Origin of the sequence: Streptomyces antimicrobicus (assembly GCF_020532625.1) — a bacterium.
Classification (GTDB): domain Bacteria; phylum Actinomycetota; class Actinomycetes; order Streptomycetales; family Streptomycetaceae; genus Streptomyces; species Streptomyces antimicrobicus.
In genome coordinates, this window is the sequence record NZ_JAJAUY010000045.1 from 1 (window position 1) to 43,143 (window position 43,143).

The window sequence follows — 43,143 nt, forward strand, 5'->3', positions numbered from 1 at the left end:
CCGGCATCACCTCCCGGGCCCCGCCCACGCCTCGCCTCGCCCCACGAGGCCGGTCCCGCCCGGCCAGGCCCCGCCCGGCCGGAGCCACCCGGCCCGGCCGCCGCCCGGCCGGAGCCACCAAGCCGGAGCCACCCGGCCCGCCCCGGCCCGCACCCCCCAAGGGCGGGCCGGGGTGGGGTTATCCCCCGGTTCGGACGCCGACGTGCTGGATGGTCGTGGTTCGGCGGGGGCGGGAGGGTGGTGGGGAGCGGTCGAGCGAGGGAGAGGAGAGGGAGCGGTGGGGAGTCGTGGGGTGGGTGAGGTGCTGCGGGCGCCCGTTCAGGGGCGGTTCTGGCGGGAGCTCGGGTTCGTGCTGCTCGGGATGCCGCTCAGCGTCCTGTACTTCTCGCTCGCCGTGACCGGGGTGAGCATGGGGGCCGGGCTGCTGGTGACCTTCCTGGGGGTGCCGTTGCTCGCCGGGGTGCTGGCCATGGCGCGCGGCTTCGGGCATCTGGAGCGGACCCGGGCGCGGGTCCTGCTGGGCATGGACATCGCCGATCCGGCGCCGGTGCGGGCCGCGCGGCGGCCCGACGAGTCCGAGGGCGGAGTCATGCGGTGGATCGGCGCCGTGCTCAAGAGCGGCAGTGCCTGGCGGCACCTGCTGTACTCGCTGATGCACTTCCCCTGGGCTGTGTTCTCGTTCTGCCTCGCGCTGACGCTCTCGACCGTCGGCTGGGCCCTGCTGCTGCACCCGCTCTGGTTCTGGGTCGTCCCGGCCTACACCGACCAGCCCGGGCTGCTGCTCTTCCAGAACGGCGACCACACCTACGTCCTGGACACCCCGGCGCGGATCGCGGCCTCGTGCCTGTTCGGCCTGCTGATCACCTTGTCCACCCCCTGGGTGGTCCGTGCCCTGGTCACCGTCGACAAGGTGCTGATCGGCGGCCTGCTGGGGCCGTCCCGGCTCGACTTCCGCGTGACGGAACTGGAGTCGGACCGGGGCGTCGTCGCCGACACCGCCGCCGCCGACCTGCGGCGCATCGAGCGGGACCTGCACGACGGCGCCCAGGCCCGGCTCGCCGCGCTCGCCATGGACCTCGGCCTCGCCAAGGAGAAGCTGGCCGAGGACCCGCGGGCCGCCGCCCGCCTGGTGGACGAGGCCCACGGGGAGGTGAAGACCGCGCTCAAGGAGCTGCGGGACCTGGCCCGCGGGATCCACCCGGCGGTGCTGACGGACCGGGGGCTGGACGCGGCGCTGTCGTCGGTGGCGTCGCGGTGCCCGGTGCCGGTGCGGGTGCGGGTGGACCTGCCGGCGCGGCCCGCCGCGGCGATCGAGGGGCTCGCGTACTTCACCGTCTGCGAGCTGCTGCGGAACGTCAGCAGGCACGCGGGGGCGCGCAGCGCCACGGTCGACGTGTGGCGCAGTGGCGACCGGTTGCTGCTCCAGGTCGCGGACGACGGCCGCGGTGGCGCACGGCCGACCGAGGGCGGCGGGCTGAGCGGGCTCCAGGAACGCCTCGGGGCGGTGGACGGCGTCCTCGTCGTCCAGTCGTCGCCTCCGGCCGCCGCTCGCCCCTCCGACTCCTCCGTCGAGTCCCCCGCCACCTCCTCCCACGAGTCCACCACCACTTCTCTCCGGCCCCCCGCCGCCTCTCCCCGGTCCCCCGCCTCCCCCGCCTACGCCGCCGCCACCGGCCTCCCCGCCGGCACCACCGTCACCGCCGAGCTTCCCTGGCGCGACTGAGCCCCGCCCCCGGCGCGGTCGGCCCTCCGGGCGTCGACACCGCCCGCGCCCGGCCCCCCGATATCCCCGCCGATTCCACTCGGCGACCGGCATGCTTGGCACAGCGTGCGCCGTGCATGCCGATCGATCGAGTGGAACAGGAGCGCCGGAGCCGTGGAAGACAGGGTGCGGGTGGTCATCGCCGAGGATTCAGTGCTGCTGCGTGAGGGCCTGACCCGGTTGCTGACCGACCGGGGCATTGACGTCGTGGCCGGCGTCGGGGACGCGGAAGCCCTGCTCAAGACGGTGTCGGACCTGGCGGGGCAGGGCGCGCTGCCCGACGTCGTGGTGGCCGACGTGCGGATGCCCCCCACCCATACGGACGAGGGCGTACGGGCGGCCGTCCAGCTGCGGCGGGAGCACCCGGGCATAGGCGTGCTGGTGCTGTCGCAGTACGTGGAGGAGCGGTACGCCACCGAACTTCTGGCCGGTTCCAGCACCGGAGTGGGCTATCTGCTCAAGGACCGGGTAGCCGATGTCCGAGAGTTCCTTGACGCCGTCGTACGGGTGGCCCGCGGCGGCACGGCCCTGGATCCCGAGGTCGTGGCGCAGTTGCTGGGCCGTAGCCGCAAGCAGGACGTGCTGGCCGCGCTGACCCCGCGGGAGCGGGAGGTACTGGGCCTGATGGCTGAAGGCCGGACGAATTCGGCGGTCGCCAGGCAGCTTGTTGTCAGTGACGGTGCGGTCGAGAAGCACGTGAGCAATATCTTCATGAAGCTGGGCCTCTCGCCGAGTGACGGGGATCACCGCCGCGTGCTGGCCGTCCTCACCTATCTGAACTCGTGAGTAGCTGACACACTTTCAGATGAGGGGTTGATCGTCTCATTCGGCGTTCCACCATGTGAGAGGTCCAGGGAAGGGCACCCTTACGGACGTAGGGTTGGCCTTGGAACCCACGCCTCGAAGGAGGTCCAGTTCAGTGACCAGCCAGGTCAGTAGCCCCGCCGAGCAGACCGGGGGCGCAGAAGGGGCAGAAGGCGCAGAAGGGGCTGTCGTGGGGGGACCGCGAGGCTCCCAGGGGCCGGGGGGCAAGGAGGTCCGCCGCCTCGATCGGGTGATCATCCGGTTCGCGGGTGACTCGGGTGACGGTATGCAGCTCACCGGTGACCGGTTCACGTCCGAGACGGCGTCCTTCGGCAACGACCTGTCGACGCTGCCGAACTTCCCGGCCGAGATCCGGGCCCCCGCCGGCACGCTGCCGGGCGTGTCCTCGTTCCAGCTGCACTTCGCCGACCACGACATCCTCACCCCCGGCGACGCGCCGAACGTCCTGGTGGCGATGAACCCCGCAGCGCTCAAGGCGAACCTCGCCGACGTGCCGCGCGGCGCGGAGATCATCATCAACACGGACGAGTTCACCAAGCGCCCGATGGCCAAGGTGGGCTACGAGACCTCCCCGCTGGAGGACGGGTCGCTGGACGCGTACAACGTCCACCCCGTGCCGTTGACGACGTTGACGGTGGAGGCGTTGAAGGACTTCGGGTTGTCGCGGAAGGAGGCCGAGCGGAGCAAGAACATGTTCGCGCTGGGTCTGCTGTCGTGGATGTACCACCGGCCGACCGAGGGCACGGAGAAGTTCCTGCGGCAGAAGTTCGCGAAGAAGCCCGAGATCGCCGAGGCGAACGTGGCCGCGTTCCGCGCGGGCTGGAACTTCGGGGAGACCACCGAGGACTTCGCCGTCTCCTACGAGGTCGCCCCCGCCACCACCGCCTTCCCCACCGGCACCTACCGCAACATCTCCGGCAACCTCGCCCTGGCCTACGGCCTGATCGCCGCCTCCCGCCAGGCCGACCTGCCCCTCTACCTGGGCTCCTACCCCATCACCCCCGCCTCCGACATCCTCCACGAGCTGTCCCGCCACAAGAACTTCGGCGTGCGGACGTTCCAGGCCGAGGACGAGATCGCCGGGATCGGCGCGGCGCTGGGCGCCGCGTTCGGCGGGGCGCTGGCCGTCACCACCACCTCCGGCCCCGGCGTGGCGCTGAAGTCGGAGACGATCGGGCTGGCGGTCTCGCTGGAGCTGCCGCTGCTGATCGTGGACATCCAGCGCGGCGGCCCCTCCACGGGCCTGCCCACCAAGACCGAGCAGGCCGACCTGCTGCAGGCGATGTACGGGCGCAACGGCGAGGCCCCCGTGCCGATCGTGGCCCCGCGGACCCCGGCGGACTGCTTCGACGCCGCCCTGGACGCCGCCCGGATCGCGCTGACCTACCGCACCCCGGTGTTCCTGCTCTCCGACGGCTACCTCGCCAACGGCTCCGAACCCTGGCGCATCCCCGACACCGAGGACCTGCCGGACCTGCGCACCCGCTTCGCGACCGGCCCCAACCACACTCTGGCCGACGGCACCGAGGTGTTCTGGCCCTACAAGCGCGACCCCCGCACCCTGGCCCGCCCCTGGGCGGTACCGGGCACCCCGGGGCTGGAGCACCGCATCGGCGGGATCGAGAAGCAGGACGGCACCGGCAACATCTCCTACGACCCGGCCAACCACGACCTCATGGTCCGCACCCGCCAGGCCAAGATCGACGGCATCGACGTCCCCGACCTCACCGTCGACGACCCCGACCGCACCGCCCGCACCCTCGTCCTCGGCTGGGGCTCCACCTACGGCCCCATCACCGCGGCCGTGCGGCGGCTGCGCACCGCGGGCACGCCGATCGCGCAGGCGCACCTGCGCCACGTCAACCCCTTCCCGAGGAATCTCGGCGAGGTCCTGAAGCGCTACGACAAGGTCGTGGTGCCGGAGATGAACCTCGGGCAGCTGGCCACCTTGATCCGGGCGGAGTACCTGGTCGACGCCCAGTCGTACACCCAGGTCAACGGCATGCCCTTCAAGGCGGAACAGCTCGCGAAGGCTCTTGAGGAGGCCATCAATGACTGAGGTCACGGTTCCTGACGGCAGCCGGCTGCTCTCCCTGGTGCCCAAGGCCGAGGGCCGGCAGTCGATGAAGGACTTCAAGTCGGACCAGGAGGTCCGCTGGTGCCCCGGCTGCGGCGACTACGCCGTCCTGGCCGCCGTCCAGGGCTTCATGCCCGAACTCGGCCTGGCCAAGGAGAACATCGTCTTCGTCTCCGGCATCGGCTGCTCCTCCCGCTTCCCGTACTACATGAACACCTACGGGATGCACTCCATCCACGGCCGCGCCCCCGCCATCGCCACCGGCCTGGCCACCTCCCGCCGCGACCTGTCCGTCTGGGTCGTCACCGGCGACGGCGACGCCCTCTCCATCGGCGGCAACCACCTCATCCACGCCCTGCGCCGCAACGTCAACCTCAAGATCCTCCTCTTCAACAACCGCATCTACGGCCTCACCAAAGGCCAGTACTCCCCCACCTCCGAAGTCGGCAAGATCACCAAATCCACCCCCATGGGATCCCTCGACGCCCCCTTCAACCCCGTCTCCCTCGCCCTGGGCGCCGAGGCCTCCTTCGTCGCCCGCACCGTCGACTCCGACCGCAAACACCTCACCGAGGTCCTGCGCGCCGCCGCCGACCACAACGGCACCGCCCTCGTCGAGATCTACCAGAACTGCAACATCTTCAACGACGGCGCGTTCGAGGTCCTCAAGGACCAGGAGCGGGCCCAGGAGGCCGTGATCCGGCTGGAGCACGGCCGGCCGATCCGGTTCGGGGCCGACGGCCACAAGGGCGTCGTACGCGACCCGGCCACCGGCGACCTCCAGGTCGTCGAGGTCACCGCGGAGAACGAGGCACGGATCCTGGTCCACGACGCCCGCGCCGCCTCGCCGACCACCGCCTTCGCCCTCTCCCGCCTGGCCGACCCCGACACCCTGTTCCAGACCCCCATCGGCGTCTTCCGCAGCGTCGAGCGCCCCGTCTACGACACGCAGATGGCGGAGCAGCTGAACGCGGCGGTCGAGCAGAACGGCAAGGGCGACCTGGCCGCGCTGCTGGCCGGCAACGACACCTGGACCGTCGTGGGCTGACCGGGCCGAACGCCCCAGGGGCCCGAGCGCACCCCGCTCGGGCCCCTTCGCATGTCCGCCGGACCGCCCCCGCGCGTCCGGGCCGGCAGAGGGACGTCGCAACATGTCATGACTGTCTTCAGCCCACGGACATGACATCCGGGCCTCCCGGCGATACCGTCGTGAGGTTGGCTTGAAGTCGTCCAGGAGGCTCCGTGAAGGCAGAGACCACCGAGCAGCGCGCCGGCCTGCTCTACGGCTTCGGCGCGTACGGGATGTGGGGCCTGGTGCCCCTGTTCTGGCCGCTGCTGAAGCCCGCCGGGGCCGTCGAGATCCTCGCCCACCGCATGACGTGGTCCCTGGCCGTCGTCGCCCTGCTGCTGCTCGCGATGCGGCGCTGGGGCTGGATACGCGACCTGGTCCGGCAGCCGCGCAAGCTGGCCCTGACCGCGCTGGCCGCCGCCGTCATCACCGTGAACTGGGGCGTGTACATCTGGTCCGTGAACAACGGCGCCGTGGTCGAGTCCAGCCTCGGCTACTTCATCAACCCGCTGGTCAGCATCGCCCTCGGGGTCATGCTGCTCGGCGAGCGGCTGCGCCGCGCCCAGTGGGTGGCGGTCGGCATCTGCGTGGTCGCCGTGGCGGTCCTGGCCGTCGGGTACGGGCGGCCGCCGTGGATCTCGCTGGTGCTGGCGTTCTCGTTCGGGACGTACGGGCTGATCAAGAAGAAGATCAACATGGGCGGTCTGGAGTCGCTGGCGGCCGAGACCGCCGTGCAGTTCCTGCCGGCCCTCGGCTACCTGCTGTGGCTGGGCTCCCGCGGCGAGTCCACCTTCACCGCGCAGGGACCCGGGCACGCCGCCCTGCTGGCCGTGACCGGCCTGGTCACGGCGCTGCCGCTGATCTGCTTCGGCGCGGCGGCGATCCGGGTCCCGCTCTCCACACTGGGTCTGCTCCAGTACCTGGCGCCGGTGTTCCAGTTCAGCCTCGGCGTCCTGTACTTCCACGAGGCCATGCCGCCCGAGCGCTGGGCCGGCTTCTCGCTCGTCTGGCTCGCGCTGACCGTCCTCACCTGGGACGCCCTGCGGACCGCCCGCCGCTCGCGGGCCGCGCTCGCCGGCTCCGCGACCGTGACGCCCGCCGGTCCCGCCAACCCCGCCTCCCCCGCCGGCGCGCCGGCCGCGCCGGCCGCGCACGAACCGGCGTAAATCCACCTGCACCAGCCCCACGATCCCCGCCATGGGCCACCCATGGCGGGGATCGTCCGTTATGCGAACTACGCTGACCGATTCCTGACCTTGACGGTGTGTCACACCGTCACTGACGATCGGGCTCGCACTGACGCTCCAACCTCGTACGTTCCGTTCCCATCCCCGTTCGGAATCACGGAGCCCCCACATGAGCCTCTCCGTCTCCCGGCGGCTGGCCGCGGTGACCGCGTTCGCGGTCGCCGGGCTGTTCGCCTCCACCGCCCCCGCGGCCCTCGCCGCGCCGACGGCCGTCACCGCGGCGCCCACGCCGCCCGACATCCCGGTGGCCAACGTCAAGGCCCACCTGGCGCAGTTCCAGTCCATCGCCACCAGCAACGGCGGCAACCGCGCCCACGGCCGGGCCGGCTACAAGGCCTCGCTCGACTACGTGAAGGCCAAGCTGGACGCGGCCGGCTACACCACCACGATCCAGACCTTCACCTCCTCCGGCGCCACCGGCTACAACCTGATCGCCGACTGGCCGGGCGGCGACCCCAACTCGGTGCTGATGGCCGGCTCGCACCTGGACTCGGTCAGCTCCGGCCCCGGCATCAACGACAACGGCTCCGGTTCGGCGGCCGTCCTGGAGACCGCGCTCGCCGTCTCCCGCGCGGGCCTGCAGCCCACCAAGCACCTGCGCTTCGGCTGGTGGGGCGCGGAGGAGCTGGGCCTGGTCGGGTCGAAGTACTACGTGAACAACCTGCCGAGCGCGGAGCGCGCGAAGATCTCCGGCTACCTCAACTTCGACATGATCGGCTCGCCGAACCCGGGCTACTTCGTCTACGACGACGACCCGACCATCGAGCAGACCTTCAAGACGTACTTCGCGGGCCTGAACGTCCCCACGGAGATCGAGACCGAGGGCGACGGCCGCTCCGACCACGCGCCGTTCAAGAACGTCGGCATACCCGTCGGCGGCCTGTTCACCGGCGCCGGCTACACCAAGACCGCGGCCCAGGCGCAGAAGTGGGGCGGCACCGCCGGCCAGGCCTTCGACCGCTGCTACCACTCCTCGTGCGACACCACGGCGAACATCAACGACACCGCCCTGGACCGCAACAGCGACGCCGTCGCCTACGCGATCTGGAACCTCGGCGCGGCCACCCCGGTCCCGCCCGGCCCGTCGTTCGAGAACACCACCGACGTCAGCATCCCGGACTCCCCCGGTGCCGCGGTGACCTCGCCGATCACGGTCTCCGGTGTCGCGGGCAACGCCCCGGCCACCACCAAGGTCGACGTCAACATCGTCCACACCTACCGCGGTGACCTGGTGATCGACCTGGTCGCCCCCGACGGGACGGCGTACCGGCTGAAGAACTCCTCCAGCTCGGACTCGGCGGACAACGTCGTCGCGACGTACACGGTGAACGCCTCCAGCGAGGTGGCCAACGGCGTCTGGAAGCTCCAGGTCAAGGATGTGGCCGGGGCGGACGTCGGCTACATCAACAGCTGGAGGATCACCTTCTAGGCCGGAGCCCCGCCCGGGGCCCCCGGTGCCCCTCCCGGTGCCCCGCCCGGAGCGCCCCCCGGAGCCGCCGCCGCGTCCAGCGGCGGCGGCTCCTTGATGTGGGCGCGCAGCTCCTCGGCCACCGCCGCCACGTCGGCGCGGCCGAGCTTGGCCGCCTCCACCAGATCGCCGAGCACCTCGGGCGGGGGCAGCTGCTCGGCGCCGGCCACGCGCAGGTACGAGCGGGTGGCGGCGGCCGCGTAGAACTCGTTCATCGGCGACTCCAGCGCCGGGCAGACGGCCAGCGTGTGCAGGAACGCGGCGGCCCGCCACGCGATGTCGGGGGCGGGCTGCTCGGGCACGAGGACCAGGTCGTTCTGGTGCCGGGCGACGGCTGCCACCACGCCGGAGGGGTCCCACACGGCGGGGTCGGACGGGAGGTGGTGGGCCAGAGCGGTCCAGGCCCACTCCATGGTGATCTTCAATTGCCGAACCGCTCCTGGAAGTAGCCCCAGTGGACCGCGAACTCCTCTATGCCGGTCAGGAAGTCCGTGCGGTCCTGGTCCAGTTCGCGTTCCGTGACCTCGGTGATCAGCGCGGACACCGTCGTCCCCAGGGCCGCCGCACGCGCCTTGAGGCGGTCGTGGAACTCCTCGTCCAGGCGGATGGTGACGTGTCTCGACATGCCCTTCACGGTACGGCACGGCGACGGGCCGGGACACCCGGTCCCGGCCCGTCGCCCGTGCTCCGAGGCGCGCTCGCCGGCTACTTGTTCGCCTCGGCGGCCTTCACCAGCGCGTCCTTGGTGACGGCGCCGACGTAGACCTTGCCGTCGTCCGTGACCAGGGCGTTGACCAGGCGGGTCGACAGCACCCGGCCCTCGCCGAAGCTGCCGGAGACCTTCTCGCCGAGGGAGTTCAGGAAGTCCTGGGCCTGCTTCGGCGCGTTCTTGTCGTTCTCCAGCTCCTTCAGGCCCTTGCCCGCGCCGGAGTCGATCCGGGCGATGGTCGACCAGCCCTCGCCGAGGATCCTGGGCTCGCCCTGACCGCCGGCGCCGCCGGTCAGGCCGTCGAGCCCGGGCAGCATGTCGAGGCCCTTGAAGCCCTTGTCGAAGCCCTTGCCGGCGTGGTCGCCACCGCCCTCCACGACCTTCGCGCCCTTGGGCGGGGTGAAGTCGAACGTGCCCGCCGCCGGGGCGGCGAACTCCACCTTGGTGAAGCCCGCGTCCACGATCGGCTTGCCGCCCTGGCTGGAGAGCAGCTGGAAGCGCAGCGGCACGCCGTTCTTGGCGTCGACCGCGATCTGGACCGAACCGACCGTGGAACCGGCCTGCTTGGGCTTGAGCACGAGCTGGTAGGCGTCCCGGCCGGCCACCTGGGCGGTCTCGCCGACACTGACGTCGGTGGTCGGGCCGGCGGCCTTCAGGGCCTCCTCGGCCAGCTGCTTGGGCGTGGAGGGCATCCGGTCGGCGGTCTTGTGCTCCTTGCCGCCGCTGCCCTGCCGGTCCTTGCCGTGCCCGCCCTGGCCCGCCTCCGGGTTCTTCTCGTGGAAGACCTCGTTCGACTTGCTGTCGTAGCCCCAGACCTCGTCGCCGTTGTGGACGAAGGAGTACTCGTCCTTGCCGTCGAGGAAGGTCACCTTCTGCCGGTCCGGGCCGTCGGCGGCCACCTTGAAGGTGTGCGTGCCGTTCGCCAGCTGGGCGATCTTGTCCTCGGGCGAGGCCGAACCGCCGGTCATCCCACCGCCGCCCAGCAGGCCGGACGCGATCTTCGGCAGGCCGAGGTCGGTGCTGATCCTGGCCGTGCCGGACAGCTGCTGCACGTCCGAAGCCGCGATCTTCTCGATGAGCTCCTGCGCCGTGATCTTCGGCAGGTCCGGGCTGCCGGCGTTCGCGAAGGCCGGGACCATCGCGACGGTCGCCGCGGCCACACCCGCCACCGCGATCGGTACGGCGTACCGCGCGGCCTTGCGAGGAGTCTTCGTGTTGCCTGCCATGTCAGTGACCTGCCCTCTGTGTCTTGGGGCGGCGACCGCCGTGTCGCCGCGCTCACCCGATCCGGTGGGGTTGGTACATCCATCTGACCAAATCGGGCCCGCCGCGGCGTCAGCCCGCGGAGCCAACTCCGCGTACGACCCTGGGATGACATGACGAGGCCCCTCCGCCTACGTCCCGTAGGGGTCGGAGGGGCCCGGTGCGCCGGCTCGCGCCGCTCAGCCGGCGCGGTGCACCACCGCGTCGCACAGCTCCACCAGCGCCGCCTTGGCGGTGCAGTCCGGCAGCGGCGCCAGCAGCGCCCGCGCGTCCTCGGCGTAGCGCACGGTGTCCCGGCGGGCCTGCTCCAGGGCCGGGTGCGCGCGCAGCCGGGTCAGGGCCTCGGCGAGCCGGGCGTCGTCCGTGAGGTCGCCCTCCAGCAGGCGTACGAGGTCGAGGTCCTCGGCCCGGCCGTCGCGGGCTGCGGCCTCGCGCAGCCGCAGCACGGGCAGGGTCGCGATGCCCTCGCGCAGGTCGGTGCCGGGGGTCTTGCCGGACTCATGGGCGTCGGAGGCCACGTCGAGGACGTCGTCGGCGAGCTGGAAGGCCAGGCCGAGCCGCTCGCCGTACTGCGTGAGGATGTCGACGACCCGCTCGTCGGCGCCGGACATCATGGCGCCGAAGCGGCAGGAGACCGCCACCAGCGAGCCGGTCTTGCCGGCCATGACGTCCAGGTAGTGCTCGACCGGGTCGCGCCCGTCGCGCGGACCGGCGGTCTCCAGGATCTGACCGGTCACCAGCCGCTCGAACGCCTCGGCCTGGATGCGTACGGCCTCCGGGCCGAGGTCCGCCAGGATGTGCGAGGCGCGGGCGAAGAGAAAGTCACCCGTCAGGACGGCCACGGAGTTGCCCCAGCGGGCGTTGGCGCTCTCCACACCGCGCCGCACGTCCGCCTCGTCCATGACGTCGTCGTGGTACAGCGTGGCGAGGTGGGTCAGTTCCACGACCACCGCGGAGGGCACGATGCCCGGGGCGTAGGGGTCGCCGAACTGCGCGGCCAGCATCACCAGCAGCGGCCGGAAGCGCTTGCCCCCGGCCTTCACCAGGTGCTGGGCGGCCTCGGTGATGAAGGGGACTTCGCTCTTGGTGGCCTCCAGCAGACCCGCCTCGACGGCGGTCAGTCCCGCCTGGACATCGGTCTCGAGAGCCTGGTCCCGCACGCTCAGTCCGAACGGCCCGACGACGGTCACGAGGGGTACTCCTGTCTGCTGCCGATCACGTTGACGATCACCTGGATTGTCGATGTGTCGCTGCCATCACTCAAGCCAGCGTATCCCGTCCGTTTTCGATCACGGAGAGCGCCTGTCCGGACCTGTCGGGCGCACTGCCCGAAAAGCGCCGGTATGTTCGTCGAGAACAGAAATCCTCATGGATGCCCGGAGAACCTGTTTTGTCGATCCGCAGCGCGTTCCCCTACGAAACCACCCACGAGGACGTCCGCATCCCCCTGCCCGACGGGACCCGACTGTACGCCCGCGTATGGCGCCCGCTGACCGAGGAGCCGGTGCCGGCGCTGCTGGAGTACCTGCCGGACCGGCTCACCGACTGGACCGCCCCGCGCGACGCCCAGCGCCACCCCTGGTACGCCGGACACGGCTATGCCTCCGTACGGGTCGACGCGCGCGGCCACGGCAACAGCGGCGGGCGGCCCGGCGACGCGGACGACGCCCGGGAGCAGGCCGACGGCGCCGCGGTCGTGGAGTGGCTCGCGCGGCAGCCGTGGTGCACGGGCGGGGTCGGGATGTTCGGGATCGCCCGGGGCGGCCGCACCGCGCTCCAGGTCGCGGCCCTGGCGCCACGGGAGCTGAAGGCCGTGGTCGCGGTGTGCTCGACCGACGACCCCTTCGACGACGACGTGCACTACACGGGCGGCTCGCTGCTGGCGGTGGACCTGCACGCGGGGGCGGCGACGGCGCTGGCGTACACCGCCCGGCCGCCGGACCCCCGGTACGCGGGCGAGGACTGGCGGGAGCGGTGGCTGGACCGCCTGGAGTCCGTCGAGCCGCCGCTGCACACCTGGCTGGCCCACCAGACCCGGGACGACTACTGGCGCCGCCGCAGCGTCCGCGAGGACTACGGGGCCGTGCGCGCGGCGGTGCTGGCGGTCGGCGGCTGGCACGACCCGTACCGGGACGCGGTGCTCCGGCTGGTCGAGCACCTGCCGGCGGACCGGGTCCGGGGGATCGTGGGGCCCTGGTGCCACCAGTACCCCGACCGGGGGCTGCCGCCCGGACCCGCGATCGGCTTCCTGCAGGAGACGCTGCGGTGGTGGGACCACTGGCTGAAGGGCGCGGGGACGGGGGTGCTGGACGAGCCGCTGCTGCGCGCGTGGATCAGCGCCTCGCACCCGCCGGCGACGACGTACGAGGTGCTGCCGGGCCGCTGGGTGGCCGAGCCGGCGTGGCCCTCCCCACGGGTCGCTCCGGTGGCGTACGGGCTCCAGGGCGAGCCGGTGCGGGTCGCCTCGCCGCAGCACACCGGGGTGGACGCCGGGCGGTTCGTCCCGTCCGGCAACGAGGCGGACCTGCCGCCCGACCAGCGGGAGGAGGACGCGAGGTCGGCGTGCTTCGAGTTCGCCGTGCCGGGACCGGGGCCGGTGGAGGTCCTGGGCCGGCCGCGGGTGACGCTGCGGCTGCGGATGGACGTGCCGTACGGGCAGGTGGTGGCACGGCTGTGCGACGTGGCGCCCGACGGGGCCTCGACGCTGGTCACGCGGGGCGTGCTGAACCTGTCGGCGCGCACCGGGCGGGACCGGGTGGTGCCGTGGGCCCCGCCGGGGGCGGAGGAGGAGGTGTCCTTCGACCTGAGCGCCGTCGGGCACGCCTTCGCGCCCGGGCACCGGATCCGGCTGGCGCTGTCGTCGGCGTACTGGCCGTGGGTGTGGCCGCGGGCCGGCTCGGAGGCGGGGTGGACGCTGGTGCCGGGCGCCAGCCGGCTGGAGCTGCCGGTGCGGGCACCGGCGGGGACGGCCGCGGGGACGGCAGCGGGGGGCGAGGCGGACGGGACGGCCGCGGGGGGCGGGGCGGACGGGGGTGTGCGCTTCGAGGAGCCCGAGCAGGCCCCGCCGCTGGGGGTGTCGGTGCCGGTGACGCTGGACGAGCCGCGGCCGGAGCGGTTGGTGGTGCGCGACGTGGCGCGGGGGGTGTGGCGGGTGGAGGTGGACCCGCGCCCCGGAGGGACCCGGTTCCACCCCGACGGCCTGGAGGTCGGCGAGGACGCGCAGGACGTGTACGAGATCCAGGAGGCGGATCCGCTGTCCGCGCGGGCCCGGTCGGACCGGCGGATCCGCCTGCACCGTCCGGAGTGGGGCTGGGACGTGCGGATCACGTCCCGCTCGGAGGTGGAGTGCGACGCGGGCGCGTTCGTCACGCAGAACGAGCTGATGTGCGAGGAGGTGACCCCCGAGGGCACCGAGGTGGTCTTCCACCGCACGTGGGAACGCCGCCTGCCGCGCGCCGCGACCTGATCCGGCCCGATCCGAAAGAGACGGCCTAGGCGAAGAGCCGTTCCAGGACCACCGCGACGCCGTCCTCCTGGTTGGAGAGGGTGATCTCGTCCGCCACCGCCTTGAGTTCCCGGTGGGCGTTGGCCATGGCGACGCCGCGGCCCGACCACGCGAACATCGGGATGTCGTTCGGCATGTCGCCGAAGGCGATGGTCGCCGCCGCCTCCACGCCCAACTCCGCCGCGGCCAGGGCCAGGCCGCTGCCCTTGTCCACGCCCGGCGGCTGGAGCTCCACCGTGTGCTCCCCCGCCATCGTCACGTTCACCAGGTCCCCGACCACGCCCCGGGCCACCCGGGTCAACTCGTCGTCGTCCAGCTCGGGATGCTGGAGCAGCACCTTGTTGATCGGGGCCGCCCACAGCTCCCCCCTGCGGCCCACCCGTACCGTCGCCAGGTGCGGATGCGGCATCCGGTAGCCCGGGGCCATCAGCATCTCCACGTCCACGCCCACGCGGTTGACCGCCACGTAGACCTCGCCGATCTCCGCCTCGATCTTCCCCAGCGCGACCTCCGCCAGGTCCCGGTCCAGGGCGACGGAGTGCATCACCCGGCCGCGCGCCGCGTCGTACAGCTGCGCGCCCTGTCCGCACACCGCGAGCCCCCGGTACCCCAGGCTGTACAACACGTGTCGGACCTGGGGAACCGGGCGCCCGGTGACGATGATGTGGTGCGCGCCCGCGGCGCGCGCCGTCGCGAGCGCCGTGTACGAACGGCGCGAGACGGTGTCCCCGGCGCGCAGCAGAGTCCCGTCCAGGTCAGTGGCGATCAAGGCGTAGGGGAGGGCGGAAGTCACCCGGCCAAGGATACGGACCCCCTCGGACAAGTCCTACAAATAGCGCCCCAATCCGGCCTCCCACAGACCCCACCCGCAACGTAACGTGTGGCCTGTCTCCCGGGACACCCCCGGATCGTGTGGAAAGCGAGGCGGCACCCATGCCCCAGCAGAGCCCCCTGGACGTGCCCGAGGGCGACCCGTTCGGCCCGCACAACCTGCCCTACGGCGTCTTCTCGACGCCGCAGGACACCACGCGGCGCCGTATCGGCGTACGGCTCGGCGGGCATGTGATCGACGCGGGCGCCGTGGCCCGTGCGCTCGGTTCGCCGTACGCCGATGTGCTGAGCGCTCCTACGCTGAACCCCCTGCTGGGCGCCGGGCGCACCACCTGGCACGACGTGCGCCGGGCGCTCACCGCCTGGGTGACCGACCCCGGACACCGCGCCGCCGTCGAGCCGCACGCGTACGCGCTCGCCGACGTCACCCTGCACCTGCCCTACGAGGTCGCCGACTACGTCGACTTCTACGCCAGCGAGCACCACGCCACCAACGTCGGCCGCATCTTCCGCCCGGACGGCGACGCGCTCACCCCCAACTGGAAGCACCTGCCCATCGGTTACCACGGCCGCTCCGGCACGATCGTGGTCTCGGGCACGGACGTCGTACGGCCCTGCGGGCAGCGCAAGGCCCCCGCGGACCCCGCGCCCGTCTTCGGTCCGTCCGTGAAGCTCGACATCGAGGCCGAGGTCGGCTTCGTCGTCGGCACCCCCTCCGCGCTCGGCGAGCCGGTGGCCCTGGGCGACTTCCGCGAGCACGTCTTCGGGCTGTTCCTGCTCAACGACTGGTCCGCGCGCGACATCCAGGCCTGGGAGTACGTCCCCCTCGGCCCGTTCCTGGGCAAGTCCTTCGCCACGTCGGTCTCGGCCTGGGTGACCCCGCTGGAGGCCCTGGACGCGGCCCGGGTGGCGCCTCCGGCGCGCGACTTCCCGCTGCTGCCCTACCTGGACGACTCCGCCGAGGACATCGAGGACGGCGGCTTCGACCTGCGGATCACCGTCTCGATCAACGGGCAGGAGGTGGCCCACCCGCCGTTCGCCTCCATGTACTGGACCGCCGCGCAGCAGCTGGCGCACATGACCGTCAACGGGGCCTCGCTGCGCACCGGTGACGTCTACGGCTCCGGCACGGTCAGCGGCCCCGAGGTGAACCAGCGCGGCTCGCTGCTGGAGCTCACCTGGAACGGGCGCGACGCGATCGAGCTGGCCGAGGGCAAGCGCACGTTCCTGGAGGACGGCGACGAGGTCACCCTGACGGCCTGGGCGCCGGGTCCCGACGGCATCCGCGTGGGCCTCGGGGACGTGACCGGCAGGATCGTCGCGGCCCGCTAGGACGGCGGCCGGGAGGCGGCGCGCCCCCCATTCGGGGGCGCGCCGCGTGCACGCAGGGGCCCGTCCCCCACAAGGTGGACGGAAGGCGGGCCGGGGAGCCCGCACCGCGTCCCTCCGGCCAAGGAGTCCCGATGCCCGCACGTCCCCTGAAGGCCGCGCTGATCGTCGCCGCCGCCGCGTCCATAGCCCTGGCCGCCGCCCAGCCGGCCGAGTCCGTCGACGGCCCCGCACCCGACCACCGCGACCGCCGGGCCATGCGGGACATGGCGGCGGCGCTGCGGGTGACGGCCAAGTACGTGGACGAGGCGACCGCGATCAGGGACGGCTACGAACGCCGCGACGAGTGCCTGAACGACCCCAAGGGCTCCGGCGCCATGGGCTACCACTACGTGAAGTGGTCGAACTGGGGCTCGACCGACCCCGCCCGCCCGACCACCTTGGTCTACGGCCCCGAGAAGGGCCCGCGCGGCGGCCGCAAGCTGTACGCGGTCGAGTGGATGGTCTCCGACCGCGACCAGGACCTGACCACCAAGGACGACCGCCCGAAGATGTTCGGCCTCGACTTCGACGGCCCCATGCCGGGTCACTGGGCCGGCATGCCGAAGCACTACGACCTCCACATGTGGGCGTACAAGAAGAACCCGGCCGGGCCCTTCCACAACTGGAACCCCGACGTCACCTGTCCCACGTCATCGCATACTCACCCGTGAGACTGGCTGGTCGTCCTGCCGGGGGGACGCGCACGAGGCCGGCCACGCGACGTCGTCGATGGCGAGCCACGGCGCAGCGGCCACCGCGGTGGGTGTCACCCCGGTGAACGCCTTGACCTCGCGGTGGAGGTGGGCCTGGTCGGTGTAGCCGCTCTCGGCCGCCACCCGGGCGGCGGCGTCACCCGCCGCGAGGAGATGGGCGGCGTGGTCGAAGCGCACCAGCCGGGCGGCGTGCTTGGGGGTGAGGCCGATCTGGGACCGGAAGCGGGACCACAGACGCTTACGGCTCCATCCCACCTCGTTCGCCAGGCTGTCGACGCGCACCCGTCCCCGGCTGCTGCGCATCAGCCGCCAGGCGGCGGCCACCTCCGGATCGAGCGACGGGCGGGCGCTCATCCGCCGGCCGAGGACGTCCGCTGCGATCGTGAACCGCTCGTCCCACGACGCGGCGGCCCGCAGCCGTTCCTCGGTCCTCCCGGCATCGCGGCCCCAGACGTCCTCCAAGGAGACCACCGTCCCGCTGAGGTCCGTCGACGCTCCGAACACCGCGCCCGCCAAGGCCGGTGACAGCCGGATCTGGAGGCACTCGATCCCCCCGGCCGTCCGGCCCCCGAGCCGAAGGTCGCCCGGTACCAGACCAACGACCGTGCTGCCGCACTCGCGTCGGCCGTCGGCGTCGTGGACAAGGCTGTCTCCGTCGCTCAGGTCCACGAACACCGTCACCGAGGGGTGCGCGACCATGGCGATGTCCACGCCTGCCTGAGCACGCTGGCGGAACCCGGCCATGCTCACCCCCGGCAGCCGGCCCGGCCGGCGGGGCACGGCGACCTCCACCGACGCCCAGTCAGGTGGTGATGCGGCGGACTTCACAGCACCAGGCTAGGCGATGGCTGTCAGCGGCCCGCCGCCGCGAAGCGCAGCAGCAACTCGCTGGTCGCCTCCGGCGCTTCGAGCATGGGGAAGTGCCCGACGTCGGGCAGCCGTTCGACGCGCGCGTGCGGCACCGTGTCGTACTGGTGCGCCGAAGACGGATCCCAGCGGGGGTCGGCAGCGCCGAAGATCACCAGGACCGGGACGTCGAGTGCGCTCAGGCGCGCGGGCACGCTCCTGTCGGCGATGTACGCGGTGTTGTGGCGCAGCACCGTCCTGAACGTGCCGTACCCGATGCCCCGTACGTCGGCGACCAGGTCGTTCGGGACGTCCACCGGGCGGTTGCACACCGCGGTCACCCCCCGGCGGAGCATCGCGTCGGAGCGGACTCTCCAGAGAAGCGGGCCGAGCGGCGGGTCGATCAGGACCCGGAGGAAGGCGGGCTGCGGAAGGAGCGCGTCGGAACTGGGACCACTGCTGATCAGTGCGAGCGAACCCACCAGGTCCGGGCGCTGTTCGGCGAGGGCGGTGGCGATGTACCCGCCGCTGGAGTGCCCGGCCACGGTGACCGGACGAAGACCGAGCTCATCGAGCGCCCCGGCCAGCCTGGCCGCCTGCCCGGGCACGTCGTACGACGTCGCGGGCGGGGACTGGCCGTGGCCCGGGAGGTCGATCCGGACGACGTGATACCGGCTGGCCAGTGCCGGCACCACCGGGCCCCAGGAGCTGCCCGAGGCCCCCGATCCGTGGATGAGTACCAGCGGCGGCGCCTCCCGGGGGCCGTCGTGGACCACGTGCATCCCGTGCACCTGCTTACCTTCGTAAAGAGCCATACACGGGAGGGTGCCGGGGCCGCCGGCCCCCGGTCTTGTACGAATGTCGTCACGGCCCCGGCCCCGGCGTGGGCGCCGACGGATCGACAGCACAGGGCCCGGCTCCCCAGGAGCCGGGCCCTGCCGCGTGCGGAAGCGGTCAGCGCACGAACGTGCTCGCGCTGCCCGCCAGGTCCAGGAAGTACTGGGGGAACAGGCCCAGTGCCACCGTGACCGCCACGCCGACCGCGATCGTGGTCGTCGTCAGGAACGACGGCACGGCCACGGTCGGGCCGTCCGGCTTCGGCTCGCTGAAGAACATCAGGACGATGACGCGGATGTAGAAGAACGCCGCGATCGCCGAGGAGATCACACCGACCACGACCAGGGCGCCGGCGCCCCCCTCGGCCGCCGCCTTGAACACCGCGAACTTGCCCGCGAAGCCCGACGTCAGCGGGATGCCCGCGAACGCCAGCAGGAAGACCGCGAAGACCGCCGCGGTCAGCGGCGAACGCCGGCCCAGGCCCGCCCACTTGGACAGGTGCGTGGCCTCGCCACCGGCGTCGCGCACCAGCGTGACCACCGCGAAGGCGCCGATCGTCACGAAGGAGTAGGCGCCCAGGTAGAACAGGACCGACGAGACGCCGTCCTTCGACGTGGCGATGACACCCGCGAGGATGAAGCCCGCGTGGGCGATCGAGGAGTACGCCAGCAGGCGCTTGACGTCCGTCTGGGTCACCGCGATGACGGCGCCCGCCAGCATCGTGAGGATCGCGACGCCCCACATCACCGGCCGCCAGTCCCACCGCATGCCGGGCAGGACGACGTACAGAAGGCGCAGCAGGGCCCCGAAGGCCGCGACCTTCGTGGCCGCCGCCATGAAGCCCGTCACCGGCGTCGGCGCGCCCTGGTAGACGTCCGGGGTCCACATGTGGAACGGCACGGCGCCCACCTTGAACAGCAGCCCCATCAGCACCAGCGCCCCGCCGATCAGCAGCAGCGCGTCGTTGCCCATGGTGGCGGCCAGCGCCGGGTCCATCCGGGCCACCGTGCCGTCGACCACGTCCGCGATCGCGGCGTACGAGACCGAGCCCGCGTAGCCGTACAGCAAGGCGATGCCGAACAGCAGGAAGGCCGAGGAGAAGGCACCGAGCAGGAAGTACTTGACCGCGGCCTCCTGCGACATCAGCCGCTGGCGGCGGGCGAGGGCGCACAGCAGGTACAGCGGGAGGGAGAGGACCTCCAGCGCGACGAACAGGGTCAGCAGGTCGTTCGCCGCCGGGAAGATCAGCATGCCGCCGATCGCGAACAGCGCCAGCGGGAAGACCTCCGTGGTGGTGAAGCCGGCCTTCACCGCCGCCTGTTCGCTCTCGCTGCCCGGCACGGACGCCGCCTGCGCGGCGAAGGAGTCGACCCGGTTGCCGTGCGCGGCCGGGTCCAGGCGCCGCTCGGCGAAGGTGAAGACCGCGACGACCGACGCCAGCAGGACGGTGCCCTGCAGGAACAGCGCGGGTCCGTCCACCGCGATGGCGCCCATCGCGGCGATCTGCGCCTTGCCGGAGGCGTACCCGGCCCCGGCCAGCGCCACCACCGCCGCGAAGGCCGAGGCCAGCGCGGCGAAGGCGAGGAACACCTGCGTCAGGTACCGGGCCCTGCGCGGGACGAAGGCCTCGACGAGGACGCCGATCACGGCCGCGCCGACCACGATGAGCGTGGGGGCGAGCTGGGCGTACTCGATGTGCGGGGCCGGGATCCGGTCGAGCGGATCGGCGGCCGTCGTCCACAGGCCGTGGACAGCTGTCGGGCTCACTTGGCCGCCTCCACTTCCGGCGCGGGGTCCTTCTGCTTCACGTCCGACAGGGTGTGCTCCACCGCCGGGTTGACGATCTCGGTGAGGGGCTTCGGGTAGACGCCGAGGCCGATCAGCAGCACGATCAGCGGCGCCACCACCAGCAGCTCGCGCAGGCGCAGGTCCGGCATGCCGCTGACCTCCTCCTTCACCGGACCGGTCATGGTGCGCTGGTAGAGCACCAGCGTGTACAGCGCGGCGAGCACGATGCCGAAGGTCGCGACGATGCCGACCACCGGATAGCGCGCGAACGTGCCCACCAGGACCAGGAACTCACTGACGAACGGCGCCAGCCCCGGCAGCGACAGGGTGGCCAGGCCACCGATCAGGAAGGTGCCGGCGAGCACCGGTGCCACCTTCTGCACGCCGCCGTAGTCGGCGATGAGCCGGGAGCCGCGCCGCGAGATCAGGAAGCCGGCCACCAGCATCAGCGCCGCCGTCGACAGGCCGTGGTTGACCATGTAGAGGGTGGCGCCGGACTGGCCCTGGCTGGTCATCGCGAAGATGCCCAGGACGATGAACCCGAAGTGGGAGATCGAGGCGTAGGCGACCAGCCGCTTGATGTCGCGCTGGCCGACCGCGAGCAGCGCCCCGTAGACGATGCTGATCAGGGCCAGGACCAGGATCACCGGCGTGGCCCACTTGCTGGCCTCCGGGAACAGGCCGAGGCAGAAGCGGAGCATCGCGAAGGTGCCGACCTTGTCGACCACGGCGGTGATCAGGACGGCGACCGGGGCGGTGGCCTCCCCCATCGCGTTCGGCAGCCAGGTGTGCAGCGGCCACAGCGGGGCCTTCACCGCGAAGGCGAAGAAGAAGCCGAGGAACAGCAGCCGTTCGGTGTTCGTCGCCATGTCCAGCTTGCCCGCGGCGCGGGCGTCGGCGATCTCCACGAGGGAGAAGTTCCCGGCGACCACGTACAGGCCGATCACCGCGGCCAGCATGATCAGACCGCCGACCAGGTTGTAGAGCAGGAACTTGACCGCCGCGTACGACCGCTGCGCGGCCGCGTTCTCGTCCGAGCCGCTGTGCGCCCGGTCCCCGAAGCCGCCGATGAGGAAGTACATCGGGATGAGCATGGCTTCGAAGAAGATGTAGAAGAGGAAGACGTCGGTGGCCTCGAACGAGATGATCACCATCGCCTCGACGGCCAGGATCAGGGCGAAGAAGCCCTGCGTCGGCCGCCACCGCTTCGAGGCGGTCTCCAGGGGATCGGCGTCGTGCCAGCCGGCCGCGATCACGAACGGCACCAGCAGCGCGGTGAGCACGATCAGCGCCACCCCGATGCCGTCGACGCCCAGCGCGTAGCGGACCCCGAAGTCCTTGATCCACCAGTGGGACTCGGTCAGCTGGTAGCGGGCGCCGCCGGGCTCGAAGCGGACCGCGACGAGCACGGCCAGCGCCAGCGTCGCCAGCGAGACCAGCAGGGCGAGCCACTTGGCGGCGGTCCTGCGGGCCGCCGGGACGGCCGCCGTGAGGACCGCGCCGGCCGCGGGCACCACGGCCGTCAGCGTGAGCAGCGGGAATCCCATCTCACACCCCCCTCATCAGGAGGGTCGCGGCGATCAGGACCGCCGTGCCCCCGAACATCGACACCGCGTAGCTGCGGGCGTAGCCGTTCTGCAGCTTGCGCAGCCGGCCCGACAGCCCGCCGACCGAGGCGGCCGTCCCGTTGACCACTCCGTCGACCAGGCTGTGGTCGACGTACACGAGCGAGCGGGTCAGGTGCTCGCCGCCGCGCACCAGCACGACGTGGTTGAAGTCGTCCTGGAGCAGGTCCCGCCGGGCGGCCCGGGTCAGGACGCTGCCGCGCGGGGCCACGACCGGCACGGGCCGGCGGCCGTACATCGCGTACGCGATCCCGACGCCGGCGATCAGGGCCACGACGGTGGCGCCCGTGACGGCCGCCGCGCCGATCGGCGGGTGGCCGTGCTCGAAGGAGGTGACCGGCTCCAGCCACTTCACGAAGGACTCGTTCAGGCTGAACAGCCCGCCCGCGAACACCGAGCCGAAGGCCAGCACGATCATCGGGATCGTCATGGTCTTCGGGGACTCGTGCGGGTGGGGCAGCTCGCCCGCCCGGTGCTCGGCGGCCGGCTCGGCGCTGGGCGCCGTGTCCGCGTCGGGCGCCGGCTGCCAGCGCTTCTCGCCGAAGAAGGTCATGAGCATCACGCGGGTCATGTAGAACGCGGTGATCGCCGCGCCCAGCAGGGCCACGCCGCCCAGGATCCAGCCCTCGGTGCCGCCCTTGGCGAAGGCCGCCTCGATGATCTTGTCCTTGGACCAGAAGCCGGACAGCCCGGGGAAGCCGATGATCGCCAGGTAGCCGAGGCCGAACGTCGCGAAGGTGACCGGCATGTACCTCCGCAGGCCCCCGTACTTGCGCATGTCGACCTCGTCGTTCATGGCGTGCATGACCGAGCCGGCGCCGAGGAAGAGCCCGGCCTTGAAGAAGCCGTGGGTGACCAGGTGCATGATCGCGAAGGCGTACCCGATCGGGCCGAGGCCCGCGGCCAGCACCATGTAGCCGATCTGCGACATGGTCGAGCCGGCCAGCGCCTTCTTGATGTCGTCCTTCGCGCAACCGACGATCGCACCGAAGAGCAGCGTCACCGCGCCGACGATCGCCACCACCAGCTGCGCGTCCGGCGAGGCGTTGAAGATCGCGCCGGACCGGACGATCAGGTAGACGCCGGCGGTGACCATGGTGGCCGCGTGGATCAGGGCCGAGACCGGGGTCGGGCCCTCCATCGCGTCGCCGAGCCAGGACTGCAGCGGGACCTGCGCCGACTTGCCGCACGCGGCCAGCAGCAGCATCAGGCCGATGGCGGTGAGGGTGCCCTCGGAGGTCTCGCCGACCGAGGAGAGCACCGGCCCGAAGGCGAACGTGCCGAACGTCGTGAACATCAGCATGATCGCGATCGACAGGCCCATGTCGCCGACCCGGTTGACCAGGAACGCCTTCTTCGCGGCGGTCGCCGCGCTGGGCTTGTGCTGCCAGAAGCCGATGAGCAGGTACGAGGCGAGGCCCACGCCCTCCCAGCCGACGTACAGCAGCAGGTAGTTGTCGGCGAGGACGAGCAGCAGCATCGCCGCGAGGAAGAGGTTCAGGTAGCCGAAGAAGCGGCGGCGGCGCTCGTCATGCTCCATGTACCCGACCGAGTACAGGTGGATGAGCGTGCCCACGCCGCTGATCAGCAGCACGAACGTCATGGACAGCTGGTCGAGCTGGAAGGCGACGTCCGCCTGGAAGCCCTCGACCGGGATCCAGCTGAACAGCTTCTGGTGCAGGGCCCGGTCCTCGGCGCCCTTGCCCAGCATGTCCGCGAACAGGACCGCGCCGATGCCGAACGAGACGGCGGCGAGCAGGGTGCCGAGCCAGTGGCCGGTCTTGTCGAGGCGGCGGCCGCCGCAGAGCAGCACCGCCGCTCCGAGCAGGGGCGCCGCGACGAGCAGCGCAATGAGATTCTCCACTGTGAGGGACCCCTTACAGCTTCATCAGGCTGGCGTCGTCGACCGAGGCCGAGTGGCGGGTACGGAACAGCGACACGATGATCGCCAGGCCCACCACGACCTCCGCCGCGGCGACGACCATCGTGAAGAAGGCGATGATCTGGCCGTCGAGGTTGCCGTGCATCCGGGAGAACGTGACGAACGCGAGGTTGCAGGCGTTGAGCATCAACTCGACGCACATGAACAGCACGATCGCGTTCCGCCGGATCAGCACGCCGGCCGCGCCGATGGTGAACAGCAGCGCCGCGAGGTACAGGTAGTTGACCGGATTCACTTCGAGGCCTCCTCACGGGAGTTGTCCCGGCCCAGCCGCTCGGCCGAGGCCTGCTCCAGCGCCTTGAGGTCCTCCAGCGCCTGCCCCGACACGTCGCGGACCTGGCCGCGGGCGCGCAGCGTCCGGCTGACGCTGAGCTCGGCCGGAGTGCCGTCGGGCAGCAGGCCGGGGACGTCCACCGCGTTGTGCCGGGCGTAGACGCCGGGGGCGGGCAGCGGCGGGAGCTGGACGCCCTCGCGCACGCGCCGCTCGGCCAGCTCCCGCTGGGTGGCGGCCCGTTCGGTGCGCTCGCGGTGGGTGAGCACCATCGCGCCGACGGCCGCGGTGATCAGCAGGGCGCCGGTGATCTCGAAGGCGAAGACGTACTTGGTGAAGATCAGCTCCGCGAGCCCCTCCACCTGGCCGCCGGCGTTGACCCGGCCGAGCCCGTTGAAGTGGTTCAGCTGGGCGTGGCGGATGCCGGAGATCAGCAGGATGCCGAAGCCGAGCCCGCACAGGACGGCCAGCCAGCGCTGCCCCTTGAGGGTCTCCTTCAGCGAGTCGGCGGCGGTGACGCCGACCAGCATGACCACGAACAGGAAGAGCATCATGATGGCGCCGGTGTAGACGACGACCTGGACGACGCCCAGGAAGTACGCCCCGTTGGCGAGGTAGAAGACCGCCAGGACGATCATCGTCCCGGCCAGGCACAGCGCACTGTGCACGGCCTTCTTCATCAGGATCGTGCACAGCGCGCCGATCACGGCGATCGTGCCGAGGACCCAGAACTGCACGGCCTCGCCGGTGGAGGCCGCGGCGGCGAGCGCGCTCACGCGTCCACCCCCTCTTCCTCGGGCTTCTCGCCCTGGGAGAGGGGCACCTGCCGCTCGGTGCCGGGCGCGGCGCCCGTCACCCGGCCGCGGTAGTAGTCCTGCTCGTCCGTGCCCGGGTACATCGCGTGCGGCGCCTCGACCATGCCCTCGGTCAGCCCGGCCAGCAGCTGCTCCTTGGTGTAGATGAGCGAGGCGCGGCTGGAGTCGGCCAGTTCGAACTCGTTGGTCATGGTCAGCGCCCGGGTCGGGCACGCCTCGACGCACAGGCCGCACAGGATGCAGCGGGCGTAGTTGATCTGGTAGACGCGCCCGTAGCGCTCACCCGGGGAGTAGCGCTCCTCCTCCGTGTTGTCCGCGCCCTCCACGTAGATGGCGTCGGCGGGACAGGCCCAGGCGCACAGCTCGCACCCGACGCACTTCTCCAGCCCGTCCGGGTGCCGGTTGAGCTGGTGGCGGCCGTGGAAGCGCGGCGCCGTGGTCTTCTTCTGCTCGGGGTACTGCTCCGTGAGCCGCTTCTTGAACATGGCCTTGAAGGTCACGCCGAAGCCGGCCACGGGGTTCTGCCACTGTTCGTCAGACACCTCTCAGCCCTCCTCTCGGTCGCTGTCGGCGTTCGCCCCGCCGCTGGCGATCAGTTCCCGGTCCGTACGCGGCCGGCGGCGCGGTACGGGTGCGGCCACTTGGCCGGGCTTCGGCGGGACCGGGAAGCCGCCCGCCATCGGGTCGAAGGCCTGGCCCTGCGCTGCGGTGCCGGCCCGGGTGGCGGCCGCCTTCTCCTTGCGGTCGCGGAAGAGGTCCACGACGAGGGAGAGCAGGAGCACGGCGACCACGCCGCCGCCGACGTACAGGACGATGTCGCCGAACTGGTAGGCCTCGTTGCGCAGCGCCCGGACGGTGGCCACCAGCATCAGCCAGACCACGGAGACCGGGATCAGCACCTTCCAGCCGAGCTTCATCAGCTGGTCGTAGCGCACGCGCGGCAGCGTGCCGCGCAGCCAGATGAAGAAGAACAGCAGCAGCTGCACCTTGATCACGAACCAGAGCAGCGGCCACCAGCCGTGGTTCGCGCCCTCCCAGTACGTGGAGATCGGCGCCGGGGCCCGCCAGCCGCCCAGGAACAAGGTGGTGGCGACCGCCGAGACGGTGACCATGTTGACGTACTCGGCGAGCATGAACATCGCGAACTTGATCGACGAGTACTCGGTGTTGAAGCCGCCGACCAGATCGCCCTCGGACTCCGGCATGTCGAACGGCGCCCGGTTGGTCTCACCGACCATCGTGACGACGTAGATGAGGAAGGACACCGGCAGCAGCACGATGTACCAGCGGTCGGCCTGCGCCTCCACGATGGCCGAGGTGGACATCGAGCCGGAGTAGAGGAAGACCGAGGCGAAGGCCGCGCCCATCGCGATCTCGTAGGAGATCATCTGCGCGCACGAGCGCAGGCCGCCGAGCAGCGGGTACGTCGACCCCGACGACCAGCCGGCGAGCACGATGCCGTAGATGCCGACGGAGGCGACCGCCAGGATGTACAGCACGGCGATCGGCAGGTCGGTCAGCTGCATGGTGGTGCGCTGGCCGAAGATGGAGACCTCGTTGCCGGACGGGCCGAACGGGATCACCGCGATCGCCATGAAGGCCGGGATCGCCGCGACGATCGGGGCCAGCACGTAGACCACCTTGTCGGCCCGCTTGACGACCACGTCCTCCTTCAGCATGAGCTTCACGCCGTCGGCGAGGGACTGGAGCATGCCCCACGGGCCGTGCCGGTTGGGCCCGATGCGCAGCTGCATCCAGGCCACCACCTTGCGCTCCCACACGATGGAGATCAGCACGGTGACCATCAGGAAGGCGAAGCAGAACACGGCCTTCAGGACCACCAGCCACCACACGTCCCGGCCGAACAGGGACAGGTCCTCGGCCGCAAGCTGCACCACGTCGCCGGGTACCGGGTTCACGCCTCCACCTCCGCTGTGGCGTCGCTGCTGCCGGCGGGCGGGACCGCCGGACCGATGCGGACCAGTTCGCCCGGGCGGGCGCCGGTGTCCGCGGTGACCCCGCCGCCGGTGGAGTTCATCGGGAGCCAGACCACCCGGTCCGGCATGACCGTCACCTGGAGCGGGAAGGTGGCCGTGCCGGCCGGGCCGGTGACCGCCAGGACGTCGCCGTCCTTCACGCCCGTCTCGGCGGCGGTGGCCGCCGACAGCCGGGCCGGGGCCGCGTGCCGGGTGGCGGCCAGCGCGTCGTCGCCCTGCTGGAGCAGGCCCTGGTCGAGGAGCAGCCGGTGGCCGGCGAGGACCGCCTCGCCGCTGCCCGGGCGGGGCACCGGCCGGGCGTCCGCGGGGTGCTGCGAGGCGCGCTCGCCGGTCCACGGCCCGAGCGCGTCGAGCTCGCGGCGCGCGGCGTGCGCGTCGGGCAGGCCGAGCCGGTGGTCCGCCGCGTCGGCCAGCCGGTCCAGGACGCGGACGTCCGGCGGGGCCAGCGGGCGGGTCATCTGGTCGGGCTTGAGGGCGGCCTCGAACATCCGCACCCGGCCCTCCCAGTTGATGAACGTGCCCGGCTTCTCGGCGACCGCCGCCACCGGCAGGACCACGTCCGCGTGCTCGGTCACCTCGCTCGGGCGCAGCTCCAGCGAGACCACGAAGGCCTCGGCGAGCGCCTGCCGGGCCCGGGCCGGGTCGGGCAGGTCGGCGATCTCGACGCCGCCGACCAGCAGGGCGCGCAGCTCGCCACCCGCCGCCGCCTCGACGATCTGGCCGGTGTCCCGGCCGTAGCGGTGCGGCAGTTCGGACAGGCCCCAGGCCCGGGCCACCTCCTCGCGGGCCCGCGGGTCGGTGGCCGGGCGGGCGTGCGGCAGCAGCGAGGGCAGCGCCCCCGCCTCGATCGCGGCCCGCTCACCGGCCCGGCGCGGGATCCACACCAAGGTGGCCCCGGTCGCGGTGGCCGCGCGGACCGCGGCGGTCAGCGCGCCCGGCACGGCGGCCAGGCGCTCACCGACGACGATGACCGCGCCCGGCTGCCGCAGGGCCTCGGCGGCGGCCTCGCCGCCCTGCTCCAGCCCGGTACGGGCGGCCAGGGCGTCCAGCCACTCCGGCTCGGTGCCGGGCGCGGCGGCCAGCAGGGTGCCGCCGGCCTTGGCCAGCCCGCGGGTGGCGTACGGCGCCAGCGCGAAGGTCCGCTGCCTGCGCTTGCGGTGGGCCTTGCGCAGCCGCAGGAAGACGCCGGGGGCCTCCTCCTCGGCCTCGATGCCCACCAGCAGCACGGCCGGGGCCGCCTCCAGCGCGGCGTACGTGAGCCCGCCCCCGCCGAGGTCGACGCCGCGGCCGGCCACGGTCGCGGCCAGGAAGTCCGCCTCCTCGGCGCTGTGCACCCGGGCCCGGAAGTCGATGTCGTTGGTGTCGAGCACGACCCGGGCGAACTTGGCGTAGGCGTAGGCGTCCTCGACGGTGAGCCGGCCGCCGGTGAGCACCCCGGCCCGGCCGCGCGCGGCCGTCAGGCCCCGGGCGGCCGCCTCCAGCGCCTCCGGCCAGCTCGCCTCGGCCAGCACGCCGTCGGCGCCCCGGACCAGCGGCCTGGTCAGCCGGTCCGGCCGCTGGGCGTAGCGGAAGGCGAAGCGGCCCTTGTCGCAGATCCACTCCTCGTTGACCTCGGGGTCCTGCGCCGCCAGCCGGCGCAGCACCTTGCCGCGGCGGTGGTCGGTGCGGGTGGCGCAGCCGCCCGCGCAGTGCTCGCACACGCTCGGCGAGGAGACCAGGTCGAAGGGGCGGGAGCGGAACCGGTACGCCGCCGAGGTCAGCGCGCCCACCGGGCAGATCTGGATGGTGTTGCCGGAGAAGTACGACTCGAAGGGGTCGCCCTCGCCGGTGCCGACCTGCTGGAGCGCGCCGCGTTCGAGCAGCTCGATCATCGGGTCGCCGGCGACCTGGTTGGAGAACCGGGTGCAGCGCGCGCACAGCACGCACCGCTCGCGGTCCAGCAGCACCTGCGCGGAGATCGGTACCGGCTTCTCGTAGGTGCGCTTGCGGCCCTCGAAGCGGGACTCGGCGTTGCCGTGGGACATCGCCTGGTTCTGCAGGGGGCACTCGCCGCCCTTGTCGCAGACCGGGCAGTCCAGCGGGTGGTTGATGAGCAGCAGCTCCATCACCCCGCGCTGCGCCTTGTCGGCGACCTCGGAGGTGAGCTGGGTCCTGACCACCATGCCGTCGGTGCAGGTGATGGTGCACGAGGCCATCGGCTTGCGCTGGCCCTCGACCTCGACGATGCACTGCCGGCAGGCGCCGGCCGGGTCGAGCAGCGGGTGGTCGCAGAAGCGCGGGATCTCCACGCCGATCTGCTCGGCGGCCCGGATGACCAGGGTGCCCTTGGGCACGGACAGCTGGACGCCGTCGATGGTCAGCGACACCAGTTCCTCGGGGGGCCGGGCGGCCTCGCCGCCCCCGGAGGCGGGCGCATCGGTGGAGACGGTCATGCGTTCACCTCCGTGTCGGCCCAGAGGGTCGACTTCCTGGGGTCGAAGGGGCAGCCCTTGCCCGTGACGTGCTGCTCGTACTCCGCGCGGAAGTACTTCAGCGAGGAGAAGATGGGGCTGGCCGCGCCGTCGCCGAGCGCGCAGAAGGACTTGCCGTTGATGTTGTCGGCGATGTCGGCCAGCTTGTCGAGGTCGGACATGACGCCCTTGCCGGCCTCGATGTCGCGCAGCAGCTGCACCAGCCAGTAGGTGCCTTCGCGGCACGGGGTGCACTTGCCGCAGGACTCGTGGGCGTAGAACTCGGTCCACCGGGTGACGGCCCGCACCACGCAGGTGGTCTCGTCGAAGCACTGCAGCGCCTTGGTGCCGAGCATCGAGCCGGCCGCGCCCACGCCCTCGTAGTCCAGCGGGACGTCGAGGTGCTCCTCGGTGAACATCGGGGTGGAGGAGCCGCCCGGGGTCCAGAACTTCAGCCGGTGCCCGGGCCGCATCCCGCCGCTCATGTCGAGCAGCTGGCGCAGGGTGATGCCGAGCGGGGCCTCGTACTGGCCGGGGCTGGCGACGTGCCCGGAGAGCGAGTAGAGGGTGAAGCCGGGGGACTTCTCGGTCCCCATCGACTTGAACCAGTCCTTGCCCTTGAGCAGGATCGCGGGAACCGACGCGATGGACTCGACGTTGTTCACCACGGTGGGGCAGGCGTAGAGGCCTTCCACCGCGGGGAAGGGGGGACGCAGCCGGGGCTGTCCGCGCCGGCCTTCGAGGGAGTCCAGCAGCGCGGTCTCCTCACCGCAGATGTACGCGCCGGCGCCCGCGTGCACGGTGAGTTCGAGGTCCATGCCGCTGCCCAGGATGTCGCTGCCGAGGTAGCCGGCCTCGTACGCCTCGCGCACCGCCTCGTGCAGGCGGCGCAGCACGGGGACGACCTCGCCGCGCAGGTAGATGAACGCGTGCCGCGAGCGGATCGCGTAGCAGGCGATCACGATGCCCTCGATGAGCGAGTGCGGGTTGGCGTACAGGAGCGGGATGTCCTTGCAGGTGCCGGGCTCGGACTCGTCGGCGTTGACCACCAGGTAGTGCGGCTTGTTGTCGCCCTGCGGGATGAACTGCCACTTCATGCCCGTGGGGAAGCCGGCGCCGCCGCGGCCGCGCAGTCCGGAGTCCTTGACGTAGGCGATCAGGTCGTCGGGGCTCATCGCGAGGGCCTTGCGCAGGCCCTCGTAGCCCTCGTGCCGCCGGTAGGTCTCCAGCGTCCACGACCGCGGGTCGTCCCAGAAGGCCGACAGGACGGGCGCGAGCAGCTTCTCGGGGCTCGTACCTCCCCCCGCCTCCGGCTGGGAGGTGCCCCCCGGGCTTTCCTTGGAGTCCACGGTCATCACTCCCCTCCTTCGGGGCTGTTCTCACCGCGCGGGTGGACGATCGACGCCGGCGGGGCCTCGCCGCGGGCGAGGCGCAGGCCCACCAGGGAGGCGGGGCCCGCGCCGCCGCCGGCCTCGACGGCGCCGGGGCGCTCGTCGGGGAAGCCGGCCAGGATCCGGGCCGTCTCCTTGTACGTGCACAGGGGCGCGCCCCGGGTCGGGGTGACGGGGCGGCCGGCGCGCAGGTCGTCCACGAGGGCCTTGGCGGAGGCGGGGGTCTGGTTGTCGAAGAACTCCCAGTTGACCATCACCACGGGGGCGAAGTCGCAGGCCGCGTTGCACTCGATGTGTTCGAGGGTGACCTTGCCGTCCTCGGTGGTCTCGTTGTTGCCGACCCCGAGGTGCTCCTTGAGCTCCTCGAAGATGGCGTCGCCGCCCATGACCGCGCACAGGGTGTTGGTGCACACGCCCACCTGGTACTCGCCCGAGGGCCGGCGCCGGTACATCGTGTAGAAGGTGGCGACGGCGGTGACCTCGGCGGTGGTCAGTCCCAGCACCTCGGCGCAGAACCGCATGCCGGTGCGGGAGACGTAGCCCTCCTCCGACTGCACCAGGTGCAGCAGCGGCAGCAGGGCGGAGCGGCTGTCGGGGTAGCGGGCGACGACCTCCTTGGCGTCCGCCTCCAGCCGGGCGCGGACGTCCGCCGGGAAGTCGGGGGCCGGGAGCTGCGGCATGCCCAGACTCGTCGGGCCAGTCTGTGTCATCGGTCGACGCCTCCCATCACGGGGTCGATGGAGGCGACGGCGACGATGACGTCGGCGACCTGGCCGCCCTCGCACATCGCGGCCATGGCCTGCAGGTTGGTGAAGGACGGGTCGCGGAAGTGGACCCGGTAGGGACGGGTGCCGCCGTCGGAGACGACATGGGCGCCGAGCTCGCCCTTGGGCGACTCGACGGCCGCGTACGCCTGGCCGGCCGGTACGCGGAAGCCCTCGGTCACCAGCTTGAAGTGGTGGATGAGGGCCTCCATGGAGGTGCCCATGATGTTCCTGATGTGGTCGAGCGAGTTGCCGAGCCCGTCGGGGCCCATGGCGAGCTGCGCAGGCCAGGCGATCTTCTTGTCGGCGACCATGACCGGGCCGGGCTCCAGCCGTTCCAGGCACTGCTCGACGATCCGCAGGGACTGGCGCATCTCCTCCAGGCGGATCAGGAACCGCCCGTAGGAGTCGCAGCTCTCGGTGGTCGGCACGTCGAACTCGTAGGTCTCGTAGCCGCAGTACGGGTCGGACTTGCGCAGGTCGTGCGGGAGTCCGGCGGAGCGCAGGACGGGGCCGGTGGCGCCGAGGGCCATGCAGCCGGTGAGGTCGAGGTAGCCGACGTCCTGCATGCGGGCCTTGAAGATGGGGTTGCCGGTGGCGAGCTTGTCGTACTCCGGCAGGTTCTTCTTGAACGTCTTCACGAACTCGCGGAGCTTCTCCATGGCGCCCGGGGGCAGGTCCTGGGCGAGCCCGCCGGGGCGGATGAACGCGTGGTTCATGCGCAGGCCGGTGATCAGCTCGTAGAGGTCGAGGACCATCTCGCGGTCCCGGAAGCCGTAGATCATGATCGTGGTGGCGCCGAGCTCCATGCCGCCGGTGGCGATGCACACCAGGTGCGAGGAGATCCGGTTGAGCTCCATCAGCAGCACGCGGACGATCGAGGCCCGGTCGGGGACCTGGTCGGTGATGCCGAGCAGCTTCTCCACGGCCAGGCAGTACGCCGCCTCGTTGAAGAACGGCGTCAGGTAGTCCATGCGCGTGACGAAGGTGGTGCCCTGCGTCCAGTTGCGGAATTCGAGGTTCTTCTCGATCCCGGTGTGCAGGTAGCCGATGCCGCAGCGGGCCTCGGTGACCGTCTCGCCGTCGATCTCCAGGATCAGCCGGAGCACCCCGTGGGTGGACGGGTGCTGCGGCCCCATGTTGACGACGATCCGCTCGTCGTCCGCCTTCGCCGCCGACTGGACGATCTCGTCCCAGTCGCCGCCGGTCACCGTGTAGACGGTGCCCTCGGTGGTCTCCCGGGACGCGGCGCGGGCGGCCCCGGCGGCGTGGTCGGCGTGGTTCGACGTGGACATCAGCTGTACGACCTCCGCTGGTCGGGAGCCGGGATCTGGGCGCCCTTGTACTCGACGGGAATGCCGCCGAGCGGGTAGTCCTTGCGCTGCGGGAAGCCCTGCCAGTCGTCCGGCATCATGATCCGGGTGAGGGCCGGGTGCCCGTCGAAGATCAGGCCGAAGAAGTCGTAGGTCTCCCGCTCGTGCCAGTCGTTGGTGGGGTAGACCTCGACCAGCGACGGGACGTGCGGGTCGGCGTCGGGGGCCGTGACCTCCAGCCGGATCAGCCGGCCGTGGGTGATCGAGCGCAGGTGGTAGACGGCGTGCAGCTCGCGGCCCTTGTCGTGCGGGAAGTGCACGCCGGAGACACCGGTGCACAGTTCGAAGCGCAGCGCCGGGTCGTCGCGCAGCGTGCGGGCGACGCGCACGAGGTGCTCGCGGGCGATGTGGAAGGTGAGCTCGCCGCGGTCGACGACCGTCTTCTCGATCGCGTTCTCGGGGACCAGCCCCTGCTCCTCCAGGGCGCCTTCGAGCTCGTCGGCGACCTCGTCGAAGTACGAACCGTACGGGCGGGCGGTGGCGCCGGGCAGGACCACCGGGCGGACGAGGCCGCCGTAGCCGCTGGTGTCGCCGCCGTCGTTCGCGCCGAACATGCCCGTGCGCACGCCGATGACCTCGCCGGCGGAGCCGCGCGGGGCGGGCAGGGGACGGCCGTTCTCCGGCTCGTGGTTCTCGCTCACCGGAGCAGCCCCTTCATCTCGATGGTGGGGAGGGCCTTCAGGGCCGCTTCCTCCGCCTCACGGGCCGCCTGTTCGCGGTTCACGCCGAGCTTGGAGTTCTGGATCTTGTGGTGGAGCTTGAGGATCGCGTCCATCAGCATCTCGGGGCGGGGCGGGCAGCCGGGCAGGTAGATGTCCACGGGGACGATGTGGTCGACGCCCTGGACGATCGCGTAGTTGTTGAACATGCCGCCCGAGGAGGCGCAGACGCCCATGGAGATGACCCACTTCGGCTCGGGCATCTGGTCGTAGACCTGCCGCAGCACCGGCGCCATCTTCTGGCTGACCCGGCCGGCCACGATCATCAGGTCGGCCTGGCGCGGGGAGCCGCGGAAGACCTCCATGCCGAAGCGCGCCAGGTCGTAGCGCCCGGCGCCCGTCGTCATCATCTCGATGGCGCAGCAGGCCAGGCCGAAGGTGGCGGGGAAGACGGATGACTTGCGCACCCAGCCCGCGGCCTGTTCGACGGTGGTCAGCAGGAAGCCGCTCGGCAGCTTCTCTTCCAGTCCCATTGGAATTCAGCCCCTCAGTCCCATTCCAGACCGCCGCGCCGCCAGACGTACGCGTAGGCGACGAAGACGGTGAGCACGAAGAGCAGCATCTCGACGAGCCCGAAGATCCCCAGGGCGTCGAAGGTGACGGCCCAGGGGTAGAGGAAGACGATCTCGATGTCGAAGACGATGAAGAGCATCGCCGTCAGGTAGTACTTGATCGGGAAGCGGCCGCCGCCGGCCGGATGCGGGGTCGGCTCGATGCCGCACTCGTATGCCTCAAGCTTTGCCCGGTTGTACCGTTTTGGGCCGATCAGCGTGGCCATGACCACGGAGAAGATCGCAAACCCTGCGCCTAGGGCGCCGAGCACGAGGATGGGCGCGTACGCATTCACGCTCCCTCGCTCCTTCCAGTCGTCCTTGACCGTTGGACCGCTGCGCCGGCGCGTGGACACCTCGCGAAGATCAGGTACATGTGAGGCAGTTCACAAGCCGGACTGCTGCGCATCCTATGCCCGCCGGTCTGTGATCTGCGACACGGGTAACAACACCGAGTTTGTGATCTCCACCACCTGACGAACGATCATCAAGTCCGATGAGTGGTGATCTACGTACGCGAAGCATCCAGTTGATCACCAAAGGTGACATCCGGGGGCGTTACCCCAGGTAGGAAGGGGTGTGCCCTATCAAAGGATGAGGGGGACAGGCAAATTTTGATCTCGGCACAACAGGTGATATGGGGATTCCCCTCACCCGGTCGAGGGAGGAGGCGGGGACGCGGGTGGACGCCACCGTCCGCGTGCACCCGTTCACGAAGTGCGGCGGCGACGTTCCGTACCCGCCGCAGGACGCCCCGTGACCCGGCCGCGGACCCCCACGGGGACCGCACGGACAGATCACGGGCCGGCCACGGCGGAGCCACGGCGCCGACACGACGAGACGTTCCTGTGACCTGCGCCACGTCGGGATCCGGCCGCGAAAGCCGGGCTTGGCCAACTGTCCGCAGGGATGGTAGGCGCCAGATCAAATCGGACTTATTGCGGAAAGCCCATGATCACAGGCCTGCGAAGGGGTGTCCGTTTCGCCCGTTACGGCGTCAATAAGCTCCGCGACGCGCCCGGTTGCGGCCTCCGGACCGCAACTGTGGCGCAGACCACGTTTCTTGAAGGGAAGCCCGGCGCCCTGATAGCGGTTGTCCCATGTCCCACACCGCTCACATACCCAGCCACCGGAAGCCCCGTCGAAGCGCCACGAAGCTCGCGGTCCGCGCCGGAGTTGCCGGTGGCGTTCTCAGCACCCTGGCGATGGCCGGCACGGCGAGTGCGACCCCCTCGGCCGAGCCCGTGACCGAGACCCTCGAGATGCCGGTCCTCGACCTGGACCTGAGCGCCGAGGTCTCCTCCGCCGTCACCACGGCCGCGGACAACTCCAAGGCCGCCGCCCTCCAGGGCGAACTGAACACCCTTGAGGAGAGCGCCCGCACCGGCGCCGCCGCCGAGGCCAAGAAGGCCAAGGAAGAGGCCCAGAAGAAGGCCGACGCGGAGAAGAAGGCCAAGGAGGAGGCGCAGACCGCCGCCGCCCGCGCCTCCCGGGACTCCGCCCGCACCACGCTCTCCGGCTCCGGCTCCGCCGACTCCGGCACCACCGCCGAAGCGGGCACCGGTGTGAAGGCCCCGGCGACCGGCTCCGCCGCCGCCATCGTGAACTTCGTCAAGGCGCAGGTCGGCAAGGCCTACATCTCCGGCGGTACCGGCCCCGGCTCGTACGACTGCTCCGGCCTGGTCCAGGCCGCGTACCGCCAGGTCGGCATCACCCTGCCGCGCATCTCGCAGGACCAGTCGCTCAAGGGCACCAAGGTCTCCCTGGACGCCCTGCAGCCCGGCGACATCCTGTACTGGGGCAGCGCGGGCAGCGCGTACCACGTCGCCATCTACGTGGGCGGCGGCAAGTTCGTGGGCGCGCAGAACTCCAGCACCGGTGTGGCGCTGAAGTCCCTGAGCTACGACCCGCCGACCGGCGCGCGCCGCATCCTCTGACGCCGCGCCGCGAGGCCGCTCCGGCTGACGGTCCGCCGAGGGCCGGTACTCCCCCGCTCGGGGGTGGAGTACCGGCCCTTCGCCATGTCCGGCCCCAGGCCCTACCATCCATGCGAAAGGGGTGGGCACATGGACGCACCGGACTCGTACGAGGTCTACGCCGAGGGGGTCGGGCTCCCCGCCGCCCTCGGACTCGGCTCGCTGGCCTTCGGCGGCTGGCTGCTCACCACCACCCGCCCCTGGGCGCACGGCTTCGACCTGGCCATGCTGCTGGGCGGCTGGGGCGTCTCCCTGCTCGTCCTGCTGTGCGGGCTCGTGCTGACCACCGGCTGCGTGCTGGCGGCCCTGCGGCCGCTGGTGCGGGCCGACGCCGGCGGCCTGCGGCTGCCGGCCGCCCGCTTCCACGCCGCCTGGACGGACATACGGGAGGTCGAGGTCGGCACGGTCGAGCTCGGCGCGCGGCACCGGGCGGTGTGGGTGACCCTGCACGACGGGCGGCGCCACGAGTACGTCACCCACCGCCCCGGCGAGATCCTCGTCGGGGCGGAACTGGCGGGCGGTTTGTCGCTGTTCGCCGGAGGTGTCCCGGTCAGCTGGTCGGACGAGGTCGTCCGCCGCCCCGGGCGCCGCAAGCGCGCGGCGTAGGCCCGGGGCGACCGCCGGCTCCGGCGGGCGCGCCGGCGCCGGCCGGGACGCGTCAGGCGCGCGGCGCCACCTTCGACAGGCCGTTGATGATCCGGTCCATGGCGTCGCCGCCGGTCGGGTCGGTCAGGTTGGCCAGCATCTTCAGCGTGAAGCGCATCAGCACCGGGTGCGTGAGCCCGCGCTGGGTGGCGATCTTCATCACGGCCGGGTTGCCGATCAGCTTCACGAAGGCGCGGCCCAGCGAGTAGTAGCCGCCGTAGGTCTCCTTGAGGACCTTCGGGTAGTTGTGCAGCGCCAGTTCGCGCTGGGCCGGGGTGGCCCGGGCGTGGGCCTGGACGACGACGTCGGCGGCGATCCTGCCCGACTCCATCGCGTAGGCGATGCCCTCGCCGTTGAACGGGTTGACGAGCCCGCCGGCGTCGCCCACGAGCAGCAGGCCCTTGGTGTAGTGCGGCTGCCGGTTGAAGGCCATGGGCAGGGCCGCGCCGCGGATCGGCTGGGTCATGTTCTCCGGGGTGTAGCCCCAGTCCTCGGGCATGGAGGCGCACCACGCCTTGAGGACCTCGCGCCAGTCCAGCTCGCGGAAGGCGGAGGAGGAGTTGAGGATGCCGAGGCCGACGTTGGACGTGCCGTCGCCCATGCCGAAGATCCAGCCGTAGCCGGGCAGCAGCCGGTCCTGCGGACCGCGCCGGTCCCACAGCTCCAGCCAGGACTCCAGGTAGTCGTCGTCGTGCCGGGGCGAGGTGAAGTACGTGCGCACGGCCACGCCCATCGGGCGGTCCTCGCGCCGGTGCAGGCCCATGGCCAGCGACAGCCGGGAGGAGTTGCCGTCGGCGGCGACGACCAGCGGGGCGTGGAAGGTGACGGCCCGCTTGTCCTCGCCGAGCTTGGCGTGCACGCCCGTGATGTGCCCGGTGCGCGGGTCGCGGATCGGCTCGCCGACGTTGCAGCGCTCGTACAGCCGGGCGCCGGCCTTCTGCGCCTGGCGGGCCAGGGTCTCGTCGAAGTCGTCGCGCTTGCGCACGAGTCCGTAGTCCGGGAAGGAGGCGAGCTCGGGCCAGTCCAGCTGGAGCCGCTGGCCGCCGCCGATGATGCGCAGGCCCTTGTTGCGCAGCCAGCCGGCCTCTTCGGAGATGTCGATGCCCATCGCCACCAGCTGCTTGGTGGCCCGCGGGGTGAGCCCGTCACCGCACACCTTCTCGCGCGGGAACGCCGTCTTCTCCAGCAGCAGGACGTCGAGACCGGCCTTGGCCAGGTAGTAGGCGGTGGTGGAGCCGGCGGGCCCGGCCCCGACGACGATCACATCCGCGGTGTGTTCGGAGAGGGGCTCGGTCACTGCGGGGTCTCCCGAAGGCTCGACAAGGGGTGCCCAATCGGCACAGGACATGTGCAGTCTATGCAGCGAGAGAGATCGCGAACCCGAAGGGCCACCTGATGACAAGCTCGCCGACCTCGCCGACTTCGCCGACTTCGCTTCCCGCCGTGACGCTGCGCGTGCCGACCGACGAGGACGCCCACGCCTGGCACCGGGCCTTCGCCGACGCGGAGGTCATGGAGTTCCTGGGCGGTCCCGCCGAGTTGTCGGCGTACGAGGAGTTCACCGCCCGCCAGCGGATGCACGACGCCCAACTCGGCTACTGCCTGTGGACCGTGCTCGGCCCCACCGGTGAGGTGCTGGGCTTCGCCGGGGCGCAGCCGTGGCCGCGGGACCGGACGTGGGGGCCGGTCGGCGAGCTGGAGATCGGCTGGCGGCTGGGCCGGGCGCACTGGGGGCGGGGCTACGTCGCCGCGGCCATGCGGCAGGCGCTGGAGCGGCTGCGGGCCGCCGGGGTCCGGCGGGTCGTGGCGGTCATCGACGAGGGCAACGCCCGGTCGGTCGCGGTGGCCGGGCGCCTGGGCATGACCCCCGAGGAGTCCTTCCCGCTGCCGACCGGGACGGGCCGGGGCCGGACGTACGGGCTGGCCCTGTAGGGCCTCGCCGGGCTCAGAAGACCGACAGGCCCGTCAGGGTCGTGAAGCGGTCCAGGGCGGCCACGCCGACCACCGAGTTGCCCCGGCGGTCCAGCCCGGGGGACCACACGGCCAGGGTGCACAGGCCCGGGACGACGGCCACGATGCCGCCGCCGACGCCGCTCTTGCCGGGCAGGCCGACGCGGTAGGCGAACTCGCCCGCCGCGTCGTACGTCCCGCAGGTCAGCATCACGGCGTTGATCTGCTTGGCCTCGCTGCGGGTCAGCAGCCGCGTGCCGTCCGCGCGGATCCCGTGCCGGGCCAGGAAGCCGGCGGCCAGCGCCAGGTCGGCGCAGCTCGTCTCGATCGAGCACTGCCAGAAGTAGTGGTCGAGGAGGGCGGGCACGGGGTTGTCGATGTTGCCGTAGCTGGCCATGAAGTGGGCCACGGCGGCGTTGCGGTCGCCGTGTTCGTGCTCGGAGGCGGCGACCTCGGCGTCGAAGCCGAGGTCGGGATTGCCGCTCTCCTGCCGCAGGAACTCCAGCAGCTCGCTGCTGGCGTCCCCCGTGAGCGTCTGGAGCCGGTCCGTCACCACCAGCGCGCCCGCGTTGATGAACGGATTGCGCGGAATGCCGTTCTCGTACTCCAGCTGCACCAGGGAGTTGAACGGGTTGCCGGACGGTTCCCGGCCCACCCGCTCCCACAGGCTGTCGCCGCCCTCGGCCAGGGCCAGGGCGAGGGCGAAGACCTTGGTGACGGACTGCGCCGAGAACGGCACCCGCCAGTCCCCGACGCCGTGGACGTTGCCGTCGAGGTCGGCGACGGCCATGCCGAACTGGTACGGGTCGACGCCGGCCAGGGCCGGGATGTACTCGGCCGGGGTCCCGCTCCCCACGAGCGGGGCGACGTCGGCCGCGATCCGCTCCAGCAGGGCCGGGTAGTCCGGCGCGGTGGTGCCGTTCCTCACCGCCGGTCAGTCCTGCGGCTTGAACCCGCGGTGCAGGGCCACGACCCCGCCCGTCAGGTTGCGCCACGCGACCTTGCCCCAGCCGGCCTTCTGCATCAGGCCGGCCAGCTCCGGCTGGGTCGGCCAGTCGCGGATGGACTCGGCGAGGTAGACGTAGGCGTCGGGGTTGGAGGACACCGCGCGGGCCACCGGCGGCAGGGCGCGCATGAGGTACTCGAGGTAGACCGTCCGGAACGGGCCCCACACCGGCTGCGAGAACTCGCAGATGACGACCTGCCCGCCCGGCTTGGTGACGCGGAGCATCTCGCGCAGCGCGGCGTCGGTGTCCTGGACGTTGCGCAGTCCGAAGGAGATCGTGACGGTGTCGAAGGTGTCGTCGCGGAACGGCAGCTTCGTCGCGTCCCCGGCGGTCAGCGGCAGCCACGGGCAGCGCTTCTTGCCCTCGCGGAGCATGCCGAGGGAGAAGTCGCAGGGCACGACGTACGCACCGGTGCGGGCGAACGGCATGCTGCTGGTGGCGGTGCCGGCGGCGAGGTCGAGCACCTTCTGGCCGGGCCGGGCGTCCACGGTCCGCGCGACGGCCTTGCGCCACACCCGGTCCTGGCCGAGGGAGAGGACGTCGTTGGTGAGGTCGTAGTTCGCCGCGACGCGGTCGAACATGGAGGCCACTTCGTGGGGCTGCTTGTCCAGGGATGCACGGGTCACTGGCGTTCGGCCTCGCTCGTCTCGGTCCGGGTGGGTTTCCGGGGCCATTCTGGCAGGCGGACACCACGGCGGACCGAAGGGGACCGGCTCCCCGGCGCCGGACGCGTACGGGGCTCAGCGGCGGCGGTGCAGCAGGCGGCCCGCGACGACCGTGGCCGTGCAGGTCGAGGCGCCGTGCGCCAGGAGCGCCGGCTCGTCGGGGACGGCGAAGGCCGCGAAGTGCGCCGGGGCGCCCGGCGTCAGGGTGCCGTGGTAGGCCGCCGCCGCCGTCGCGCAGCCCGTCAGCGGGTCCAGCGACGCCGGGCCCGGGCGGGCCGCCGCGGGCAGCAGGACCAGGCCCGAGCGGGTCACCGCTTCCGCCGCCCAGCGGTGCCGGAAGGCGCCCGCCACCGCGACGACGCCGTGCGCCAGCAGCCGTTGCACGCCCCGGCGGGCGCTGCCGCTCCAGCGCGTGGTGTCGCCCGGGCCGGGGGCCGGCCACGGGGCCTCGGCCTCCCGGGGGTCCGGGTGGTAGGTCTCCTCCAGGAGCTCCACGCCGTACGCCTGGACCAGGCCCGGGGTGAGCAGGCCCGGCCAGCGCCGGACCCGCGCGCCCGGCCAGGCGGCCGTGAGCTCCGCCTCGGGGCCCACCGCCTCGACGGCGGCGCCCCGGACCAGGACCGCCCCGCCGGGCACCGGCGGCAGACCGGCCCCGGGCAGGACCAGCTCGGCGGCGTGCAGCGTCAGCATCTCGGCGCGGGGGTCAGTTCGCCGACAGCAGCTTCAGCTCCGGGTGCGCCGTGCCGCCCTCGATCGCCGTGGACGAGATGTGCGAGACCACGCGGTCGTCGACCGGGTCGTTCGCCGGGTCGTCGTGCACGACCAGGTGCTCGTACGTCGTCGCGCGCTGCGCCGGTACCCGGCCCGCCTTGCGGATCAGGTCGATCAGTTCCAGGCGGTTGGAGCGGTGCCGGGCGCCCGCCGAGGAGACCACGTTCTCCTCCAGCATCACCGAGCCGAGGTCGTCGGCGCCGTAGTGCAGCGACAGCTGTCCGGCCTCCTTGCCGACCGTGAGCCAGGAGCCCTGGATGTGCGCCACGTTGTCCAGGAACAGCCGCGCGACCGCGATCATCCGCAGGTACTCGAAGACCGTCGCCTGCGTGCGGCCCTTCAGGCGGTTGTTCTCCGGCTGGTACGTGTACGGGATGAAGGCTCGGAAGCCGCCGGTCCGGTCCTGCACGTCGCGGATCATCCGCAGGTGCTCGATCCGCTCGGCGTTGGTCTCGCCCGTGCCCATGAGCATCGTGGAGGTGGACTCCACACCCAGGTTGTGGGCCAGCTCCATGATCTCCAGCCAGCGCTCGCCCGACTCCTTCAGCGGCGCGATCGCCTTGCGCGGCCGCTCCGGCAGGAGTTCGGCGCCGGCGCCCGCGAACGAGTCCAGGCCGGCCGCGTGGATCCGGCGGATCGCCTCCTGCGCCGAGACCCCGGAGATCCGCGCCATGTGCTCGACCTCGGACGCGCCGAGGGAGTGGATGACCAGCTGCGGGAACGCCTTCTTGATGGCCGAGAAGTGCTCCTCGTAGTACTCCACGCCGTAGTCCGGGTGGTGGCCGCCCTGGAACATCACCTGGGTGCCGCCCAGTTCGACGGTCTCCGCGCAGCGGCGCAGGATGTCGTCGAGGTCGCGGCTCCAGCCCTTCCCGGTGTCCTTCGGGGCGGCGTAGAACGCGCAGAACTTGCACGCCGTCACGCACACGTTGGTGTAGTTGATGTTGCGCTCGATGATGTACGTCGCGATGTGCTCGGTACCCGCGTAGCGCCGCCGGCGCACGGCGTCCGCGGCGGAGCCGAGGGCGTGCAGCGGCGCGTGGCGGTAGAGGTCGAGCGCCTCCTCCGGCGTGATCCGGCCCCCTTCGGCGGCACGGTCGAGGACAGACTGGAGAGCGGCCTGGTCGGTCACCGGTGCGTCACCTTTCGGCGGATGTGTCTAGGGGTGCGTGCGGACCGCCCCAGCCTACGCCAGGCCCCTCCAGCGGCTCGGTTCAGGGGCTTCGGGTCAGGTCGCCCTCCGGGTTGCCCGCCGCCCGATCCCCCGACTTGTAGTGCAGGGTGCCGCCCTCGTTGAGGGTGAAGCGCTCGTTCGCCGAGCCGCCCGCGCAGATGCCGGGGTGCGGGTTCGGGCCGCCCGCGGTGTCCAGCACCACGGAGCGGTCGGTGGCGGAGGCCAGCTTCCACTGCCCGCTGCAGTCGTACGTCGTCCCCAGCAGGTCGATCACCGACTTGTCCCGGCCGACCACCTCGCCCTTGCGGCCCGCCTTGATGGTGATCTCGAACGTGGACGGGACGCCGAGGTTCGTCGTCACCGAGCCCTTCCACGTGCCGATCAGGGCCTCCGGGACCGTGTCCCGCGCGGGCCCCGGCCCCGAGGCCGACGGCGACGCCGCTCCCGATCCGCCGTCCGTGGGCGCCGTCGCGACCGGCGGCCGGGCCGTGTTGTCGCCGACCTGGTCCTTGCCGCCCGTGCCCGGCAGCAGGCCCGTCTTCCACAGGCCGCCGAGGACCAGGGCGAAGACCGCCGCCCCGGCCAGGACCACCGTGCAGCTGAAGCGGCGCCCCGCCGCCGACATGGTCATCCGGCGGCCGCTGCCGCCCTCGCCGGCCTCGGCGGGGGCGCCCGTGCGCTGCCCGGGCACCGCGCCGGCCGGGTTGCCTCCGGTCTGCGTCGGCGCGCCGTAGGGGCCCGCGGAG

General features: G+C 71.9%; 38 protein-coding genes and 1 pseudogene. 12 read left to right on the plus strand and 27 right to left on the minus strand.

Translation table 11 applies throughout. The features are described 5' to 3' along the window. Nucleotides 1-361 precede the first annotated feature (361 nt). From LG632_RS13935 to LG632_RS13960, 6 genes are all read left to right on the plus strand, one after another. Complete coding sequence (locus LG632_RS13935; RefSeq protein ID WP_374203476.1) at nt 362-1,723, plus strand: sensor histidine kinase; 1,362 nt, start codon at nt 362-364, stop codon at nt 1,721-1,723. A gap of 165 nt (nt 1,724-1,888) precedes the next feature. Continuing rightward, nucleotides 1,889-2,548, plus strand: coding sequence for a response regulator transcription factor (locus LG632_RS13940; RefSeq protein WP_308108413.1), 660 nt, complete (start codon nt 1,889-1,891; stop codon nt 2,546-2,548). 133 nt (nt 2,549-2,681) lie between these two features. Next, a complete protein-coding gene (locus LG632_RS13945) occupies nt 2,682-4,646 on the plus strand; it encodes a 2-oxoacid:acceptor oxidoreductase subunit alpha (protein WP_226727356.1) in 1,965 nt (654 codons plus the stop codon). Next, nucleotides 4,639-5,712: a 2-oxoacid:ferredoxin oxidoreductase subunit beta gene (locus tag LG632_RS13950; protein WP_226727357.1), complete on the plus strand. Its 1,074-nt coding sequence runs from the start codon at nt 4,639-4,641 to the stop codon at nt 5,710-5,712. Before LG632_RS13945 ends, LG632_RS13950 begins: the two co-directional genes overlap by 8 nt. A gap of 194 nt (nt 5,713-5,906) precedes the next feature. Next, a complete protein-coding gene (rarD, locus tag LG632_RS13955; protein ID WP_226727358.1) occupies nt 5,907-6,899 on the plus strand; it encodes an EamA family transporter RarD in 993 nt (330 codons plus the stop codon). 190 nt (nt 6,900-7,089) lie between these two features. Next, nucleotides 7,090-8,409 (plus strand): M28 family metallopeptidase, encoded by a 1,320-nt coding sequence (locus LG632_RS13960; RefSeq protein ID WP_226727359.1) that lies wholly within the window; start codon nt 7,090-7,092, stop codon nt 8,407-8,409. On the opposite strand, the gene LG632_RS13965 is transcribed toward LG632_RS13960, so the two are convergent. The 4 genes from LG632_RS13965 to LG632_RS13980 form a co-directional block, all read right to left on the minus strand. Beyond that, on the minus strand, nt 8,406-8,873 hold the full coding sequence (locus LG632_RS13965) for a hypothetical protein (protein WP_226727360.1): 468 nt from the start codon (nt 8,871-8,873) through the stop codon (nt 8,406-8,408). The two genes, LG632_RS13960 and LG632_RS13965, sit on opposite strands and share 4 nt — an antisense overlap. Next, on the minus strand, nt 8,870-9,073 hold the full coding sequence (locus tag LG632_RS13970; RefSeq protein ID WP_226727361.1) for a YlcI/YnfO family protein: 204 nt from the start codon (nt 9,071-9,073) through the stop codon (nt 8,870-8,872). Before LG632_RS13970 ends, LG632_RS13965 begins: the two co-directional genes overlap by 4 nt. A gap of 80 nt (nt 9,074-9,153) precedes the next feature. Then, a complete protein-coding gene (locus LG632_RS13975; protein WP_226727362.1) occupies nt 9,154-10,383 on the minus strand; it encodes a LolA family protein in 1,230 nt (409 codons plus the stop codon). A 216-nt stretch (nt 10,384-10,599) separates the two neighbouring features. Beyond that, a complete protein-coding gene (locus LG632_RS13980) occupies nt 10,600-11,610 on the minus strand; it encodes a polyprenyl synthetase family protein (RefSeq protein ID WP_226727363.1) in 1,011 nt (336 codons plus the stop codon). Between the two features lie 182 nt (nt 11,611-11,792). On the opposite strand from LG632_RS13980, the gene LG632_RS13985 reads away from it, so the two are divergent. Then, nucleotides 11,793-13,886, plus strand: coding sequence for a CocE/NonD family hydrolase (locus LG632_RS13985; RefSeq protein ID WP_374203473.1), 2,094 nt, complete (start codon nt 11,793-11,795; stop codon nt 13,884-13,886). 25 nt (nt 13,887-13,911) lie between these two features. Here LG632_RS13985 and LG632_RS13990 read toward each other — a convergent pair whose 3' ends face one another. After that, on the minus strand, nt 13,912-14,718 hold the full coding sequence (locus LG632_RS13990; RefSeq protein ID WP_226727365.1) for an HAD family hydrolase: 807 nt from the start codon (nt 14,716-14,718) through the stop codon (nt 13,912-13,914). Between the two features lie 140 nt (nt 14,719-14,858). Here LG632_RS13990 and fahA point away from each other — a divergent pair, with 140 nt between their 5' ends. Both fahA and LG632_RS14000 read left to right on the plus strand, forming a co-directional pair. Further along, the gene (gene fahA / locus LG632_RS13995) at nt 14,859-16,088 is read left to right on the plus strand and encodes a fumarylacetoacetase (RefSeq protein WP_226727366.1); all 1,230 of its coding nucleotides are present in this window, start codon (nt 14,859-14,861) and stop codon (nt 16,086-16,088) included. Nucleotides 16,089-16,219: 131 nt separating this feature from the next. Then, nucleotides 16,220-16,798 (plus strand): hypothetical protein, encoded by a 579-nt coding sequence (locus LG632_RS14000; RefSeq protein ID WP_226727367.1) that lies wholly within the window; start codon nt 16,220-16,222, stop codon nt 16,796-16,798. Here LG632_RS14000 and LG632_RS14005 read toward each other — a convergent pair. The 16 genes from LG632_RS14005 to LG632_RS14080 all read right to left on the minus strand — a co-directional run bounded on the left by LG632_RS14005 (nt 16,778) and on the right by LG632_RS14080 (nt 34,505). Next, on the minus strand, nt 16,778-17,668 hold the full coding sequence (locus tag LG632_RS14005; protein ID WP_374203474.1) for a helix-turn-helix domain-containing protein: 891 nt from the start codon (nt 17,666-17,668) through the stop codon (nt 16,778-16,780). The genes LG632_RS14000 and LG632_RS14005 overlap by 21 nt on opposite strands. Before the next feature lie 23 nt (nt 17,669-17,691). After that, the gene (locus LG632_RS14010; RefSeq protein ID WP_226727368.1) at nt 17,692-18,501 is read right to left on the minus strand and encodes an alpha/beta fold hydrolase; all 810 of its coding nucleotides are present in this window, start codon (nt 18,499-18,501) and stop codon (nt 17,692-17,694) included. A gap of 139 nt (nt 18,502-18,640) precedes the next feature. After that, nucleotides 18,641-20,290, minus strand: a complete 1,650-nt coding sequence (gene nuoN / locus LG632_RS14015) for an NADH-quinone oxidoreductase subunit NuoN (protein WP_226727369.1) — start codon at nt 20,288-20,290, stop codon at nt 18,641-18,643. Further along, nucleotides 20,287-21,858 carry an NADH-quinone oxidoreductase subunit M gene (locus LG632_RS14020; RefSeq protein WP_226727370.1) on the minus strand — a complete coding sequence of 524 codons (1,572 nt, stop codon included), beginning with the start codon at nt 21,856-21,858 and terminating at the stop codon, nt 20,287-20,289. Before LG632_RS14020 ends, nuoN begins: the two co-directional genes overlap by 4 nt. Nucleotide 21,859: 1 nt before the next feature. Then, a complete protein-coding gene (nuoL, locus tag LG632_RS14025) occupies nt 21,860-23,800 on the minus strand; it encodes an NADH-quinone oxidoreductase subunit L (protein WP_226727371.1) in 1,941 nt (646 codons plus the stop codon). Nucleotides 23,801-23,813: 13 nt separating this feature from the next. Next, nucleotides 23,814-24,113, minus strand: a complete 300-nt coding sequence (gene nuoK, locus LG632_RS14030) for an NADH-quinone oxidoreductase subunit NuoK (protein ID WP_226727372.1) — start codon at nt 24,111-24,113, stop codon at nt 23,814-23,816. Beyond that, the gene (locus LG632_RS14035) at nt 24,110-24,925 is read right to left on the minus strand and encodes an NADH-quinone oxidoreductase subunit J (RefSeq protein ID WP_226727373.1); all 816 of its coding nucleotides are present in this window, start codon (nt 24,923-24,925) and stop codon (nt 24,110-24,112) included. Before LG632_RS14035 ends, nuoK begins: the two co-directional genes overlap by 4 nt. Next, complete coding sequence (gene nuoI, locus LG632_RS14040; protein ID WP_374203477.1) at nt 24,922-25,449, minus strand: NADH-quinone oxidoreductase subunit NuoI; 528 nt, start codon at nt 25,447-25,449, stop codon at nt 24,922-24,924. The genes LG632_RS14035 and nuoI overlap by 4 nt, the downstream gene beginning before the upstream one ends. 60 nt (nt 25,450-25,509) lie before the next feature. Beyond that, the gene (nuoH, locus tag LG632_RS14045) at nt 25,510-26,883 is read right to left on the minus strand and encodes an NADH-quinone oxidoreductase subunit NuoH (RefSeq protein ID WP_226727375.1); all 1,374 of its coding nucleotides are present in this window, start codon (nt 26,881-26,883) and stop codon (nt 25,510-25,512) included. Further along, nucleotides 26,880-29,393 (minus strand): NADH-quinone oxidoreductase subunit G, encoded by a 2,514-nt coding sequence (locus LG632_RS14050; protein ID WP_226727376.1) that lies wholly within the window; start codon nt 29,391-29,393, stop codon nt 26,880-26,882. Before LG632_RS14050 ends, nuoH begins: the two co-directional genes overlap by 4 nt. Then, the gene (gene nuoF / locus LG632_RS14055; protein WP_226727377.1) at nt 29,390-30,766 is read right to left on the minus strand and encodes an NADH-quinone oxidoreductase subunit NuoF; all 1,377 of its coding nucleotides are present in this window, start codon (nt 30,764-30,766) and stop codon (nt 29,390-29,392) included. The genes LG632_RS14050 and nuoF overlap by 4 nt, the downstream gene beginning before the upstream one ends. Further along, a complete protein-coding gene (gene nuoE / locus LG632_RS14060; protein ID WP_226727378.1) occupies nt 30,766-31,512 on the minus strand; it encodes an NADH-quinone oxidoreductase subunit NuoE in 747 nt (248 codons plus the stop codon). Before nuoE ends, nuoF begins: the two co-directional genes overlap by 1 nt. After that, nucleotides 31,509-32,861, minus strand: a complete 1,353-nt coding sequence (locus LG632_RS14065) for an NADH-quinone oxidoreductase subunit D (protein WP_226727379.1) — start codon at nt 32,859-32,861, stop codon at nt 31,509-31,511. Before LG632_RS14065 ends, nuoE begins: the two co-directional genes overlap by 4 nt. Then, a complete protein-coding gene (locus tag LG632_RS14070) occupies nt 32,861-33,580 on the minus strand; it encodes an NADH-quinone oxidoreductase subunit C (RefSeq protein WP_226727380.1) in 720 nt (239 codons plus the stop codon). Before LG632_RS14070 ends, LG632_RS14065 begins: the two co-directional genes overlap by 1 nt. Beyond that, the gene (locus LG632_RS14075; protein WP_226727381.1) at nt 33,577-34,131 is read right to left on the minus strand and encodes a NuoB/complex I 20 kDa subunit family protein; all 555 of its coding nucleotides are present in this window, start codon (nt 34,129-34,131) and stop codon (nt 33,577-33,579) included. The genes LG632_RS14070 and LG632_RS14075 overlap by 4 nt, the downstream gene beginning before the upstream one ends. A 14-nt stretch (nt 34,132-34,145) precedes the next feature. After that, the gene (locus tag LG632_RS14080; protein ID WP_219667031.1) at nt 34,146-34,505 is read right to left on the minus strand and encodes an NADH-quinone oxidoreductase subunit A; all 360 of its coding nucleotides are present in this window, start codon (nt 34,503-34,505) and stop codon (nt 34,146-34,148) included. Between the two features lie 804 nt (nt 34,506-35,309). Between LG632_RS14080 and LG632_RS14085 the strand changes: the two genes are divergently transcribed. Beyond that, nucleotides 35,310-36,146: a C40 family peptidase gene (locus LG632_RS14085; protein WP_226727382.1), complete on the plus strand. Its 837-nt coding sequence runs from the start codon at nt 35,310-35,312 to the stop codon at nt 36,144-36,146. A 129-nt stretch (nt 36,147-36,275) separates the two neighbouring features. Further along, nucleotides 36,276-36,791, plus strand: coding sequence for a hypothetical protein (locus tag LG632_RS14090; RefSeq protein ID WP_226727383.1), 516 nt, complete (start codon nt 36,276-36,278; stop codon nt 36,789-36,791). Nucleotides 36,792-36,843: 52 nt separating this feature from the next. Here LG632_RS14090 and LG632_RS14095 read toward each other — a convergent pair whose 3' ends face one another. Beyond that, a complete protein-coding gene (locus LG632_RS14095; protein WP_226727384.1) occupies nt 36,844-38,127 on the minus strand; it encodes a geranylgeranyl reductase family protein in 1,284 nt (427 codons plus the stop codon). 98 nt (nt 38,128-38,225) lie between these two features. On the opposite strand from LG632_RS14095, the gene LG632_RS14100 reads away from it, so the two are divergent. Beyond that, a complete protein-coding gene (locus tag LG632_RS14100; protein ID WP_226727385.1) occupies nt 38,226-38,762 on the plus strand; it encodes a GNAT family N-acetyltransferase in 537 nt (178 codons plus the stop codon). A 13-nt stretch (nt 38,763-38,775) separates the two neighbouring features. Here the strand turns inward: LG632_RS14100 and LG632_RS14105 are convergent, their stop codons facing one another. The 5 genes and pseudogenes from LG632_RS14105 to LG632_RS14125 all read right to left on the minus strand — a co-directional run. Beyond that, nucleotides 38,776-39,708, minus strand: a complete 933-nt coding sequence (locus LG632_RS14105; RefSeq protein ID WP_226727386.1) for a glutaminase — start codon at nt 39,706-39,708, stop codon at nt 38,776-38,778. Between the two features lie 6 nt (nt 39,709-39,714). After that, entirely contained in the window at nt 39,715-40,413 is a 699-nt protein-coding gene (locus LG632_RS14110) for a demethylmenaquinone methyltransferase (RefSeq protein WP_226727387.1), read from the minus strand. 114 nt (nt 40,414-40,527) lie between these two features. Beyond that, the gene (locus LG632_RS14115) at nt 40,528-41,142 is read right to left on the minus strand and encodes an imidazolonepropionase-like domain-containing protein (protein WP_226727388.1); all 615 of its coding nucleotides are present in this window, start codon (nt 41,140-41,142) and stop codon (nt 40,528-40,530) included. Between the two features lie 13 nt (nt 41,143-41,155). Further along, nucleotides 41,156-42,355, minus strand: a complete 1,200-nt coding sequence (gene mqnC, locus LG632_RS14120) for a cyclic dehypoxanthinyl futalosine synthase (RefSeq protein WP_226727389.1) — start codon at nt 42,353-42,355, stop codon at nt 41,156-41,158. Nucleotides 42,356-42,437: 82 nt separating this feature from the next. Beyond that, nucleotides 42,438-43,143, minus strand: a pseudogene (locus LG632_RS14125) (serine/threonine protein kinase); the annotation flags it as partial.

What these genes read in the sequence shown, in the direction of transcription:
- LG632_RS13935 (WP_374203476.1), top strand. Translation starts at nt 362, where the DNA reads ATGCCGCTCAGCGTCCTGTACTTCTCGCTCGCCGTGACCGGGGTGAGC.
- LG632_RS13950 (WP_226727357.1), top strand. Translation starts at nt 4,639, where the DNA reads ATGACTGAGGTCACGGTTCCTGACGGCAGCCGGCTGCTCTCCCTGGTG.
- LG632_RS13960 (WP_226727359.1), top strand. Translation starts at nt 7,090, where the DNA reads ATGAGCCTCTCCGTCTCCCGGCGGCTGGCCGCGGTGACCGCGTTCGCG.
- LG632_RS13970 (WP_226727361.1), bottom strand. Translation starts at nt 9,073, where the DNA reads ATGTCGAGACACGTCACCATCCGCCTGGACGAGGAGTTCCACGACCGC.
- LG632_RS13975 (WP_226727362.1), bottom strand. Translation starts at nt 10,383, where the DNA reads ATGGCAGGCAACACGAAGACTCCTCGCAAGGCCGCGCGGTACGCCGTA.
- LG632_RS13985 (WP_374203473.1), top strand. Translation starts at nt 11,793, where the DNA reads ATGCCCGGAGAACCTGTTTTGTCGATCCGCAGCGCGTTCCCCTACGAA.
- fahA (WP_226727366.1), top strand. Translation starts at nt 14,859, where the DNA reads ATGCCCCAGCAGAGCCCCCTGGACGTGCCCGAGGGCGACCCGTTCGGC.
- LG632_RS14000 (WP_226727367.1), top strand. Translation starts at nt 16,220, where the DNA reads ATGCCCGCACGTCCCCTGAAGGCCGCGCTGATCGTCGCCGCCGCCGCG.
- LG632_RS14010 (WP_226727368.1), bottom strand. Translation starts at nt 18,501, where the DNA reads ATGGCTCTTTACGAAGGTAAGCAGGTGCACGGGATGCACGTGGTCCAC.
- LG632_RS14020 (WP_226727370.1), bottom strand. Translation starts at nt 21,858, where the DNA reads ATGGGATTCCCGCTGCTCACGCTGACGGCCGTGGTGCCCGCGGCCGGC.
- nuoI (WP_374203477.1), bottom strand. Translation starts at nt 25,449, where the DNA reads ATGTTCAAGAAGCGGCTCACGGAGCAGTACCCCGAGCAGAAGAAGACC.
- LG632_RS14050 (WP_226727376.1), bottom strand. Translation starts at nt 29,393, where the DNA reads ATGACCGTCTCCACCGATGCGCCCGCCTCCGGGGGCGGCGAGGCCGCC.
- nuoF (WP_226727377.1), bottom strand. Translation starts at nt 30,766, where the DNA reads ATGACCGTGGACTCCAAGGAAAGCCCGGGGGGCACCTCCCAGCCGGAG.
- nuoE (WP_226727378.1), bottom strand. Translation starts at nt 31,512, where the DNA reads ATGACACAGACTGGCCCGACGAGTCTGGGCATGCCGCAGCTCCCGGCC.
- LG632_RS14065 (WP_226727379.1), bottom strand. Translation starts at nt 32,861, where the DNA reads ATGTCCACGTCGAACCACGCCGACCACGCCGCCGGGGCCGCCCGCGCC.
- LG632_RS14075 (WP_226727381.1), bottom strand. Translation starts at nt 34,131, where the DNA reads ATGGGACTGGAAGAGAAGCTGCCGAGCGGCTTCCTGCTGACCACCGTC.
- LG632_RS14085 (WP_226727382.1), top strand. Translation starts at nt 35,310, where the DNA reads ATGTCCCACACCGCTCACATACCCAGCCACCGGAAGCCCCGTCGAAGC.
- LG632_RS14090 (WP_226727383.1), top strand. Translation starts at nt 36,276, where the DNA reads ATGGACGCACCGGACTCGTACGAGGTCTACGCCGAGGGGGTCGGGCTC.
- LG632_RS14100 (WP_226727385.1), top strand. Translation starts at nt 38,226, where the DNA reads ATGACAAGCTCGCCGACCTCGCCGACTTCGCCGACTTCGCTTCCCGCC.
- LG632_RS14115 (WP_226727388.1), bottom strand. Translation starts at nt 41,142, where the DNA reads ATGCTGACGCTGCACGCCGCCGAGCTGGTCCTGCCCGGGGCCGGTCTG.